The organism is Pelosinus sp. UFO1, assembly GCF_000725345.1.
GTDB lineage: Bacteria > Bacillota > Negativicutes > DSM-13327 > DSM-13327 > Pelosinus.
In genome coordinates, this window is record NZ_CP008852.1 from 897,901 (window position 1) to 955,571 (window position 57,671).

Here is a 57,671-nt window from a genome sequence, read left to right on the forward strand (position 1 = left end):
ATCAATATAACAACCTATCATAATGGTAAAGATGCTTGGGATGCATTAGCGGCATTAGCAGATGGAGGATTGCCCATCGAAGAAAATGTACATATACTGATTACCGATATAGAAATGCCGCAAATGGATGGGCATCATTTATTAAAGAAGGTTAGAGAAAACAAAAAACTGGAAAAATTGCCTGTATTAATTTTCTCTTCTTTAATTAATGAGGAAATGCGTCTCAAAGGCGAAACGATTGGAGCTAATGGTCAAGCTTCCAAACCAGAAATTAATAAATTAATTAATTTATTAGATACAATGAGCCTATAAATATATTGTAAAGAAGATAGTTAAAACGTTCTAAGAAAAAAGGATGTTAGGGAGTAAAGACTCCCTAACATCCTTTTCTTACTTATATGTCGTTACCATAAAGGATGGATTACCACTTGCCCTTTGTGATATGGTTTTCTATTTCTGCTTTTGAGCGCTGTTTAATAACGTAGGCTTCATGTTTTGCTTGTGTAAAACCAGATGTACAGGGAGGATCAAGATTAATCTCAATGCCCTCTTTTGCTAGTTTTACAATTTGGTCCGTTAAAGCAATAATTTCCATATGGATGTCATTCGTTCTTTCTGACTTGTAAATCTTAGCGGTATCTTCCGCGGTTAATTCAATAAACTTTTCTTGTGGCTGACCACATTTGGGACATTTGTCAATTGCATTATCCCCTTCATGAATAAAACTGCAAACGCTGCATTTAAAAAGGTTTTTCATTGTTTAACAATCTCCTTTTTACATATTATTCTAGTTAGTGACACTATTCGCTAAAAGAAATTAAAATCCTTCTTATACAAAGAAGGATTCAGATAGAAGGAAGCGGACTATTGTAGTCACCATATTTGTAAATAATGCTGTACTGCAAGTGATACAAGGGCTACTGCTAACCAACAGAATAGTCCGAGTAGTATTGGCCTAATACCATTATTAAATATATGTTTGAGATGTGTTTTTAGACCTATGGCGGCCATAGCTATAACGATAAAAAACTTTCCAGTATGGGAAAGGAACTCACAGACAACTGGAGGGATAAATCCAGTTGTGTTTATGATGGAGGCTGCTAAAAATCCTAAAATAAACCAAGGAAATATTTTTGCAATACCAAAATTGCCCGTACTAGTTTTTTTCCTTGCAATAATAAGAGCAAGAGTTAATGTGACTGGCACAATCATTAAGGCGCGGGTTAATTTAACAATGGTAGCAAAATTACCTGCTTCATGACTGTAGGAATAACCGGCGGCCACTACCGAAGAGGTATCATTGATCGCCGTTCCTGCCCACATTCCAAAACCCATATCATTCATACCAAGTACGTGCCCCATGAAGGGGAAGATAAACACGGCGGCTATATTAAATAAAAATATTGTTGATATAGAATAGGCGACGTCTTTATCATTGGCAGATATTACGGGTGCGGTAGCCGCTATTGCGGACCCACCGCAAATTGCTGTTCCTACGCCAATAAGAATACTCGTATTTCCTGGTAATTTTAAATACTTACCTACAAGCCAGGCCGATAGGAATGCAGCACTTAATGTGAAAATCATGATATATAAAGATTGGCTACCTACTTTAAAAACATTAAATAAGTTCATTTCAAAACCAAGTAGTATGATGGAAGCTTGCAATATTTTTTTTGATGCAAATGTAATACCATCCTCATAAATAGCAGGCCTTTTCCAGCAGGCTATTATCATGCCTAAGAGTATTCCGAACACGGGACCTCCTATTAATGGCACAAAGGACCCTAAAAACCAAGATGGGACGGCTATCGCAATAACAATAAAAATTCCAGGTAAAAGCTTCATTAATTCGGTATTTTGTGTCATATAAATTCCTCCTTTGCCTACTGTGATGATACCATTTGAAATCTGATACGTAAAATACTATAATATGATAAAAAAGATAGGCTATTACCTATAGATAAAATATAGGAAGAGAAGATTCAAGTAGTACTGACCTATAAAAGTCAATAAAAAATACTACTCCAGATACTGGAGTAGTATTTTTTATTGACTTGGAAGGCAATCTGGCTTAAACGGTATTCTACTAGTGTGTTGCAATGGGAGCACCTTTTTTCTTTATGGTGTTACCCGGCATTAGCAGAGCAACAATGGCTAAAACCACTAATATGATGGCGACGTAGTTGTAAGCATCTCGATAGGCAAGAATACTTGCTTGATGGATAAGCTCTTGATAAATTTTCCCCATAGCTGTTGATGACGCTTGGGAGTATGGTACACCAAGATTCATAATTGATTGGGTGTAGCTTGCTATTGAACTGTGAAAGCCTGGGTCAGCAGCCGTTAGATGCTGTACCAGATAAGATTGTTCCATCTGCTGACTATGCAAGAGTTTGTTAGTGACCAATGCGATACCAATACTGCCTCCTAAATTACGCATTAGGGAAACAATTGCTGATGCATTGCTGCTATTTTCGGGAGAAATTTTTGAGAAAGCAAGTGTACTGGCAGGTATGAACAGGAATGGGATACCAACTGTCTGAAGAGCACGTACTAAGACGAAGGTGCTGTAACCCGTTTGAGGCGTCACAAATCCAGTTGCCCACATACCAACAGCGGTGATCAGCATACCAAAAGAGATAAGGTATTTTGACTGAAATACATTGACGAGTCTGCCAACGACAGGCATCATAACGAGGGTAGCAATTCCTCCTGGCGAAAGTACAAGTCCGGATAAGGTAGAATCATAGCCAAAATTTGTTTGTACCAGCATCGGTAACAGCATGGCACTTGAGTAAAGGGCAAAACCGACAAAGAAAATCATAATGCAGGGTAAACTGAAACTAGGAATAGCAAAAAGCTTCAGCTGGACTACCGGATTTTTTTGCCGTAATAGCCAGAAAACTGCCAAAATGAGACCAGCGGCGGCAATAAAGGCAAAGATCATGATAAAGGGACTGTCAAACCAATCTTCTTGCTGCCCTTTATCAAGAACGATTTGCAGTGCTCCAAGGCCGAGGGCGATGAGGCTAAGGCCAATATAATCGATAGAGTCCACCTTTTGCTTTTGCGCACTAGGCGGATCCACGACCAAAATCTTGACCAGAAAAGCAGCTAATAGGCCGACAGGTACATTCATGAAAAAAATCCAGCGCCAGCTAAAGTTATCTGTGATAAGACCGCCTAGGGTTGGTCCTAAAATTGGCGCTAAGACTGTTGTTATACCTGTAATAGCAAATGCCATCCCAAGTTTTTCAGGGGGAAAGCTATCCTTGATGATAGCCTGTTGGCTAGGCTGTAGGCCGCCCCCTGTCAAACCCTGTAGCAATCGAAAAACGATTAGCATGGGAAGGGACGTTGCAATACCGCACAAAAACGAGGTTAAGGTAAATCCCAAAATACAAAAGATAAAAAAATTCTTACGCCCCATCAGTGCGGATAACCAGCCAGACAGGGGAAGGATAATACCATTAGCTACTAGATAGGAGGTTAGTACCCAGGTACTTTCCTCCGAACTAGCTCCTAGCGAGCCGGAAATATGAGCAAGCGCAACATTGGCAATCGTTGTATCCAGCACTTCCATAAAAGCAGCAAGACTGACAGCGGTTGATATCAATAGCGGGTTTACAGGCTTTAGAGCATCGTCACTCATGATTGTATCCTACGTTTTCTGTGTATACCGTCGGTACCACCGACATGCCAGGTCCCAGATGGACTGAGGCGTCTGGGAGACTATCAAACACGATTTTTACGGGAACCCGCTGTACAATTTTTACAAAGTTTCCAGTCGCATTTTCTGCAGGAAATAGGGAAAAACGAGAGCCTGTTCCAGCTTGTATGCTGTCTACTTTACCGTGCAACTTTAAAGAAGGGAAGGCATCAATCCGAATGTCGACAGGTTGTCCAGGTTGCATGTGTTCTAACTGTGTTTCCTTGAAATTGGCAACAATCCATAAATCCGTTCCGACTAGTGAAGCTAGTTGGCTTCCAGCTTGCACATAATTTCCGACTTCTACGCTGCGGTTTGTAATGCGCCCATCTATGGGGGCGATAATTTTGGTATTTGCCAAATCATTTTCAGCTTGGGCAAGATCAACTTGAGCTTGCTTAACTTGTGCCTGCAATTGGTCACTTGTGCCTTTAGCGGATGCGATTACACTAGGTGCTGTATTTGCTGAATGAAGGCTAGCACGCATCTGATCCAAGGTAGAACGGGCTGATTTTTCCGTTGCTACCGCCTGATCCAGTTGTTGCTGGGAGGAAGCGCCAGCGCTAAATAGGCTCTCCATCCGTTGCCGATCGGCTAGTGTTTTTTCCCAAGTTGCCCGTGCAGATGCTACCTGAGCTTCTGCGGCATCAATTGTAGAGGGAGCGGAAACGGTGGTTGTTTCCAAATTGCTATTAGAGGTATTAGCTGCTGCCTGAGCAGCAGCTAATGCGGCTTTGGCTTTGTCACGATGGACAATATAATCAGTAGGATCAATTTCGAGTAATACATCCCCGGCTTTAACCAATTGATTGTCTTGCACATTTAGGGTTTTGACATAACCTTGTACCTTCGGACTTAACACGACTGTGCGGCCATTAATGGTGGCGTTATCCGTTGATACCTCACCGCGTTGGGAATAATAATAAGTGCCAGCTCCGGCTAATAGGAGTAAAATCAAGATTGCGATTTTAATAAATTTTGTAGTAAGTTTCATAGTATCACCTTTTCCTAAATATTTAGATTCATATACTGTAGCAACGAAGAAGGGAAATTCAAAAGAGAAAAATTTTTAATTTGGTAAGTGAAATTGCTTAGTTGTTTAAGGGAGAGAGGAATGTTAGAGCAATATAGTTTATGAAATAAGTTTACTAGGTGAACAATCTGAGAAAAACTATTCTTCTTGTCTGAACTTATCAATGTACTGCTCGACTTCGCTCATGAGATCTTGAAACATAAGCAGATCTGCTTCTTTTAAGGAATTAAATTTTTTTATAATTCCATGGTCCAGTTTTTTATGAAATTCAGCATGGCTGCGAAAAGCCTTTTGACCCTTTTCGGTAAGTTTTAATAGAACCATCTTTTTATTGTCTTTTGCTTGGTAGCGGTAGATTAGCTCTTTTTGTAGGAGCTTACAAATAATTTTAGGGACGGCCCCCTTAGTGATACCAAGTTTATGGGCAACTTCTGTAACATGGATTCCTGGGTTTCGACCAATAACATCAATCATGTGAATTTCCGAGGCATACAATACCTCAGTCCCAAACATTCGCGGCTCTGCCATTAATTCAGAAGATTTATTAATAATTCGTAACATGGTATCAAGTACACACTGACTTTGGTTAGACATTCGTTTACTTCCTTTTCTATTACGAAAGATAATTTTACTTGGTATAGTAGTAGTATACCAAGTAAACAATTCATGTCAAGGACTAACTTAATCTTTACGCCAAACTCGAAAGATTCAAATTAGTATGAGATTTCTCGAATTGAATTTTTAAGGGATATAGATGAATCCTGCGATAGAAGATCCGCCCTCTTTAAGTAAATATGCTTTGAGATTCTGTAAAGCGTTAAATGCCTGGGTAAAGTTTAAACGTAACCAAAAATGAAGGAATGTATGTGTTCCGCCTCCAAAGATGGGAATTCTATTTAGGGTATATAATGTTGAATTTACCTTATCTCGTCCAAAGTTCACAGTAAAAGCCGCTCGATACCCAGATTCCTTTACCAACTGAATTACCCTCTGATCATATTCTCCACCTGGATAAGCTAAATATTCCACTTTTTTGCCCAGCCGCCATTCCAGTGCTTCCTTTGATTTAACGACTTGATTACGAATCTCTTCATCAGAAGCCTTGGGCAGTGAAATATGACTAGTTGTATGATCTTCAAAACTGATTCCGTTACCATTCATTTCTTTTATTTGATCCCAGGTTAAGTACTTATTATAATTACCCACAAAATCAGTGATCAGAAATATAGTTGCAGGGAAATGATATTTCTGCAAGATAGGATAGGCTACCTGGTAATTATCTTTATAGCCATCATCAAAAGTGATCAAAACTGGCTTAGGGGGAAGTGGTTTTCCGTATTGCAAATAATCGGCTAGCTGGTCTGGTGAGATCCCAGTGTAACCATTCTGCTGTAAATAATTAATTTGTGCTTCAAACTCGGAATCACTGAGGGTTAATGCATTATGGTCTTGATTATTGATTTGATGATAATTTAAGACAGGTACGCCTTGAAAATAATTAAGTGAGCTATACCCTAATCCAACTACTATACAAAGTAAAATCAGATTTCTATATGAGATAACTTTTTTCATAACCTTATGCAAAAAAAATACAACTCCTCTTTGGTTTGATCTAGGTTAGTAACTATTATATATGAATATTTTACTTGTAAAGCCATTTTACTTCAAGCTGTAACCTATACCAATCTTAGATCATCTTAAGAAATGCATGGATCATGGGGTGGCGTAAGTCACTTTTTCAATGAAATAAGACCTTATCACATTAAAAAAAAGTATATTAGGGCATAATAACGTCGCTAATATTTTCGAGTTAAGTAGTAGTACTATCATGTTAATAATTATGTTCAGGAGGTGGAGAAATGTCAGCAACCAACTTAATTACCCCTCACGAGATTTTGAAACTGCATGAAATTGTTCAGAATGAAGTTGCCTGCGCAAGAAAACTTCAGGCTAATATGAACCGGATTCAGGATCAAGAACTAAAAAACTTTATGCAAAATTCCTTGCAGGCCAAGCGGGAAACTCTTACTGAATTTAAAAGTTTATATTATGGGCAGCAATTGCAATAGGAGGTAAGACTATGGATATCTTTGAAATCGATGCCAATGAAGTATTAGCTGAAGAAGAAATAGCCTTTGATATGTTCAAGGACTCCAAATTCGCTGTAAACTCTTTGGCGCAAGCGATTGTAGAAGTGGCACACCCGGAGGTACGTAAAGTATTACGCCGTAAATTAAATAACGCGATAGACCAACATTATCAGTTATCAGACATTCTCACCCGGAAAGAATGGTATCAACCATACCTAGCACCTGGGCAACAGATTAGTCAGGATATACAAATGACTAATCTGTGAATAGCAACATTATAAAAGCCGTCATAGTTGACGGCTTTTATAATGTTGCTATTAGTGAAACGTAAGGAGTTGGTATCGTTAGCATTAAATAGATTTCTACTCCTCATTAGTATTTGCAGCTTCCTCGATAGAATTTTGTGCCATTTGTTCTTCGGCCATTTCAATCATCATTTTGACTTTTTGGCCGCCGATTTTACCACCAATTTTGCCAACCTGACTTGTTGTTAGCTCTTCGTTATGTCCTTGATCTAGTGGTATCCCAAGCTCCTTCGCTACCTCATGCTTATTGGGAAGGGCAGCATTAAGTTCTTGCATAGTGTCGATTTTACCTTTTGTCATAAGTCAACCTCCTATATAAGGATATTTAAATCTAGAGCTTTATCTATGGGATAGTATATTACTACAGCGCTATTGATCCCCTTTTACTGTGTTAGCAGCTTTATCTGTAGCTTGTTCCATTAGTTTGTGAGTGTTTTTTTGTTCAGACATTTATTGTATACCTCCTAATAAAAGTGTGTACAGCTTTTGGTAAAAATACACCCAACATTAAATGGGATATAGTAGAATGGAATTCATCATTAATAAAAATGTAGACAAGTGTCTCAAAATTAGATATGCTTATTCAAGACATCGGTCTAACTATAACTTTTGATAATATAATATTTATGAGCAGTGGCGCTCTAAGAAATGAAAGCACTTTCTTTTCTTAGAGCGCCTTTTTATATTAAAAAGGAAGGTGATTTTATTTGGTAGGTTACAAGAAAGTTGGCTGAAATTTATATGTAAAATATAGAAATGGGGGATACATCATGAGCGTAACAAAAAAAAATCATCCTGTGGATGAAAGATTACCTATAAATCAATTATTTTTATATGGCTTACAGCATGTATTGGCTATGTACGCAGGAGCTGTGGCCGTACCTTTAATCTTGGCAAATGCCCTAGGATTGGGGAAAGAACAGCTGATTTACTTAATTAACGCAGACTTATTTACCTGTGGGATTGCAACACTGATTCAAACTTTGGGTTTCTGGAAAATGGGTATTAAAATTCCTGTTATTCAAGGTGTGACTTTTGCAGCGGTAACCCCAATGATTCTGATAGGGAAGTCTCATGGATTAACTGGTATCTATGGTTCCGTTATGATTGCTGGTATTATAACATATTTGGCTAGTCCCTATTTTAGTCGACTCATTCGTTTTTTCCCACCAGTAGTCACTGGTTCCATCATTACTATTATTGGTGTTTCTTTATTGCCTGTTGCCGTACGTTGGGCTGGAGGCGGTGTTCCTAGCGCAAAAAACTTTGGTGATATCCAATTTATTGGTCTAGCTTTTTTAGTTTTAGCTTTGGTTGTCTTCTTTTATCGTTACTTCAAAGGATTTTTAAGTAATATTGCTGTTTTATTGGGCTTGGCTGCTGGTACGCTGATTGCCCTTCCTTTAGGATTGGTTAATTTTTCTGGGGTTTCAAATGCCGCTTTGATTGGGATAACAACTCCTTTTGCATTTGGTATGCCGATCTTTGATATTCCTTCTATCGTAGCCATGACTCTTGTAATGTTGGTTGTTATGACAGAAACAACGGGTGATTTTATTGCAATCGGTGAAATTGTTGATAAGCCAATCAGTCAGGAAGATTTGACTCGTGGACTAAGGGCTGATGGTTTCTCTACTTTGTTAGGAGGCATTTTAAATGCTTTCCCATATACTGCTTATGCACAGAATGTTGGACTCGTTGGTTTAACGCGGGTGAAAAGCCGTTACGTAGTAGCTGCTGCCGGTGCTATCCTTGTTATATTAGGTCTCTTTCCTAAAGCGGCAGCAGTTGTTGCATCCATTCCTACACCTGTTTTAGGTGGAGCAGGGATTGCTATGTTCGGCATGGTAATGGCTAGTGGTATTAAAACTCTTTCAAAAATCGATTTTGACAACAATCATAATCTGATGGTAGTGGCAGTTAGTGTTGCTGTTGGCTTAATTCCTTTAGCAGTGCCAAGTATTTATCAAAAATTCCCTGAGGCTCTGCAAGTTATTTTAAATAGTGGCATTACTGTAGGTAGTGTAGTCGCAATTGTACTAAATGCCATATTAAATAAAATCGATACTGTACCGTATGCTACAAATAACAAAAGAGCTAATTAACTGATAGGATGTTTGTCACCTAGTCATATTTATCTATGGCTAGGTGTAACTAAATAAAACTAAGATGCTTCTAAATCAGTAGTATGTTAGTGCAAGAATAACTCATGCGTAGGGTCAGGTCGATATAAAATGGATTTTTTATTAAGTAAAAGAGGTGTAATATTATGGAATCAACTAGCCAAACTCGTCTTTATTTTGCCTATGGTTTTAATCTTAACTTGGGAAAAATGAACCAAAAGTGCACTAAACCACGTGTTCTTGGTATTGCTCGCCTCGCTGGGCATAAGATTGGATTTTATGAACACTCTGTTATTTGGGATGGAGCTGTAGAGACCCTTATTCCAGATGCTCAATCCGAAGTTTGGGGCGTCTTGTATCAACTAGAACCGTACGCTTGGGACGAATTGGACAACTGTGAGGATGCTAGGTTAGATGGTACAGGGGAATATTTTCATTATCCAATAGAAGTACTAGATGCACAAAACCAGGTCAGAGAAGCAAGTATGTATAAAAAAGCTAGATTGGGAGAAGCAAAGCTCCCTAGTACGGAGTATTTAGATTTAATTATTCAAGGCGCAAAAGAACAGGGATTACCAGAAAATTATATTGTAACTTTGCAAAATATTGCTTCTAAGCCAGCTTCTTACGCTGTGCCACGACAGCGTACTCAGAATAAGATAACGGTAAGTGAGGGGTGTGAGGGTTGTTTAGAATGAGTAAAAAATATTTATAAGGATGTTTTGCAGACATATGGGACTGAAAATCGTGTAGTTCTGTGGAAAAATAATCACGATAAACCAAATGATGATATATTTCCTGGAAATATATCATCATTTGGTTTATTTTTGTTGAATTTCCTAGCATATTTTAAAATTAGGAACAAAGAAGATGGTGGAGTTAGTGTTGTTGTCTCAGTAGCAATAGAAGAAGCAAGTAAGATATCACAATATGATAAAAGAAGAGTATACTTTACAAAAATTAAAGGTTGTAAGCAAAGGAGTCTAGACTATATTTGCCAAGCATTGCTACCTAAGGTAAGATTGTTGATTCTATGTATTCTTTTTGAGATTGTATTAAAATTTCCTTAAAAAGTTAAATAGTTTTCTTAAAATATCTAATTAATAAATAATAGAAAGTCTTATAAAATGAGATGTAGAAGAGGTTCAGTATATGGATAGAAAAAATAGTTAAAGGAGAGCTATAACTTGAAAAGAACGAAAATTGTGATAATATCAAGCGTGTTTGCTGCACTTATATTTACTACACCGATGAAATTTGGTTCTGCGGCAGAGAAGAACGCAGTATTGCCACTGGAACCGCAAGTCAGAATCATCACCATGATTATGGAGGAACCCAATTTTTCTGATAATGGAGCTTATCATGAATTGGAGGAGGGGCTTTATACTAAGCCGCTGACGAAAAATAATGTGGTTATGGCCCCACTTAAGGATGTCATGGAAACCATTGGTGGAAATTTTGAGTGGTCTGAAAAAGAAAATAAGATTGTTTTAGAATTGAATAACAATAAAGTAATCTTATTTGTAGGCCAAAATAAAGCAATAGTAAATGGCAAGGAGAAAGTTAGTGAAGTTGCTCCTGAAATTATTGAGGGCAGACTTTTTTTACCAGTGAAATTCTCTATGGAAAACCTAGGCTGTTTATACAGATGGGATGCAAAACGCACCATGGTGTATGTGATTGCCAATGTGACGCCAAAAGGGGACAACCTCCCATTAGAACGCGGAGGCAAAATTACGATTGCCAATATGGCAGAGCAGCCTAAAGAGTGGTATGGAACGTTGGAGGCTCAAAAAGTTGCTGACGTTATTTTGGGATATCAAAATAGTGATGGCGGCTGGATCAAATTAGCTCCGAATGTAAACGTTACAAAACCAATCGTGGGCGTGGGTGAGCTTAATGCGGGAACACGTAAGTCTACGATTGATAATGATACTACGAGTACGCAGATACGATTGTTAGGCAAAGTTTATTCGGAAACAAAAATTGCAAAATATAAAACAGGCTTTTATAAGGGACTGGATTACCTTCTCAATGGGCAACTAGAAAATGGCGGATGGCAGCAATTTTTCCCTGTTGCAACTGGTTACCAGAAGCTGATTACTATCAATGATGATGCCATAACGAACGTTCTTGAATTGATGCGTGATATTGAGAATAAAGAAGAAGGGCTTGCTTTTGTGGATGAAAGACATATTGCCCAAGGCAAGACTGCTTATAATAAAGGGTTAAATATGCTTTTAAATACGCAAATTCGTGTCAATGGCAAGAAAATAGCCTGGTGTCAGCAGTATACTCCCGATACACTGGAGCCTGTTATGGGGAGATCATTTGAACTTGCTTCTTTTAGTAGTCAAGAAAGTACGAAAGTAGTAAGGTTCTTAATGAGTATTGATAACCCAAGCCCTGAAGTGATTGATGCGATACAGTCAGCTGTGTTATGGCTAGATTCTGTTAAAATTAATGGTATTAAAGTGCAGGAGAAAAAAGATCCTACTACGGATTCAGGACTTGACAGAACGATTGTTAATGATCCAAAGGCTACTCCTTTATGGACACGCTTTTATGAAATTGAGAGCAATAAACCTCTGTTTGCTAATCGTGATAGTTCAAAAAAATATAGCTATTGGGAAGTAAGCACGGAAAGAAGGACGAAATACAATTGGTTTAGCAAAGAGCCATTGAAATTATTAACTGAGGACTACCCTAAATGGCAGAAAAAATGGGCACCGGAAAATAATGTGTTATTGAAGTAAAAGTCATATTTTGTTTAACATTCAATCGGAAGTTCTATGTGGCTATAGGCTCAACAAGCAGAGGGATACTGCAGTTGAGCCTATTAGCTATCTATTATCATTGAACCGGTCCTTCACTTATAGCAGGTATTTATCGAAATAAGCAGAATATGGGTTAAGGCGTAAAATTATTGTAAACCGAATTTATCCCTTATGATTTTTCAATGAATTCATACTATTCTTAGTTCATTATTAGTAATTGACGTGATCATGATAATTCTAAATATGCAGTAGTAAAGGAGGGACGACTTGAAAAAGTTAAGGATGTTGGTTAGATGGCTGAATGATAAACTTGCGCGCAAGTTTCTTTATTCATTTAAATCTACTATTCTCAGTGTGTATATCCCAATCATTATTTTTTTCATCTTTATTACAGGCATGGCATCCTATCTTTTAGCTGCTGCGCAAATTGAGGATAATGCATATCGTAACATTAACACGATCGTTTTTCAGACAGGAAATTACCTGGATAATCGGTTTGCCGATGCACTGCAGCAATTGACGGCACTGTCGAATGAACCTGATATTCTAACGGTTATGAATAAAGACCCTGAGGATATTAGTCCTGAAGATTATCTTAAAGTACAATCTCATGTTAATGGAATTCGATCCGTTAATGGTACATTAATTGACTCAATCTATATTAACTTTCATAATGGTAAATTTATTTTTTTCAGAGGCGACGACTCTAGTACTATGATCAAGTTTATATATATGCAGTATCGTAGCCGCTATAAAGACAATCCTTATGATGTGTATTGGCAAAACTCGCATCTTGGATACGAGAAAGGTGAAAGGCATGTAAGTTTGTTTAAACTCTTTGGCAAAGAAAATGCAAAAATTAATGGAATTATTTTATTTAATTTACGCTATGATTTTTTTGAGAAGGTTTTTAGTAGTTCATTACTTAATAAAAGTGGGTATTTAATGTTAGTTAGCCCAGAAGAGATAATGACTTTTAAAAAAATCGATGAAAAATATCAGGTAAATAGCGAGGTAGTAAAGCAATTACAACAAGCCAAAACTAGAGAGGGGCAACTTGAGTTTGATAATCCGCAGGGGAAGAAGATGGTTGTAATTTATAATACCTTGCTTACGAATCAGTGGAAGCTTGCAGCTGTATTTACACAGGATGAGATTCTAGATCGAGTTAGGTATATTAAATATATTACATTATCCCTAATTGTTTTGTTAGTTATTGTTGCTGTTTTTTTGACAAATGTGCTTGCAATTTATATTACAAAACCGATTTCAGTTTTGACAGACAGTATGAAACGTATACAGGGAGAGAATATAAATTTTGTTTCTGATACTCACCCCTTAAATGAGATGGGGGTTTTAAATCAGGGGGTTGAAGATTTAGTAGAACGAGTCAAAAATTTGGTAGAGCAGATCAATATCGATCAAGAAACAAAAAGGCAATTGGAATTTTCGGTGATACAAACCCAAATTCATCCACATTTTTTGTATAACACATTGTATTCTATTAAAGGTTTATGTGATATGGGTTTGAATGAAGATGCCAGTGCAATGATTACAGCTTTATCCAACTTCTTTCGCGTAAGTATTAGTTGCGGTAAGGAAATCATTAGCGTTGAGGAAGAGATGTCACATATACGCAACTATTTATTTATTCAAGAGATGCGCTATGGCGATGCCTTTTCATATGAGATTAATGTAAAGCCAGATATTCTATCTTATAGTATTGTCAAATTAACGTTACAGCCTTTGGTGGAAAATGCAATTTACCATGGTGTAAAACAAAAGAGAGGAATTGGTTGGATTAAGGTAAATGGCTATGAGCAGGATGGGCTTTTATGCTTTGAAGTGCAGGATAATGGACTTGGAATGAGTCATGAGCGGTTACAAGAAGTCCGTGGCAGTTTGAATAATAGAGGATTTGGACTAGAGAAGGTTGGGCTCGGTGTTCGTAGTGTTCATGAGCGACTCCAACTTCATTATGGAAAAGAAGCTGGATTGCAGATAGAAAGTAAGTTAAATGAGGGAACGATAGTAAAGGTAATCATTCCGATGAAACAATTGGAGGATAAGTTAGATGCATAGGATTTTGATTATTGATGACGATCGGATTATTCGTAAGGGCTTAGCTAAGACAATTCCTTGGGAGGAACATGGGTTTCAGCTTGCAGGGGAAGCAGCTGATGGAGAGGAGGGGCTTAGACTCATTGAAGAGTTCCATCCTCACATAGTAATATCTGATATTAGGATGCCATTTATGGATGGCTTGGATATGGCACGCATTGTTAAGGAACGGTATCCGATGATTAAATTAATTCTTTTAACAGGATATAATGATTTTGCTTATGCACAGCAAGCCATAAAAATAAGGGCATTTGATTATTTACTCAAGCCAGTAGATAAGGAAATACTACTTGAAAAAGTAAAAAAAGCAGCGGAAGAATGGGATAATGAGAATCGAACACAGCAAAAAATAAGTGAAGCAAATCCCTTTTTTAGACAAGCATTCTTAAAAACGTTGTTAGAATGTCGAGAAGAAGAAGAGGAGCTATTGCGGGAAGCTCGGTCCTTAGGTATTGAATTAGTAGGTAAAACCTTTATTGTTTTTCTAATCAAAGTAGATGAATCTTATAAAGATGTTTCAGGGAAGGCAGAATCTCTTGAAAAAAGAGAAGCGCTAAAGTATTGTGTCTTTAATATTTGCGAAGAATTAACTGCAGGAGAAAAAAAAGGCGGAGTTGTTGGCTTAGAGAAAGATGAACTTGTTTTAATTTATTCCGCGAATGAAACACCTAAGGATGCAGAAGCAAACGCACGTAATTTTGCAGAAGAGATTAAAAATATCGTAAAAGAATATTTAAAAATAACTGTGACAATTGCTATAGGAGGAGCTTATCAGGGTATTTCCTGTATTAGGTCGTCCTATCAGGATGCTAGGTCCGTCATTAGTTTTCGCCATTTTATTGGTAAGGACAAGGTATTTTCAATGCTAGACATTGGCGATCTGCCTAGTAAAAGTCGTATGCAGATTCAGTGGGACGAGGATGAGCTTGTAAACAAAGTGAAGTTAGGTTTAGTGCAAGATGCTATGGGGATTATCCATGATCTAGAATGTGAAATCATGCAGCAAAATTACATATCCCTATATCACGTTCGCCTTCTTGCTGTGCAATTAATAATATCATTATTTAGAGGGGCGGCAGAGTGGGCACAAGAATGGGAGAAGGCACAGAGGGAAAACGTATCTCTCTACTATAACCAAATAAACGAAATGCAAACGATTAGGGAAATTATGAATTTAATTAGGCCAGTTGTTTCTGCTCTTGCCGAGTTTATGACAATCCAGCGTGAAAGTCATAGTTATGGTGTCATAGGGGAAGCCGCAAAATATATTGAAGAACACTATGCAAAACAAGGACTGTCACTACAAGAAGTAGCTAAGCATGTTCATATGAATTCGGTTTATTTAAGTACACTGTTTAAGCAGGAAAAAAATATTAATTTTTCCGATTTTTTATTACAGATAAGAATGAATAAAGCAATGGAACTTTTGAGAAGTAATAACATGAAAACCTATGAAGTAGCGGAGGTAGTGGGATATAGTAGTCCGGAATATTTTAGTGTATGTTTTAAAAAATATACGGGAGTTCCGCCTATTGAATTTAAAAATAAGGTATAAATTACATAATAAAAGAGGTTTATACAGTAAAATGTATGAGCCTCTTTTGTGTTATGAATTAAATCACCATCTGTTGGCAAAACATTTAAAAATGTTAACTAACGTATTTAGAGGTTATTCAAAGAATATTAAAATATTAGATAAGTGTCTTAAGATGTTTAATTCCCATAAATTTCATATGTATATAGAATGTAAATAGTTACTTTTATGGTGATTTGATAATGGCTAGTTAGTCGAGTTTGGAAAAAGGAGAAATGATTGGATGAAAAAAGCAAAGTATTTATCTCTTATGCTAGCTGTGGTCTTTACTTTTTCGGCAGTTTTTGGTTTTGCTCTGCCAGTAGAAAAAGCCTCTGCCGCAGCTATTGTGCAAGCGCCTCAAAATGTCCAAGTACCTGCATTAGCATATGATGAAAAAAGCATTACTTTAGTGTGGGAAAAACCAGCAGTATATGATAATGTTGTAAACTACAATATTTATATGGATGGAAAACTGGTTGGTACGGCGTATGACAATAAGACTTCACCAGCTAAACCGTATATGGACAAATTCTATGCAGACAGTAGCAATCAGGATGCGCAGAGAATTACCATGCATAACTATACGGCAACTGGCTTAAAACCGAATACTACTTATAAGTTCACCGTTCGGGCAATTGATAAAGCTGGTAATGAATCACCGCAAAGCAAGGTGGTAACTCAAGTTACTACTGCGGTGCCTAAAGCATTCAACATTGTGGACTATGGTGCAGTTGGTGATGGTACTACTAGTAATACCAAAGCCATTCAAGCAGCGATTGACGCTTGTACGACTGGTGGCAAAGTAGTGGTTCCAGCAGGTGTATTTAAAACAGGTGCTATTTGGTTAAAAAGTAATATGACCTTAGAAATTAGTAAAGATGCAACTTTGCTGGCAACTGAAAATGCAGATGAGTATGTATATGGTAATCTACCATACATGTACTCGACGGATACCCGCTTTTATTCTCTGATTAATGCCCACACTTTTGATTTTGGCAGTATGTCCAATATTCGAATTGTAGGTGAAGGCACAATCGACGGGAATGGATGGAAACAAATTGGGGTTGACAAGGAAGATCCATCATTGCCTGTATATGCAAGCCCGTTAAATGCTGCAGGACAGTCAGACCTTAAGGAAGTTCTCAATATTGGCATAACGGCCAAGACTACTGTGGAAAGAGCGGTAGGTATGGGGATGACGATGAAAGCCGTATACCCTAGACGACCAAGTTTAGTCAATTTTAGAGGTGTAAATAATGTGTACTATAATGGGATTACAGTAATAAACCCTGCAAACCATACGTTGATGAATGCCAACTGCAATAATGTGACAGTCAATGGTGTAATTTTTAAAACTTATGATTGTAACAATGGGGATGGGATTGAATTTTCACATGGCTCGGGGTTAATAGTATTTAACAACTTCTTTGACACTGGCGATGACGGCATGAATTTTGCGGCAGGTCAAGGGGCGGTTGGCAATAAAGAAGAACCAACACAGAATGCTTGGATTTTCAACAACTATTTCCGTCATGGTCATGGTGCTATTGTAACAGGCAGCCACACTGCTGCTTGGATGCAAAATATTTTGGCAGAAGATAATATCATGAACGGCGTCGACGTAGGATTACGTTGTAAAACTAATGGACCTACTGGTGGTGGTTCCAGAAATATTGTGTTTAGGGATAATGCATTAAAAAATATTCAATTGCAAGGGTTTATCTTTACTTCGGCTTATTCCGATCCGAATGCGGTCATGGAATTTGAACCTGCAGCTGAGCCAGGACGATTCAAGGACATAACAGTGCAGAATTGTACAGTCGATGGTACTGGTAAAGCTTCTATTGAAGTGGCGGGCAATGCAAACGGTTATCATGAAAATATCAACTTTGAAAATGTTAGATTCCTTCATGCTAAACCTGTGCTACTTGATTATATGAAGAATAGTTCTTTTAAGCATGTTGTGTTTGACAATACGGAAGAACCTTGGAAAATTACAAATTCTACTGGACTTTCCTTTGACAAAAAGACTACACAAAATTCTGCATCACTGGATGCAGAGTCCGCACCGATTTGGTCTGCTGCAAGTTCGGTGACAGCAGGTGAAATAGGTGAGACAAGTGTGGTAGTAAGCTGGTCTGGGGCAATTGATAATGCAGCTGTGGCTAAATATAACATACTAGCTGATGATATTGTTGTAGCTACAGTAGCAGGCAGTGAAGTGAGTAAAAAAGTTACTGGGTTTGCACCAGGTGAAACTTATAAGCTTAAGGTAGAAGCGATTGATGCAACCGGTAATGTTACCACAACAGGTCCTAGCTTGCTTGTTACAACAATGGGGATAAAAAGTACAGAACCTCCTATCGTGTCGACTGATAGCGATAGTGTGAAATTGGCGAACATCGGCACTACATGGGTAAACTTGACTTGGAAGCCTGCTACAAGTCAGTATGGTATAAAACAGTATGTCGTGTATGCAAATGATAAACAGGTTGCTGTTCTTGATTCCAAGGTTAAATCCTATAATATTGGCGGACTTACTGCTAATGAAAAATATACCTTTAAGGTAAAAGCTATAGATGTTTCCGGTAATGAAACTATTTATAGTGTACAGCCTGAAGGTACTACTAAACCGTTATATGATCTTGGTGCGCCAAAATGGGCAGCTAAGAGTAGCATCACGGCTAATGAAACTAGTACCAGTGTAACCCTTAGCTGGCCTGCAGCAACGGATGATAAAGCTGTTGTTGGCTACAGAGTATACAAAGATGGTAATGCGATTAGTCCAAATGGTGAATCTATGAATACGGCGAATACCGTATATACGGTTAATGACACCACATTTGCCATTACTGGTTTGTCGCCAAATACCAAATATACATTCAAAATAGAAGCTGGCGATGCAATGGGCAGATGGACAGGAACTGGGCCAAGCATAACAGTAACTACATCGAAGTAGAAAAAGGCATTCCATATTCTAGTTAAGTAAACGAACAAGTTGAATTTTTCAGCTTGTTCGTTTTTAATAAACAAATAGTTGGAGAAAAGATAGTCTCGTTGAACAGTTAGCTAGGCAAAAGACTCAACAAGCAGCGTAATACTGCAAGTTGAGTCTTTAATAATATCTGCATGCGAACTGTCAATAACCATCGCATAGCGATTTCGTCCTTTGGAGACTACTCCGTTTTTCAGAACATGATCCGATTGTCTTTGAGCACAGAGAACTGCTGCTAGACAGCGTACAATAAACTTCTTTTAAATCAGAAAATCATTCCTGCAATAAATTGAGTTGAGTGATTTTATGGAAGCCCTTTACAATGATGATGATGTTGTTGTTGTGCGGATGTACATTGATATATTCTGCACGTCTGTTAAAAGGGTTAACTGGTGATCCTGAGGTGATTAGAGCTGAATGATGCTGACTCTTTTAAGGCAACAGGCACCCTACGATTTGCGTAGGGTGCCTGTTTGACTACATCTTTTGTCAAGTTATTTAGATTAGAAGAATAATTCCATCTGAGCATATGCCATATGTTTATTGTCCGTACCGGCAATATCATTCCCATTTACAGATTTACCAGCAATGTAGAAAGCTTCAAATTTAGTATTTTTAATGGGGGTGTAATCAAGACCAACTTCCACGCCTTTAATATTGTTCATACGAGCTGCCTTAGCATTATCATGACGGAAACCAGTGGTCATGTCACCGCGGTCAAAACCGTCATCAGCATATCTGTAACCGACCCAAGAACCCCAGGAGCCAACTTTGCTTTTATCCACTTTACCATAATCTAGTTTAATTTCATAGCCTTTAGGTTTATCGTTTGTAAACAATTTACTATCAAGAACACCACCAGTTGTTGTTGTTCTAATTCTAGCAGCTCTGTTTTCAGCATATTCAGCACTTAATGCTAAATTGTCCCAGCCAGTATACTTAAAGCCGACACCTATTGTGTCATAGCTAGCACCGTACTCTTTTCTATCTTGGAGAGGATTCTTTAACCATTGAGTAGCCATAGTGAAGTCTGGGCTGAAAGAGTATTTTAACTGAGCCAGTTTGTACCAGGTGTTTTTCTGGCTGAAAGAAGCAACTGCTTTAGTAGCATAAGTTTGCTTACCATTTTTATCAAGAACAGGCGTGACACCATCTGCTTTATAAACAGGTGTAGTAGCATAAGTAGTAGTAGTATCAGCACCGCCATGTTTCATAGCATACAAGTCTAAAGTTACTTTATTGCCGATAGTAACGCCTGCGCCGTCCCAGTTATCTTTATCCCAGCCGGTATAGGCATTGAAGGTTTTGAAATTGCCGCGGCCAGCGAGTACATGAATACCGGAAACATCACCTTCAATATAAGCACGAGCCAGGGTATTTAGGTTGTCACTGCCGCTGCCACCAAATTTAGCAGCTTGCGATTCATAACGGGCATTTACTTTCCAGTTGTCATCCAAAGGACCAGTCATATTCAAGCGGTACCGAACTTGGCCATTTTTCTGTTTGTCAGAGGCATCATTGTCGAAACCAAGAACGCCATCACCAGCATAATCGTAGCGGAAGCGTAATTCACCGCCAATTGTCATTTTGCCAAGAGCGTTAACTTTCTTTTCTAAATTTTTCACACGAACTCCCAAATTGTTGAGTTCGTTAGCATATTCTGCAGAAAGTTTATCAATCGCAGCTTTATTAGCAGCATCTGCTTTGTCGACATGGGTCATTGCTTTGGCAACCAATGAAGCCATTTCATAACGGGTGATAGCGTTATCACCGCGGAAATCGCCATCTTTATAGCCATCAATAAGGCCTGCTTTTACTAGTTGTGTCACGGCAGGATATGCCCAATGGTTGGACGGAACTGTTGTAAACGGATTTTCCGTTCCGGTTGCCGCAAGTGCTGTACCTGTAACACTACAGCCAAGCATTACAGCAAGTGCCAGAGCTAAACTTTTTTTCGTTTTTTTCATTTTTTTGTCCCCCTATTTTTTTTAGAAGGGGAGTCAAATAGAGTCTATTGAGTTGCACATGTTTCCTCAACAGTTCTATTCTATCCCAATTATATCTATTACCATCATTAGAATTGTCTGGAAAAACCTAATAAGTACCCCATCCAGGCAGTCCCGATGGTCAAAGATCACGAATAAGTTATTGTATTAAAAACCATCTTCTTTCTAGTAGTGCATTTTTTTACTTATTTGAAAAAATGTCTACTTTTATGTTAAACAAATATTAACTTTTTGCGAATTCAATATATTAAGATTATTCTTCAATTTCTTAATATATTGAATAGCGTTCATTTTTGATATATATGACATAAGGGTGAGTTAGGTTAGCAGGCGCATCTTGTAAAGCTATTTGAATCGTTTTGTAGGTTTTATGTTTGTTTGCTATAAATCCATTGGTTTTTCCGGAAAGCTGAATCATTCCCATTGGTTTTAGGAATCCTCCGTCGAAGGTACGATCGTATTGCCTAAAATGTTAAATTATCATCTTAATATTTTTAATTCACAGGAAATTGTTTATTGCTTAAACTAGGGAGGTAATGCCTATGTAAAAGTGAAAAACTATTATCCGAATTATTGGCATCTATTTTGACATTCTGCCAAATTTACAGTTTGGAGGGGTGCAAAAGCAAGTTCGGCCTGTACAGCCATCAAATTCTGCAATGGACATGGATTCCATTACATGTCTTACGTTATTACAGGAAAAAAATTGAATGGCTATAGCATTAGATGATGCTATAGCCATTCAATTTGATTATATTAAGAAGAACATTCGTTCATTTAACGAATTACAGAGGTGGATAAGGTAAGATGAAGTGGTTATTAAAAACAACAGCAGCAATAATCCTTAGTACTCTAACTTTGTTGCTGCAACAACCTGCAGTTAAGGCAGAAAGTTTTTTACATTATGAGCCTATAGAAATAAAAAGCCTATCAGAGGAGCAGGTCTTTCTTGAACTTGCAGAAACTCTTCAATCCATTCTATATGCAGCGGATATGGCTTTAAAAGAAACACCTGATAGCGTGACACACAAAACCATACTTCCACCATCAGGTGATCCTCATGATTATGTAAGTATCGGTAAATATTGGTGGATTGATACTGAGCAACCTAGTGGATCACCCTATACCAATCAGGATGGGCGAATTAATCCAGAGGGGAATGAATCATCACGGTATGATCATAATCGCCTTATTAGAACAGCAAGTAATATTCATAAACTTAGCCTTGCTTATTATCTTACAGGTAAGGCGGAATATGCTGCGAAAGCAATTGAGTTTCTTGAAGTATTTTTTATAAATACTGAGTCTCGTATGAACCCGAATCTTGATTTTGCCCAAGGCATTCCTGGAAAAGTTTTAGGTAGAGGATCGGGGATTATAGATACTGTCTGTTTGATCCAAATAACAGATGATTTAAGAATGCTAGAAAAATCACCATTGTACTCTAAGGATGACGCCGAGGCTATGAAGCAGTGGTTCAGTAGTTATTTGGACTGGATGCTGACAAGTAAATATGGAATTCATGAATCGAAAGCGTCTAACAATCACGGTGTTTGGTATGATGCACAACTGAGTGCTTATGCTTTGTTTATCGGTAATCGGGATCTTGCTGCCCAGATTGTTAGGGAAGCTGCAGCCAGGAGAATTGACCAGCAGATACAGCCTGACGGAAGCTTACCCAAAGAACTTGCTAGAACAAAATCAATGAGCTATACAACTTTTAACTTGAGAGCATTTATTACTATGGCGAGAGTAGGTAACCAGGTTGGGGTTAATATCTGGGACTATAGTAGCCCTGATGGTCGAAATATAAAAAAAGCAATTGATTATCTCATTCCCTATCTTGAAGGTACTGCACAGTGGCAGTATGAACAGATCGTACCCTATCATGAGCCGGGTTTTGCTAGGTATTTATATTTGGCAAAAATTCAGTATGGGACACATGAGTATGACCAGGCTATCCAAAATCTTTTAAAAAATTAAGAATCTTAAGAAAGTAAATACTTGTCTTAAGATGTTAGATTCTCTGGAAAGTCATTGCAAACTATAATAGATTTGTATTTGGATTAGTAAGAGATTATAAGGTAGGGTGTAGAAGTGTTGAAATTGAACAACGTTAGTATTGTGTATAAACTCTTTATATTGTTGGTTATTTCTATTGTAGGAGTGGGTATAGTAGGATACACTGGTTATTCCCATTTACTAAAAACAAATCAGGATATGAACGCTATGTACCAAGATCGATTAATTGCTGTAAAGTTAATTAATGAAAATATTGGTCATTTTCGTTTCATACAAGCATTTGTGTTTGAAGCGATGGTTACTGTAGATGGGGCCCGGAAAGAGGCGGTGGTAAAAGCCATAGATCTTAGGGATGAGATGTTTAATAAAAATATTATAGAGTATGAAAAAAATAACTTGAATGCAAAAGAGATAGAACAATTGAAGGAAATGAAAATTGCCATGGAAAAATATCGTGATGGGCGAAAAAGAATCATGAATTTAGCTATGGAAAACAAAAGTGCAGAAGCATATAAAGAATATGTTACAAACGTGTTGCCTTATTCCAATATCTTTATAGACTTGTTAAAGAAAATAGCAGAGGATAATACAAAAGCGGCTGATGAACTCAACAAACAAAATGGTGAAGCGTTTATTCGTGCGAAAAACTTAATTGGTGGTAGTTTTATCGGGGTGTTAAGTATCATGGGATTAGTTAGCTTTTACATTGGTAGAAACATAACCAATCCTATGAAAATAGGTACTAGCCATTTGTGTGAAATGGCAAAAGGAAATTTTTCTATTGATGTACCTAAAAAATTGCTAGAAAATAAAGATGAATTCGGCATCATGGGACAAGCCTTTCATATGTTAAATCACAATATGAGGATGTTAGTACAAAAGATTGGACATTCTGCGGAGAAGTTGGCAGCAGCATCAGAGCAATTAACTGCTAGTGCCGAACAATCTGCGGATGCCTCAAATCAAGTAGCTGCTTCAGTGACTGATATTACCTTTGGAACCGAGAGACAGGCAAGTGCTCTGAAGGAAACGACTGGAGTTATGGAAGAGATGTCTCGTCAAATTCAAATTGTGGCAGATAATACAGAACAAACTGTAGTCTTATCTGAAAAGACAGCTGTAGCATCTAAGAATGGTACTTATTCGGTCAGTGTTGCATTAGAACAAATGAGAAATATTGAAAGAACGGTCAATACATCTGCAGAGGTTGTGACTAAGTTAGGAGAGCGCTCCAGTGAAATTGGACAAATTGTTGGCACTATCTCTACGATTGCTGGACAGACGAATCTTTTAGCGTTAAATGCCGCTATCGAAGCGGCAAGAGCTGGAGAGACGGGGCGAGGGTTTGCCGTCGTTGCGGAGGAAGTAAGGAAACTAGCGGAACAATCTCAGGAGGCAGCGGAGCAGATTTCTACTTTGATTCATGGGATTCGCAGGGAAACAGATAGTGCTGTTACCGCAATGATGGCAGGAACGCGAGAAGTCGTAAGCGGAATGGTAGCTGTCAATGGAGCAACGACTGCCTTTTCAGATATTGCTGATTTGGTGAATTCTGTATCTGGTCAGGTACATACCATTTCTAGTGCTATGAAGAATGTACTAGAAGGAAGCAGGCACGTGAATTTAGTAATGAAGAACGCCGCTGATATTACTACAACTACATCCATGGAAGTACAGAATGTATCAGCAGCCACACAAGAACAATCAACAGCTGCGGCTGAAATTGCATCCTCTAGTCGAGAACTAGCAAAATTGGCGGAAGAATTGCAGATTACAATGCATCAGTTTAAGGTATAAAGTATTTAGCCATTTTTAATATATTCGCTTATGGAAATAAAACTAAGGGTTACTTTGTGATGGAGGTAAATATTATGAAGTCTGAACACATTATGGATCATGGGGCAGAAGCAGAACAAGGGTGGGGGAAACTAGAGGATATTCTAAGTCAAATTACGCCTCCCATTTTTCCGAATCGGGATTTTGTGATAACAGATTATGGTGCGGTTGGGGATGGGATAACGGATTGTACAGATGCTTTTAAGAAAGTAATGAATGTGGTGAATGCAGCTGGTGGAGGGCGGGTGATAGTTCCCTCAGGAATCTATCTTACAGGCCCAATCCATTTTAAAAGCAACACCAATTTGTATATTTCGAAAGAGGCTACGATAAAATTCAGCCAAGACTTAGAGAAGTATTTACCGATGGTGTTAAATCGGTTTGAGGGAGTAGAACTGTACAACTATTCTCCGTTAATCTATTCCTACGGGGCAATAAATCTGGCGATTACTGGAGGGGGTATTTTAGATGGAAATGGTGATAATGAACATTGGTGGCCATGGAAAGGGCTAACGCAGTACGGCTGGCAAGTAGGGCAGCCCCATCAAGCTGAGGATCGCGATGTGCTTTTTGCAATGGCGGAACAGAATGTACCGGTAGAGGAAAGAAAATTTGGTAAGGGACATTATTTGCGTCCAAGCTTTATCCAGTTTTATAACAGTAAAAATATTTTAATTGAGGGTGTAACAGTAAAGGACTCTCCCATGTGGCAGATTTCTCCCATTCTGTGTGAAAATATTACGATTGATAAGGTGAGAATTATTGGACATGGACCTAATACGGATGGTTTTGATCCCGATTCTTGCAAAAATATGTTGATTAAAAATTGTTATTTTGACAACGGAGATGATTGTATCGCCATTAAATCAGGCAGAAATGGCGATGGTAGGCGGATCAACATTCCCTGTGAAAACATTGTGATTCAGAATAATTACATGAAGGATGGGCATGGGGGAATAACAATCGGAAGTGAAATATCAGGGAGTGTTCGCAACGTTTTTGCTGATAATAATGTGATGGACAGTCCCAATTTAGATCGCGCTTTACGGTTTAAAACCAATTCTGTACGTGGCGGTATCATTGAAAATATTTACTTTAGAAATACAGTAGTAAAAAGTATTGGAGAAGAAATCCTTATTGTAGATATGGATTATGAAGAAGGAGATGCTGGAGAACATACGCCCATTGTTCGTAATATCTTTGTTGAAAATTTAGAGAGCTATGGCGGGAAAACCGGAATTTTGATGAGCGCATATGACCGCACTCCCATTACAAATGTACAATTCAAGAACTGTACATTGCACGATGTAAAAACGCCCTTTGTGTTGAAGAATGTTGAAAAATTAATATTTAAAAATGTCAGTATTAATGGAAAATATTATGATGACATAAAATAAATTTTAAAAGAGTGCAAGCCATATTTGGTTTGCACTCTTTTGCATAGCGGCAATAACATATTAAAATATTTAATAGTTATCTTAATATATCAAATTCTTAGAAAATTGATTTTATTCTATAATGACAATAAGATAAAAGAATGAGGTGAACAGATATCTATGCAATTACAACGAAAAGATAAAGCACTAAAAAAACAGGCAAAAGGGCGGCAATCTTCTTATCAAGAGAGTACGTTTGATTTCGAGAAGTGGCTTCCCTATCTTTTTATCTCGCCTGCGCTTGTATTTATCGCAGGATTCTTATTTTATCCTCTAGGGAATGTATTTTACTACAGTCTGCAGAACTATAATGCAAATACGCCTTTCTATAATGGTTTTGCAGGCTTAGATAATTTTATACGCATATTAACCCAAGATCCTCAGTTTTACGCTAGTTTGTGGATTTCGGGTAAATGGGTAGGGTCACAAGTTTCACTTCAAGTAATATTTGGAATGAGTATTGCCCTAATTTTAAATCAAAAGTTTAAATTCCGTACCTTCTTTAGAGCTGCTGCCTTTACACCATGGGCTATTTCAGGTGTACTGACTTCCGTTATGTGGTCCTTAATGTATAATGAGCACATGGGCGTTATTAATGATTTATTCTTGAAATTAGGTGTCATTGACTATAAGGAGGCATGGATAGCAGATCTTGATACCGTCTTTCCAGCAGTTGTGGTTGCAGAGCTTTGGCGTGGAATTCCGTTTTTTGCCATTACTTTACTATCTGCTTTGCAAAGTATTCCTGATGAGCTTTATGAGGCAGCAAAAGTTGACGGGGCGGGTCGCATAAAAACTTTTATCCACATTACCTTACCCCAACTGAAGAATACTCTTGTTTTGACAACACTATTACGTTGTGTTTGGGAGTATAATAACGTTGATTTAATTTTCAACTTGACAGGCGGTGGACCGGCTCATCACACCACTACTCTGAGTATGTATGTTGCTGAACTAGCGATTCGTGAAAATAATTTTGGTTATGGCTCAGCGATAACAGTGATAAGCTTTAGCATTTTGCTTATATTTGTTGTTACATATCTGAAAATCAGTCGCATGGAAAGAGGTGCTGAGGTATGATAAAGACTCCAAAAGTGGAACGATTTTTTTCGTTATATTTTCCATTGCTAGTAACTATGACATTTATCATGTTCCCCTTTTACTGGACAGTAAATACAGCCCTCAAGAATGAGGGGGATATTGTCAAGACACCGTTAGAATATATTCCAAGTCAAATTACCTTCGATAATTTTATAAATGCCTGGAATAATATTGGATTTGCAATCTATTTTAAAAATAGTTTATTTCTAGCTGGATGTACTGTTGTATCTGTTGTTTTTTTTGCTACTCTAGTAGGATATGCCTTAAGTCGCTACCGTTTTAAAGGGAAAAAAGCATTTTTATTGTTGTTGTTGTGTACTCAGTTTGTACCTGGGGCAATGCTAATTATTCCTCTTTTTATCATCTTTAAAAACTTAGGGCTTATTAGCAATCCGCTTTCACTTATTATTGCCTATACAACCTTCCAAATACCTTTTAATTCGATTCTTATGAACGGGTTTATCTCTAATGTACCAGTACAACTTGAAGAAGCGGCAATGGTTGATGGATGCAGTCGTTTACAAGCCATACGCCATGTGATTTTTCCCTTATTGTTACCTGGAATTGTTGCTACGGGCGTGTTCACTTTTATCTATGCTTGGAATGAATTTTTATTTGCCTTTATGCTTACGAATAAGGCAGCAAACTTCACACTTTCGGTTGGTTTAAGTTACATGATGGGTGAATTTAACATTAATTATGGTGCCCTTGCAGCAGGTAGTGTAATTGCGTTAGTCCCTGCAATTATCATGTTTGCCTATGCGCAGCGATATCTAGTCAATGGCATGGGAGGTGCTGTTAAGGGATAGGTTAATTTTCTTGTCTAGAAGGTAAGCAATCTTAAAAATACGAAACAAGAAGGAGTGATGTTAACCATGTTCACAAAAGGTACTAAGGCTCTATTGTCTGCCTGTGTCTTGAGTTCGCTTGTACTCTTGTCTGGGTGCGGACAAAAAGATGTTGCCACCCAGCCCAAAACGGGGGAAAAGGTCAATATTGTATTTTGGGACGAAAATGCAGGTCCTGATCGTACTCCATACTATGAAGTATTGATTAAAAAATTTGAAGCCCAGAACCCCAACATTCACGTTGAGTATGTTGGCCTTCCTAAGAAATCAGCAAAACAAAAAATTGATACTGCCATTGCAGCCAATGACCTTCCTGATGTATCGGGTATTCAAACAAGCTGGATAGCAGATTTTACCGCGCGAAAAGTATTATTGGATCTAGATCCAATGTTTGATAAATGGAGTGAGAAGGAAAAAATCTCTCCGTCGATCATACAATCCAACCGTGATATGGTATTGGATAAAAAACTATACCAAATTCCAAATACGATGAATATGGAAATTCTATGGTATAGACCTGATTGGTTTAAAGAAGCAGGGGTAAAGGTTCCTGAAAATTGGGATGAGTTTTTTGATACTGTTGAAAAAATGACAGATAAAGAAAAAAATCGTTATGGATTTACCATCCGCGGTGGTGATGGTGCAGCAATACAATTACCAAGAATGATGTTTGCTTATTCCGGTTATACTGATTTTTTTGACGCAAATGGTAAGTGCCGGATTAATGATCCTAAACATGTTGAATTTGTTAAAAAGTATTTAGCCCTTTATAAAACCTTTACACCGAAGAGTGATGTAACGAATGGTTATAAAGAAATGGTTGCTGCTTTTGATACGGGTGCTGTTGCTATGGTACAGCATAATATTGGTTCCTACTCAGAACATAAAAAGTCTATGAAACCAGAACAATATGCTCCGTTAACCTTGCCTAAGACAGCAGATGGTAAGGTAATACAAGAAGGTGGAAATACAATTGGGTATGGTATTTATAACACTTCCAAACACCCAGAAGAAGCGTGGAAGTTTGTAAGTTTCTTATGTTCGCAAGAAAGTCAAAGTTATTGGAATCAAAGTATTGGTCAAATTCCTACACACTTAGATTCACTAAAAGAGCCATGGGCGAAAGAATTGCCTCATATGCAACTTGCATTCAAGGTGCTCTCCGATCCTAACCTTAGATTCTATCAGCCTCCTATGTATTTGCCTGAATATCGTTCCATTCTGGATCAAACAGGTGACCCAGGTATTCAAGCTGTAATGACTGGTAAGAAAACAGTAGAAGAGTTTCTCAATGAGTGGGCTGCCACTTTTGAAAAGTCAAAACAAAAATATGATGCGTACATAGCAGGCAAAAAGTAATCCCATTGTGGCAAGGAATATCGATATGAAGAATAGTAGGTGTAAGTAGCAATTGGATATAATAGGGGAAAGGTAGAGTGTAAACGATGGCGGGTGTGAAGTTACAGAATATATATAAAAGATATGGTGATACAACAGTCGTTCATGATGTGAATTTGGAAATCAAAGATAAAGAATTTGTCGTCTTAGTTGGACCTTCTGGATGCGGAAAATCAACAACTTTACGTATGATTGCTGGTTTAGAAGAAATTTCTGATGGAGATATGTACATCGGAGATAAAAGGCTGAATAATATACCGCCTAAAGATCGTGATATTGCAATGGTTTTTCAAAACTATGCACTATATCCTCATATGGATGTATATGAAAATATGGCATTTGGGTTGAAGATGCGTAAGTTTGCCAAAACTGAAATTGATAAACGGGTACAGGAGGCCGCAAGTATTTTAGATTTAGAGCCTTTGTTAAAACGCAAGCCAAAGGATTTATCGGGTGGCCAGCGTCAGCGTGTAGCGTTAGGTAGGGCGATCGTCCGTGAGCCACAGGTTTTTCTAATGGATGAGCCACTATCCAACCTTGATGCTAAACTTCGTGTGCAAATGCGCACGGAAATCAGTAAGTTACAGAAGAGATTGCAAACTACTACTGTTTATGTAACCCATGACCAAACAGAAGCTATGACAATGGGAGATCGTCTGGTAGTTATGAAAGACGGAGTGATTCAACAAATAGCGACACCTGATGAGATATACAATGCTCCTACTAATATGTTTGTAGCCGGATTTATTGGTTCCCCTGCAATGAACTTCATTGATGGAGTTTTATGCGGGCAGGGAAATGACGTAATGTTTACGGCTTGTAATGTTGCATGGAAACTTACTGAAGATCAGGCAAAAAAAATAAGCAGCTTAGGTTATCTTGAAAAAGAAGTGATAGTAGGCATACGCCCTGAAGATATTCGTAAGGATACTTCTTCTATTGAGCCAGATACAAGAAATATATATAAGACTTGTATTGAAGTTCAGGAAAATACCGGGGCAGAAGTATATTTGCATTGCACAGGTTTTGCTGATAAAATGCTCACTTTACGGAGTGATTGTAGTATGAAGATGAAATGTGGAGAAACAGTTACTTTAAGTATAGATATGGCGAAGGCGCATATTTTCGATAAGAGTACTGAGCAAAATATTATGCTGTGTAAATAATTTCTGATCTTCTTTGATCAAAAGATGTTCCTTAGCAAAACTTATCTTGATGAATTATAGGAAAGTACCCAATGATTGCAAAAGACCATTGCAATCATTGGGTACTTTTTTCATTTGCCAAATAATGAGATTTGGCAAAATCTTATTAAAATAGTAAATAATTATCTTAATATATCAAATTCTTAGGAAATTCTTTTCGTTCTATAATGGAGTCAAGTTCAAACAGTATTTAAGGAGGTGAGTTGTGAATGGATAAAATGAAAAAATGGAAGAATCTTTGTAAAGCAAAGGATATTGTAGAAGTATTAAATAAAAAACATTTTAAGGCTTCCTATGTGGAAACTTTAGAAGAAGCCAGGGATAAACTCCTTGAAATGATAGAAGAAGGAGCCAGTGTTGCCATTGGCGGATCGACAACCTTAAGTGAAATGGGATTGGTTGATATTTTAAGAAACGGCAAGTATAAGTTTTTTGATAGGTATCAAGATCTCCCTTTTGATCCGGATATAGTAGAGATACACAGAAAATCTCTTACTGCAGATTTTTTGGTGACAGGTACTAATGCTATTACTAAAAATGGAGAGTTAGTGAATACAGATTGTACTGGAAACCGGGTTGCACCAATGATTTTTGGCCCTAAGAATGTCATTATCGTAACAGGGGTTAATAAAATTGTAGGTAGCTTAGAGGATGCTTTTAAGCGAATAAGAGAAATTGCACCGATGAATGCTAAAAGAATAAAACATGAAACACCCTGTGTAGAAACTGGAACCTGTGTAGACTGTGATTGCAAAAAAAGAATCTGCAATTTTACTACGATTATTCACAATGGCATCAAGTTTGAAGGCAGAATCAAAATCATAATTATAGCCGATGAAATTGGATACTAGCGGAACATATTCAGTTAACGGCAGAACTGAAAATAAGAGGTGAAAATATGAAAAATTATGCACAATGGATGGCAGACTCTATCATAGCAAGGAAAACAAATTTAACAGATCACTGGGGATATGAATATGGCTTAACTTTAGATGGTTTTATAAAAGTGTGGCAACAAACGGGGGACAAGAAATATTTTGATTTTATTGTAACGACAATGGATCATTTTATACAAGAAGATGGCTCAATAAATGGGTATCGCTTAGACGAGTATAATATTGATCATTTAAATAACGGAAAAATATTAATAACCTTATATAAGGAAACTGGAAATGAAAAATATAAAAAAGCATTACAGCTCATCAGAAAACAAATCGATACTCATCCGCGTACCAAGGAAGACGTTTTTTGGCATAAAAATATCTACCCTCATCAAATTTGGTTAGATGGATTGTATATGGGAGCAACATTCTATGCTGTGTATATAAAAGAGTTTGGAAATATAGCAGAATTTGATGATGTGGCTACCCAGTTTATAATATCTGAGAAAAATTTGAAGGACGAAAAAACAGGTCTTTTATACCACGCTTGGGACGAGGCAAAAGAACAGCCTTGGGCAGATAAAAAAACAGGATTATCACCACATTTTTGGGTAAGAGCAATGGGCTGGTATGTGATGGCATTAGTTGATACATTAGAAGTTTTCCCAGAAGAAAATAAAAATCGGGAAAAACTAGTGACTATATTTAACGATTGTATGCAAGCCTTACTGAAGGTACAAGACAAAGCTAGTCATGTGTGGTATCAAGTTTTGGATGCGGGAGATCGAAAAGGTAACTATTTAGAATCATCAGGATCATCTATGATCGTATATGCTTTACTAAAAGGCGTAAGAAAAGGATATCTGCCAGCAAGCTTACAAGAAACTGCAAAACAAGCCTATCAAGGATTAGTTGACGAATTTATCCTAGAAACAAAAGAAGGATTAATCAATTTAAATAAGGTTTGTTATGTGGCAGGACTAGGGGGAAAAGACAAAAGAGATGGTACCTTTACTTATTATATAAGTGAACCAATCATCAGCAATGAGCCAAAAGGTTTAGGTCCGTTTATATTAGCTTCTGCCGAAAAAAAATCATTTTAAATTGATCATACTTGTATTGAAATAAATTTTAGAATAAGTAAGAAATTTAAATAGTTGGAGGTTTATTATGGCTAGAAAAGTAACGCTAAAGAATATTTTGGGCTATGCTTCTGTAAACTTTTTAGGAGGTGGAGCTCAGTTACTAATATCCTTGTGGCTCATGTATTTTTATACTACGATGTGTAATTTGAGTGCGGTACAAGCTGGTCTTATTTTTACTGTGGCAAGGTTATTAGATGCTGTTGGTAATCCCATCATGGGCTTTATAACTGATAACTTTCGCAATACAAGACTGGGGAGAAAGTTTGGTCGAAGAAGATTTTTTATTCTCATGGGCGTACCTACCGTAGCGATTGTATACCCTTTATTATGGATTACAGGCCAATCCTTCACTTATTATCTTATTATGAATTTACTATATGAAGCAATATTCACCATGGTTATTGTTCCCTGTTCCACTTTGCCTGCAGAGATGACGCAGGATGCTGGTGATAAAGCTAAGCTAACGGGAGCAAAACAATTTACTGGTACAATCGCCAATTTTATTGCATCCTTTATACCTGGCCAATTTTTTCTAATGTATGGAAAGAATTCTCCAGAAGCCTTTTGGATAACTGGTCTTGTTTATGGACTCTTGACAGCCTTTACATTACTATTAGTGTGGGCCTTTACCTTTGAACGTGATCCTAAAGAAGTAGAATATAATAGTAATATCGGCAGTATTTGGTCAATTTTACCTCAGATTTGTTCAGATGTAGCATCAAGTATGAGGATTAAAACCTTTAGACTACATTGTGTATTGATGGGGGTAGGCGGTATATTCAAAAATCTAACTACTGGCGTGTTTACCTATTTTGTTATATTTGTTTTAATGTTAGACACGGTTGCCACTGCGAAGATAACAAGTGTTATGGCTTTTGTTGCCCCGGTAGTGTTAATGTTCTATATCGGGACCTGTTATAAGTATGGCGGACCTGTCACTTACAAAATATCTACTATATTTGTTTTTGCGTCATTATTTGGATATTATGCATTGACTACAGGGATTTCTACAGGATTGGTAATGATGGTAACTATTTTTGCAATAATCAATACCATAGGGAGAACCGGTATTGATTATGTACCTGTATTTCAGTTAGCATTTATGGCTGATATAGATGAAGCCGTAACAGGGCAAAGAAGAGAAGGACTTTTTTCTGGAGTTAATTCCCTACTCTCGAAAGTAGCAACTGCAGTAGAAGCAGCACTCCTTGGCTTTGTGTTACAGGCGTATGGCTTTAAAGCAGGCGTTACTGTGCAACCAGAGAGTGCAATACTTGGAATCACTGTTTTAACCATAGGTGCTCCATTTATACTACTGGGAATAACATGGATTGCTTCTACTAGACTGAAGTTAAATAAAGAAAGACATAAAATTTTGGTGGATGAAGTTCATCGGTTAAGAGCCGGCGGTTCTATGAAGGACGCTACAATAGAAGCAAAAACTGCTTTCAAAGAATTAACCGGGTGGGAATATAAAGAATGTTGGGGAAACAATAATGTAGTACGTACAAAAATACATAATACTAGTCAAGTGGTGGGAAAATTAGGCTAACGTTACCTTTTTAATAAAAATAGCATTTGTAAACCTAGCAAAAGTGGGTTTTCAAATGCCATTTTTATATACAATAATAAAAAAAGAGGAGTTAATAAAATGAAAAAGAATAGAACTTCTGATTTTTTTACAATAGTAAGTGTTTTTGTTTTTTCCATCTGTATATTGATTCAGGCCGTTATCCCATCGTTTGCTGCAAGCTCACCAGCAACTAATGAAGAGATTTTTCTATGGCCTGGCGTAGCTCCTGGTTCAGAAGGATTAAATCTTTCTGAAATTGTGAAAGATGAAAGCGAAGATCCAAAGATACAAAGTCGTGGTATTACAAAAATAGTGAAACCATCTATTACTGTATTTATGCCTGAGCAAAAGAATGGTATTGCTGCATTAGTTGTTCCAGGTGGCGGTTACACTCAAAATGTTTTTGACAAAGAAGGGACTGATATTGCCAAGTGGCTTAATAATATAGGGATTACTGCTTTTGTTTTGAAATCACGTCTACCTGGAGAAGGACATGCTGATGCAAAGCATGTTCCATTACAAGATAGCCAAAGGGCACTCAGGATCATTCGCAGTAATGCTGCTCAGTGGGGGCTGAATACACAGAAGGTTGGAGTTGTAGGTTTGTCTTCAGGAGGACATCTCGCTTCTATGCTTGGTACTAACTATGATAAAAAAGTATATGTTCCTGTTGACCCTGTCGACGAGGAAAGTGCTAGACCAGATTTTATGGTGCTTGCTTATCCTCCCGTTTCTACCAATGCACGAATTCCACAAAATGGACCGGAAAAAACTCCATTAAGTCCAATAGCCAAGCAGGAGCTATATGACGAATATCCAACAGATTTGCAAATAACCAAAGATACACCAAAAACTTTTATTGTTACAGCTGATGATGATCCTAAAGTACCTAGTGAAAATGCAGTCCGCTTTTACATGGGGCTTAAGAAAGTTGGAATCCCAGCAGAACTTCATATTTTTATGAATGGTGGTCATGGCTTTGCTATTCGCAATGCCAAAGGTGCAGTAGCAGCATGGCCGGAACTTTGCCGGGAATGGATGATTGAAATAGGTTTGTTTAAATGAGGTAAGGAGGATCAACCCTTAGCTTTACAGTCAGATTGAGTTAGCTTTGTGATAAAAGTAGAACCTGCTTATTTGATTATAATAAGGAAAGTATGTGATCATTTCACAAAAAAACCGAATCGATTTATGAAATGATCACAACCATATTCCGTTGACTGTCTCTAGAAAGTCTGTTATTCTAAAAAAAACATAACAATTCCTGTAAGGGATATAGTCAAAGAAGACTGGAAAGCAATGTATATTATATATGCATGATTCCAGTCTCTTTTTAACGGAATCAGAAAGTATAACACTTTCTTGATTCCAAGTAAGAACGACTAAGGCTTCTGCCTGCGTCCGAGGACTTGGAACAAGCCAAGTCTTTTCTTATGGCTACGCCACCTTCAGGTGCAGTATTCTAAAGAAGATAAGGAGGTAGTAATGTGAAAGAATATGGTTTATTTATTAATGGAAAGTGGATTGTAACGGAAGAAAAAATTGGTGTAATGAATAAGGCAACAGGCAGTAATAATGCCTTTATTTCTGTAGCGGGCGAAAAAGAGGTAAAAGAGGCGGTAGATGCTGCCGAAACTGCATTTAAAACAGTAAAAATGGAGCCTTACCAACGTTACGAAATATTGATGAAGGTCAGTCAAATACTGATGGATAATCAAAGGAAAATGGCAGAGTTCCTGTCTGAAGAGGTAGGAAAGCCTATAAAGGAAGCAATGGCTGAAGTAGCAAGGGCAAAGCAGACACTAATTCTTTCTGCTGAAGAAGCAAAGCGGATGACTGGCGAAATGGTTCCTCTTGAGGGAGCACCAGGTTGTGGCAACCGTTTGGCTTTTACCATGCGGATGCCTGTGGGGATTGTTTGCGCCATTACTCCATTTAATTTTCCTCTTAACTTAGCATGTCATAAAATTGGTCCTGCTCTTGCTGCGGGAAATTCTGTCGTGTACAAGCCAGCGACCGTTACTCCCCTATCCGCAGTATTTCTATGTGAGATTTTTGCAGAAGCAGGATTGCCTGGAGGTTACCTAAATTTACTGACAGGATCAGGTTCTAAATTGGGGAAATTTTTGACAGAAGAGCAACGGATTGGATTTTACAGTTTTACAGGCAGTCCAGTTGTTGGTAAACACTTACTGGAAAATGCAGGGTTTCGCCGGGTGGCTCTTGAATTAGGATCAAACTCGGCAAATATTGTACATCATGATGCAGATAGTAAGGTGACGGCAGAATTGTGCGTCAAGCATGCTTTTGCGAATGCTGGCCAGGTTTGCATATCTTGCCAGAGGGTGTATGTACACCGTACTATTTACAATGAATTTTGTAGCCAAGCAGTGGCCTATACACAAAACTTCGTAATGGGTGATCCTCTTGATCCTAAAACTGACATTGGACCCATGATTAGTGAGGCAGAAGCTGCAAGAGCAGAAGAGTGGGTAAAAGAAGCTGTTGCCCAAGGGGCCAAAATCTTGGCAGGTGGTAAACGGCGTGGAGCTTGGTTTGATCCCACAATTCTCACAGATGTACATCATGATATGAAAATCGTATCGATGGAAGCCTTTGCTCCTGTTTTTTCTATAATACCTTATGATACGATTGAGGAAGCCATTGCCTTGGTCAATGATTCGATTTATGGGCTGCAAGCCGGTGTGTTTACTAATTCTTTAGAGATTGCTAGGTTATGTGCCATGAAAATTGAAACTGGCGGCGTAATTATCAATGATGGTGCAACCTTCAGAACAGATAACATGCCTTATGGCGGTATTAAGGAAAGTGGCATTGGCAAAGAGGGTCCACAGTATGCTGTTAAAGAGATGACAGAAGAAAAATTGATCGTATTTAAATTTTAGCATTTTAAACAACGAGGGGGATGCCTGTTATGATTAGTTGTCGAGAAATCATCAAATTGCCTTCTCTGACCAAGCTTACTACTGTGGCTGGGAAGTCTGGTCTAGATCGATTGGTGCGCTGGGTGCATTTTATTGATTTACCGGACGTAATCCCCTGGGTGCAGGGTGGAGAACTATTGATCATAACGGGTATCGGTTTAAACGGTGATGAAAATAAACTGAAAGAAATTGTTCAAGGAATTATAAAAAAAAAATTAGCTGGGCTAATTGTGAATATCGGTCCTTATATTAAAAAAGTTCCCACGGAAGTTATTAATTTGGCAGACCAAGCTGGTTTTCCCATTTTTGAACTTCCTTGGGAGGTAAAACTCATTGAGGTAACTAAAGAAATCTGTGGTCATATTGTTATGAAGCAGACAGAACAACGCTCCGTAAAGGATTTTCTGGAGCAACTATTGCTTTGTCCTTTGGAAAACCCTGAAGTCTTAATTCAACGAGCGGCTTACTATGGATATGATTTGGCGAAGGCTCATCAGGTAGCTATTGTAAGTCCTACCCGCTTAACTGAGTTTTTACAGGGGCGAAAAGCAAAGGATGAAAAAGCCCTGATAGCTCTTAAATTACGTTTTGAACAAATAATCCAAGAGGTTTTAATGATACACGGTAGGAAAATTCTACAGATGTTGTGGGCAGATAATGTTGTATTATTGATGCCTTACGAAAATGAGAGCGCGGGAGTCCAACAAAACATAGATATTTTATCGGAGGTTTTGGAGAGGATTACGAATAAAATGCCAGGTCTCGTAGTTACTGCTGGCTTAGGCGGCAGGTTTGAAAGTTTAGAGGCGGCTAGGCAAAGTTATCTTCAGGCCCTTAAAGTGCTACGTTTTGCTGAGCTAAAGACAACCTCTAAATCCATATATGCGTATGAACAGTTGGGAGTATATAAGCTGTTATTTGAGATTGAGCCTGAAAAGCTGGCAAGGTATTATCAAGAAGTAATGGAACCTATCCAGACGTATGATAATAAGCAGCAAATGGACATGGCATCTACCTTATTCGTATATTTTGAGGAAAATTGTAATGCAGTAAAAACTGCCAAGCGTTTGTTTGTACACCGTAATACCCTTGACTATCGCTTGAAAAAGATTGAAGAAATTACTGGCAGAAGTTTGGATGATCCTTATGATCGTCTTACATTGCAGTTAGGGGTTATTGTTGGCAGTGAAATGTTTCCTAATAAATTGCAAAAATAATAAAACGTAAACCGCTTTAAGATTCCCTGCTTTTTAGAAAGTAAGGATCTTGGAGCGGTTTATTTTTACTCAACTTTTGCGGCTCAAATCAGGTAATGCGCCTTGATATAATTGAGCCGAATTTTTCATGTCATAATATTTTTTTATATAGTCTATAAAAGCATGCACTGCTGATAGTTCTAATGATGAATTCCGGTACAACATCCATGTTCGTCGTAAAACCGGCGTACCATCGCGCCAGTGCAATTTTTGGGTGTAGAGGGAGTCATGTTCTTTTAATCCAATGAAGGGTAAGATTGCCCACCCAAGACCATGGAGAACCATTTGCCGGCAGGTATCCATACTATCAACCTCCATCGTTATATTGGGAGGACAGGGAAAGATTTCATGCCACCAATTTTCTAGCATTTCGTGTAAAGAGGAGTCTGTCCCGTAATTAATTCGCGGAAGTTGAGGTAAATCGTCAAAATTTATCTCACTCCGTGAGGTAAGGCAAATATGCTCTTCCTGTAGCATGTGTTTTTCTTCTGGCCAGAAATGATCTCCACGTAATATTGCTACAGTAAATTCATCTTTTTGCAACATTTTATTAATTTGAGAACTTAAACCAGTTTTTAGGGATATATCCACATCTGGATAGCATTCAAGGAATCCTTTTAATATCGAGGGAAGTTCATAGTGGGCAAAGATAGCAGAAGTTCCGATACGTAATGTTCCTTGTATTTTATTTTTCATATTCTGAATTCGTTCTTTGGTTATTGTCAATTGCGATAACATTTTCAGTGCATAGTCCAATAGATATTCGCCTTGATGAGTAAATACAACTCCTGTAGTGTTGCGCAATACGATTTTAGCTCCGAATTCCTTTTCAAGATTTTTGAGTCGGTAGCTAAGGGCAGGCTGTGAGATGTATAGACGTTCAGCGGCTTTGGTGATATTTTTTTCTTCTGAAATAGTTCTTAGCATTAGCCAATCTTTATTGTCCACCGTTATTACCTCGCTTTATCAATTTGTAAATAAAAAAAACTTATGGATTATAATAAAATATCAATATTAGATTTATTGGATACATTATAGTACAATTTTCTTGAAATTAAAAGATTCAGAAGATAATGAAAAAGAGTTAATTAATAAGTCTTTTTTAAAAATAAAGTTGGAGGTGTCTTATGCTGAAAATAATACAATCTAGTCAAGCTGGCACAGTTGAGTCAAATGATATCTTAATTATTCTTAATCCTGCTGAAGCAGGCAGTGGAATTAAGATTGATTTGACAAGCCCGGTATTGCAAAAATATGGTCGCCAAATAAAGAATGTCATTCAGGAAGTTTTAAATGGACAAGGAATTGTAGATGCCGAGGTGTCAGCAAATGATCGGGGGGCATTGGATTGTACTGTTCGAGCTCGTATGATGACAGCAATTGATAGGGCACTACTCAAAGAGGAGGCAAAAGGATGAAACTACGCAGAACAATGATGTTTGTACCTGGCAATAATCCAGGCATGTTAATAAATGCTGGTATTTATGGCGCGGATACTATTATCTTTGATTTAGAAGATTCGGTAGCAATCAGTGAAAAGGATGCTGCTCGTCATTTGGTATATAACGCGATGAAAGCCATTAAATATCCTTGTGAAGTAGCAGTACGAATTAACCATATTAGTACTCCTTTTGGCTATAAGGATTTAGAAGTTATTTTAGCAGTAAAACCTGACTTAATTCGCCTACCTAAGTCTGAGACAGCTGCAGATATACAAGAAATAGATGCTATCATTACTGCTGCAGAGATAAAACATGGATTTGTGCCTGGTAGTATAAAAATGATGGCCGCCATTGAGACGGCTAAAGGTATACGTAATGCTTTTGAAATTGCTACTGCAAGCCCACGTATGGTGGCGATTGCAATCGGTGGAGAAGACTTCTTAGCAGATTTACAAACTTCTCGGACAAAAGATGGTAAAGAGTTTTATTCGGCTAGAGGACAGTTGATTTTGGCGGCGCGAGAAGCTGGAATTCATGCCATTGATACGGTATTTGGTGATGTGAATAATGAGGAAGATTTTATTGCCGAAACTACTCGTATTAAGGAAATGGGATTTGACGGAAAATCTGTGGTTAATCCACGTCAAATTAATATTGCCCATCAAATCTTTATGCCTACTACGAAGGAAATCGATCATGCGGAAAGAGTGATTACAGCATATAAGGAGTCTTTGGCTCGCAAATCAGGTGTAGTGTCATTAAACGGTAAGATGATAGATGTTCCAGTTGTAAAGAGGGCAGAAAGAACTCTTGCTTATGCGAATGCTGCTGGCAAGAACAACGGGAGGGTGAAATTGTGATCAATGCAATCGGTAGAGAAATACCAGAAAACATAGCGGGAATAAAAAATATAAAACCCTATGGTGGTCCTTTTGAGTATGTACCGACAGGACGATTGACGGGTCCTAACATTATTTTGAATAGACCTCGTTCGGAGAAAGTTCTCAAGTCAATTGAACAGGCGATTGATGCAACCGGCTTAAAAGATGGTATGACGATTTCCTTTCACCATCATTTCCGTAATGGAGACTATGTTCTCAATATGGTGGTTGCTGCTATTGCCAAGAAAGGTATAAAAGGTTTAACGTTAGCTCCTAGTTCATTGAATAATATTAATGAAGAGATTATTCCCTATATTGAGCAAGGGGTTATTACTGCAGTTGAAACTAGTGGTGCTAGGGGAAAAATGGGCAAGCTTCTGACTAGTGGGAAAATGGCAAAGACAACTATTATTCGTTCCCATGGTGGAAGGGCTAGAGCCATTGAATCCGGTGAACTTCGAATTGATGTGGCTTTTATTGGAGCACCAGCTTGCGATACCTATGGCAATATCAATGGTGTAGAAGGAAAATCAGCATGTGGTTCTCTTGGCTATGCTATGGTAGATGCGGCTTATGCGGATAAAGTTGTTGCCATTACCGATCATTTAGTACCGTATCCTCTCTTTCCTGTTAGTATTCCTCAAACTCAGGTTGATTATATTGTGGAAGTGGAAGCGATTGGCGATCCCAAAGGCATTGCATCAGGTGCACTTAGGATTAGTAAAGACCCAAGGGAATTATTAATTGCTCAATATGCTACAACAGCTATCGAATATTCCGGATATTTTAAACAAGACTACTCCATTCAGTTGGGGAGTGGTGGAGCATCTTTGGCAGCAGCTCAATTTCTGAAAGCAAAGATGAAACAACAAGGTATTACGGCGAGTTTTGGCTTAGGCGGCGTAACAGCGCCTTTTATTGAAATGTTGGACGAAGGATTAATTAAGGCTATTTATGATGTACAGGATTTTGATATTCCATCCATACAATCGATGAAGAAAAATGCGAACCATCAGGAAATGTCAGCCTCTTTTTATGCTAATCCACATAATCGAGGACCGATTGTTAATCAGCTTGATGTGGTTATTTTGAGTGCCACAGAAGTAGATGTAGATTTTAATGTCAACGTAATCACTGATTCAAATGGTGTAATTATGGGGGCTGTAGGCGGGCATCAGGATACGGCGGCAGGTGCTGCTTTATCAATTGTGGTAGCACCACTCTTACGTGGCCGTTTGCCGATGGTTATTGATCAGGTGCATACCGTTTGTACACCGGGAGAGACAGTGGATATTATTGTTACTGAGCGGGGAGTGGCTGTAAATCCTCGGCGTAAAGACTTGCGAGATAATTTAAGAGAGGCGAATATTCCAGTAATGGATATTGAAGAGTTAAGAGACCTTGCCTATGAATTTGCTGGCAAGCCTGACCCTATTCTGGTAAGTGATGAAATTGCTGCTGTTGTCGAATATCGTGATGGCACATTGATTGACGTTATTCGTAGACCTTTGCAACTATAAATAGAGGATTGATTTGAAAAAAGGAGTGTAATATTCTATGGGACAAAATTTATTTAAAAAGATTATAGCTGCTCATTTAATGTCAGGTACTATGACCGTAGGTAGTGAGGTGGGAATACGCGTCGACCAAACTCTTACCCAAGATGCTTTAGGTACTATGGCCTATCTGCAGTTTGAGGCGATGGATGTACCTGTAGTGAAAACGAAATCCGTATCTTATATTGATCATAATACATTGCAAGATGGTTTTGAAAATGCCGATGATCATCGATATCTGCAAACAGTAGCAGATAAACACGGTATTAAATATTCTAAAGCTGGTAACGGCATTTGTCACCAAGTTCATTTAGAGCGTTTCAGTCGTCCAGGAGATACGCTAATCGGTTCTGATAGTCATACGCCTACCTGTGGTGCAGTCGGGATGAGTGCTATGGGTGTTGGCGGCATGGACGTTGCAGTCGCTATGGCGGGAGGCCCCTTTTATTTTGTGTATCCCCAAGTAGTTCGTGTGAATCTAGAAGGTAAATTACAACCATGGTGTGCGGCTAAGGATATTATATTAGAACTTTTAAAAATTCTTACAACCAAGGGTAATGTAGGAACCGTAATCGAGTATGGTGGTTCTGGTTTAGCTCATTTGACAGTGCCTGAACGGGCTACGATTACTAATATGGGTGCAGAATTAGGAGTCACTACTTCTTTATTCCCTAGTGATGAAATGACTCGGCAATTTTTCAAAGCTCAAGCGAGGGAGCAAGACTGGCAGGAGTTAAAGCCTGATGAAGATGCTGACTATGATAGGGTAATTAATTTAGATTTAGCTTCTATTGAACCTAATATTGCTTGTCCCCATTCTCCAGACAATGTGAAGATGGTTCGCGAAGTTGCAGGACTTGAGGTCCAGCAGGTTATGGTTGGTAGTTGTACTAATTCTTCCTACCGCGATCTTATGATGGTAGCTGCCATGCTTAAAGGCAAGCAGGTTCATCCTAAAGTCAGTCTAGGTATTGCTCCAGGCAGTAAACAAGTATTAGCTATGATAGCAGAAAATGGAGCACTGAAGGATCTGGTTGCTGCTGGGGCACGTATATTAGAGTCCACCTGTGGTTTTTGTGTCGGTTGTGGTCAGGCACCTCAGACGAAAGGAGTGTCATTGCGTACCAATAATCGGAATTTTGAAGGACGTAGCGGTACGAAGGATGGTCAAGTCTATCTGGTCAGTCCCGAAACGGCGGTGGCAGCGGCTCTAAGTGGAAAGGTTACTGATCCCCGAGAACTAGATATGGAATACCCTACTATTATTTTGCCAGAAGTATACGAAATTGATGATAGTATGATTCTTTTACCTTCAGAGGATCAATCTGTAGAGGTGTTTCGCGGTCCTAATATTGGCGAACCGCCGAAAAATACCCCAATGCCTGAAAAATTGACTGCTAAGGTTGCTATTAAAGTAGGGGATAAGATCACGACTGATCATATTATGCCAGCAGGTGCGTATTTAAAATATCGGTCTAATGTTCCTAAATATTCGAGCTATGTTTTTTATCACATAGATCCTGAGTTTGCGCCTAAATGTGCTACGAATAAGGCAGAAGGCTTAGCCTCTGTAATTGTTGCCGGTCTGAGTTATGGACAAGGGTCATCGCGGGAACATGCTGCTTTATGCCCAATGTATTTAGGTGTTCGCGTGTTATTGGCTAAGAGTGTAGAGCGAATTCACGGGGCCAACTTAACGAATTTTGGTATTTTGCAACTTACTTTTGCTGACGATACGGACTATGAACGCATTCAGGCTGGAGATGAATTGGCAGTTGATAACATGTACCAAGCGATAAAACAGGATATAGTGCTTGTGCGCAATGTAACGCAGGGATATACCTTCGAAACAAAATGTAACCTGACACCAAGGCAAAGAGATATTGTGTTATGTGGTGGCTTGTTAAATTATACAGCAAAATAAAAGATAGGTAATTTAAAAGATTGAGGAGATTTTTACATGGATATTTTTGCTGTTTTTAAGGGTATTATTCAAGCGGGACCGACGGTCTTACTTCCGGTTGTTATTTTTATATTTGCAATCGCCTTCAGATTAGAGTTAGGCAAAGCCATACAAAGTGCACTGACAGTTGGAGCTGCATTTGCAGGGTTGAAGTTAGTTGTTGAGTTCCTGGCAAAAAGCCTAGGACCGGCAACTAAAGAGATGGTTACACAATTAGGAGTTCACTTAAATGTCATTGATATGGGTTTTGGTACGGTAGCTGCAATTGGCTGGAGCTCTCCCATTGTTCCCTTTATGGTTTTTGCGATTATGGGAGTCAATATTGTGTTATTAGTGCTAAATAAAACGAACACATTAAGTGTCGACATTTGGAATTATCATCATGCTCTCACCATCGGCAGTCTGGTTTATCTTGAAACTAACAACGTTGCGGTTTCTGTCGCGGCAGCTGCCTGCACAGGATTGTTTGTGTACAAAATGGCTGACTGGGCTGCACCACTGGTAAGTAATTACTACAAAATACCAGGTGTCACAATACCCGCTATCCATGCGTTGATGAACTTGCCGATTGCTGCTCCTATCAACGTATTATTTGATAAGATACCGGGGTTTAACAAGATCGACTTTAACATGGAAACTCTCCGCAAATACTTCGGCGTTTTTGGGCAGCCACTTGTGATTGGTTTAATTCTTGGAACTAGTATTGGACTTTTAGCTGGCTATGCTCCTTATAAGGCTTTTGGACTTGGCATAAACATGGCAGCAGCCATGATGTTACTGCCCAAAATGACGCATATGTTCGTCGACGGTTTAAAGCCTATTTCGGAGCAAGCCAGAAAGATTACCGATAATAAATTTAAGGGAAGAAGGATACTGATTGGTTTAGATCCCTCTGTTCTATTGGGAGATGCCGCCGTAATTACTACAGCGTTATTGATGGTGCCTATACTCATCGGACTCGCTATAATTATTCCCGGAAACAAGTTGTTACCCTTTGCGGACTTGGCTGCATTACCGTATAAGGTGGCAATGGTTGTTGCCTTGACAAACGGGAACATATTCCGAAGTATCATTTTATGTACAATTGCTTTTATTCCGTATTTTTTCTTTGGAACGTGGACGGCTCCAATTATTACTGCAGCGGCAACATCTGTGGGTTTAAGTGAAAGCATTCCGGCTGGGATGATGATTAGTTCTTTCACAGGTACTACTATGCCAATAAGCTTTATGCTGTATAAAGTGTTCACAGGCAATGTAATGGTAACCGTGCCAATATTGTTAGCAGTCTTTTTAGCTATATGGATTTTTATGGAGAAAAAAATTATGCCGAAAATAGAAGTTAAAGATAATATCTCAGGTTAAAGTCATCATCAGCTGTTTGGCTTTATTATTAGGCGACATAAGCGGCGATTACTAAAAGCAAAAGGAGGAGAGGAATATGGGGGAGTATTTAAAGATTCCTGCAGTACTTATGCGGGGTGGAACAAGTAAAGGTGTATATTTGATGCAAAGTGATCTTCCGGCAGATAGCGGGCTCCGAGATCAAGTTATCCTTGCTATTTATGGTAGTCCAGATATACGTCAAATTAATGGAGTGGGTGGTGCCGATCCTCTTACCAGTAAAGTAGCTATTATAGCACCATCAACTAGGGAAAATGTTGATGTGGATTATACCTTTGGTTATGTGGGAATTAAAGATGCAGTTGTGGATTATGAAGGTAACTGTGGCAATATGTCCTCTGGCGTAGGTCCTTTTGCAATTCAGCAGGGACTGGTGGCGATAACAGAGCCTATTACTAAGGTACGGATTTATAATACAAACACCAAGAAAATAATTGAAGCTGAGATTCCGGTAAAAGATGGTGAAGTGGTTACTGAAGGCGATTATGCCATTGACGGTGTACCGGGCACCGGTGCGAAAATAGTTCTAAATTTTTTAAATTCCGGTGGCTCTAAAACTGGTAAGCTGTTGCCTACTGGTAATGTAGTCGATGAAATTGTCCTCAAGGACGGTAAAAAAGTGCGGGTGAGTTTGGTTGATGCAGCCAATCCATCAGTTTTTATCAAAGCTACAGATATTGGTCTTACAGGGATCGAATTACCCAAAGACACAGAAGCAAATCCTGAGATATTGGAAATTATGGAGGATATCCGGACAACTGCAGCTGTTATGATGGGCTTGGCAACTAGTAAAGATGCAGTAGGCCCTGCTGTTCCTAAAGTAGCTTTTGTTTCCGCACCTAAAGACTATTTCACCATCAATGGCGTCGGAGTAAAGGCCAAGGATATTGATTTGGTGGCTAGGACCAAGGCATTGGCAGTTATGCATAAGGCTTATGCTGTTACAGGTGGCATCTGTGTATCTACAGCCGCCTTGATTGAGGGGACAGTAGTCAACGAAATCGTTGGTGAACAGGCTAAAGTTAGGGGTACTGTTCGCCTAGGTCACCCTTCTGGCATCCTGGATTTTGAGATTAATCTGGAAAAAAACGGGGAAAAGTGGCAGCTTGATAAGGCTGGAGTAAGCCGTACGGCAAGACCAATTATGGATGGTCACGTATACGTTTCTCGCAGAGTTTTTGGCTAAAGATTAATATGGTATCCCATATTGATACCATGATATGAGTTATTACTTGGTCAAAAATATAGAAAGTTCGGGAGGGTGAAAAAATGTCAGAAGCTACAAATAAGGTGTCTTATAAGTCGATACACATTTTGATTGGGTTGTTGATTATGACTGCCATTGCTGTTATGCCGCAGATAGCAGGGCTTTCATCAGCTGGACAGAAGATGATTGGAGTACTGGCTTTTTCCGTATATATCTGGATTACAGAAGCTATGCCTTATCCTATAAGTGCTATTGCCATCTGTTTTTCGATGATTATGTTTCTTGGCTTATCGCCTGCAACTGGTACTACAGGTAAGCTTCTGGGTACAACGCAAGCTATTCCTTTGGCCATGTCAGGTTTTATAAATTCCGGATGGGTGCTGGTGGCTGCAGGAATGTTTCTAGCAGAAGCTGTCCGTTTTACCGGTTTAGATCGGCGTATTGCACTAAATATATTAAGAATTGTAGGAACTGAGCCTAAAAGAATCATCGGGGGAATTATGATTGCCGCATATATACTGGCTTTTATTATTCCTTCTATTGCAGCACGGGCAGCCGCTTTAATTCCTATATCCATGGGACTCATTACAGCTTTTGGTGTTGATCTGAGAAGTGTTTTTGCTAGACAGCTCATGTTGGTTACAGGAATAATAGCACCGATTACGGCACTAATGGTTCTAACCGCCGGAGCTCCCAATCCTTATACAGTTGGTCTTCTTAACAGTCAATTAAATCATACTGTTACTTGGAGCCAATGGCTACTTTATGCTGGACCTTTTTCCATTGCATTAGGGGTTATTGCGTACATTTTAGTTATTACGATGAACAAGTTTGAACCACTTCCTGGGGGACCTGCCCTAGTAGAAAAATATATGGCAGAGATCGGACCTATGAGCTCTAAAGAAAAACGCATTGGTAGTATATTTATCATCACTATCATTCTATGGGGATCAGAACACTGGCATCATATTGATGCTAATACGATTACTGTATTTGCAACTTTGCTTCTCTTCTTAACCAGGGTAGCTACCTGGAAACAAATGAGCGACAGAGTACAATGGGGTACTTTGGTATTATTCGGTATTGGGATATCCATTGGTGAAGTGTTGCTAAAGACTGGTGCAGCGACCTGGGGAGCGAAAGCAACTTTGGGTGCCTTGGGGCTTCAAACCATGAGTGCGCCAATGATGTTGGCAGTGATTGCAGTGCCTCTCATTGTGATTCGTTTAGCATTTTCAAGTATCGTAGCATTAGGAGCTCTTGTAGTACCAACGATATTGGGACTGCTAGTTAGCTTTAATGATCCGAACATTTCCGTATGGAGTATTACCTTAATATCCTCATTTCTTGTATACTTTTCCTTCATTCTTCCCGTAAATACTCCTGCTACATTATTGACATATGCTACAGACACTTATGAACTAAAAGATATGCTTAAGTTAGGCGTTCCTTTAACTATTCTAGGCTTATTAGTGTACGTTTTATTTACTCACACTTATTGGCACTGGATAGGCTTGCTTTAAAAATAATCAAAATAAAACCTCATTTGAAATTTTATATAAGAGGGGGGGATATTGGATGAATATTTTAGATCAAATATTAAGGGCAAATCAGTCGTTTATTGAAAAATTACCAAATGAGTATGTGGATTTTCACAGTTGTCCGGAAAAAGGCAAATATCCAAACCGACATTTGGCGATTTTTACTTGCATGGATACTCGACTGGTGAATTTTCTGGAACTGGCGATGGGAATTAAGCGGGGGGAAGCTAAAGTAATAAAGAATGCCGGGAACTCTATTACTGGCCCCTTTGAGGCTACTATTCGAAGCTTATTAGTAGGGATTTTTGAATTAGGCATTAAAGAAATTCTTGTAATTGGCCATCTGGATTGTGGCGTCTCTAAATCGACGGCCCAAAGCCTAATTCAGAAAATGCTAGCTAGAGGAATATCGGCAGATGCTATAAAAATGATAGAAAAAGATTTAGTGGACTGGATCGACAATTTCCATAATCCAGAACAGAACATAACAGACACGGTCTTGAAAATTAGCCAAAATCCATTAATCCCTAAAGATGTGCCTGTGCATGGTTTAATCTTAGACCCTCATACTGGTGAGTTAAAATTATTGGTTGATGGGTATCAATATTGTGATAAACCACTTTCTTCCGTCAGCTAATGTTTCTTGTGCAAAGTAATGTAGCCAATTGACATAAAAGAGAAAGGGCCACAAAATTCTTGTATAGATTTTAGTGGCTCTTTTTATAGAATTTGTAGACATATCCAACAAATAACCTCTTGTTGCACTAGTGGTTATTATAAAATGATAATGGGAGAGAAAAGATGAACGGAAAGCTTATAAAAGGATTGATTTGCTTAGGTGTTCCTGGGATTGTGTTACTATGTCCTACACCTGCTGGTTTGAAGCTTTGGGCTTGGCAACTTTTTGCAGTGTATCTTGGTGCAGTGCTTGGACTTATTTTAAGACCTGTAAAAGAACCCATTGTCTTAATTACAGCTATGGGTGTAGTGTCTTTATGTTTTAATCAGACAAAAGTTGCATTGGAAGCTTTTGGTGAAACAACTCCGTGGCTAGTATTTACAGCCTTTATTATCGGTCAATGTTTTGTGGAAACAGGACTAGGAAGTCGAATCGCTTACGTACTCATTGATAAATTTGGCAAGTCTACGTTGCGCTTAGGGTATATCGCGGCGCTTTCTGACTTAATATTATCGCCAGCAATTCCTTCGAATACCGCCAGATCAGGCGGACTGGTATATCCAATTTTCCAGAGTTTAGCATATACGCTCAATTCTCGCCCAGATGATGGGACAGAGCGAAAGATCGGTTCTTATCTAATGGTCTTAATGTATCAGAACAGCTTGATCACTGGAACAATGTTTATCACAGCTGGGGCTATTATGCCGCTGATGATTAAACTGACGAATGACATTATGCATGCTGATATTTCCTGGATACAATGGGCGGTGGCCATGTCCGTGCCTGGGTTATTGTGTTTGCTACTAGCGCCGTATATGGTTTACAAAATTTATCCACCTGATCTAAAAGAGGTAGATAACAAGGCTGTTGCTCAAGAGGGGTATAAAAAAATAGGCTCTATGAGCCGGCAAGAAAAGACATTGGCAGTGCTTTTTTTGTGTGCTATCATTGGCTGGGCAACAGGTACTATTACCAAAATTGATTCAACAGCAGTGGCTTTAGCTTTACTATCTTTAAGTTTATTAACAGGCGTGATTTCATGGGAAAAAGTATTAGCAAGTAAAAGTGCATGGAGTACGTTTATCTGGTATGGCGGTATCATTTCTTTGGCTAATGGTTTAAATAAAGCTGGTTTCTTTGTATGGTTGGGAAAACTATTTTCAGAGCATTTAGACTTTACTGGGGTCCATAGCGTAGCTATACTTGGCGGATTGATTTTTATAACAATTATCGTTCGTTATTTATTTGCATCAACGATTGCTTTTGTCGTCACGTTCATTCCAGTAATCTATACTTTGGGGGCCGTTACTCATGTGCCAGCCCTTCCGCTGCTATTGATGACAGCTGCTTCAGCTCAAATCGCTAGTTTAATGACTCATTATGGTAATGCAGTAGGTACAGTATTGTATGGCGCAGGATATGTCCCACAAGGGACATGGTGGAAGATTGGACATGTTGTAATGGTTGTCTCAATGACCGTTTATTTTATTATTGGTCTTTCCTGGTGGAAATTTTTAGGATTATGGTAATACTTTAGTAGGATTATATAGTTTTTTATTGATTGGAGAGAATCAGCAATTGATTTACGTAGATCGATTGCTGATTCTTTTATTATTGGATAACGTTCCCTTGGAACTCATATAAATGCCATATAAATAGGGATAGCGAGTATGGCAAAGAGTGTTGTAATAGTCACTAGAACCGCTGCATATTCAGCATCGGCTTCATAAACCTTGGCAAGGATTGTAGTTTGAGTCATAGACGGCAAGGCTGCTTGAATAACAAAAACTTTTTTCATTAAATCTGGAATGGGGATAACAGATGCAACTAACAAAACTGCAATTGGTGAGATAACAAACCTTCCTACTAATACTGCGATGACATCCTTGCTAAATTTGATTGTATTTAATTTGACCCCGAATATTGCAACTCCAATAAAGAGCATGGATAACGGAGTCGTCATATTACCTAAATATTTGCAAGTACTCATTATGAAATTGGGTAAGGGAATTTCTAAAAGGATGAGTACTACTGCCAACATAAATCCTATAAATGGCGGTGAAAATACTCTTTTGACAGTAGCGATACTAATTATTTTAGATGGGGCTGTCTTCCCGTCCAAACTGATGGAGTAGTTTCCGATTGTCCAAAAAAGAAAGGCATTTGCAAGGAAATATACGAGGACATAAGGTATGCTATTTTCACCCATTAAAGCTAGGTTAACTGGGACTCCTATAAAAAGAGAACTAGAGCAGAAAAAGGCTGAGCGAAAAATACCTTTTCGATTAGGGGGTAAATGAAGAAGGTTAGAGATTAGAAAGCTGATCATAAAGCTAATGATCATCGAGAGAATAGGAACGATGATTCCACTAAACAGGGTTATAAAATGTTCCTTGTTAAATGTATTGAGTAAGTTCCAAACCATATAAGTTGGTAAGGAAACGTAGGTAACTAATTTAGGAAGTAGCTTTGAGTTTTCGGGGTTAAACCACCCTTTGCTAGTAAGGATATATCCTAATGAAACCATAATAATAATGCTCATTAGTCCTTCAATTGCATGTAAAAAGACCATGTTTACCTCCTGCATTTGCTATAAGTTATGATAATGAAAAATTGTAAAATAGAATACTGTTACATTGATTATGAAGAGTATTTCTTTACTCAATAATTAGGAAGAAGGCTATTAGGGGGTTTTAGGCTTGAAGGGAGCATTTTTTTAATTTATATCCATCAAGGTCCCTTTGACTTAAAGCGCTCTTGCAGGTAAGTTGCTGCCGAAATTCACGGTAAGAAAGTAAAGAATCTTTAAGCCGCTCAAAATTAAAGGGTTTAAGTATATAATCAAATATCCCGTGACGTAAAGCCCAATTGATTGCGTTACCATTAGTTATTGCAGTAATTATAATAAAATCAATTGGTAGCTCTTCGATTCGAGTAAAAGATATCACTTCGATAGTGTTACTATCTGAGACACAATCATTAATAATTACTAAATCGGGTTTCTTCCTATCTAATAGTTCGAAAACTTCACTATGACTTCTGCCAATCCCTACTAGTGTAAAGCCACCTACCTCTTGAATATAAGATTTATGTATGTTAGTAATAACAGCTTCAGGATCTACAATCAGTACTTTAATATCGGTCATAGTCGACATCCTCCGGTGTATTCATATTTAATATCAACTACTCGTTTTGTGTTTAATGAAGGACAAGAGATATATTAATAGTAGGGTTATTTAACGAAAATAAATGAATCTGTTTTGACAATACTTAACCCTTCTTATATCATTATAGCAAAGCATTAGATATATATATAATATTAAAAAAGTTACTTTGCTATACGAAAAAAATATATCAGAAGGATGGGGTTTTGTGAATAGTAAGCAGCTTACCTATTTTTTGGCCATTGCTGAGGAGGGGCAAATTTCAAAGGCTGCCAAACGGTTACATATGGCTCAACCTCCATTGAGTCAACAACTTAAATTATTAGAAGAAGAATTAAATGTAAAATTAGTAGAACGTGACCGTCGAGGAATCATATTAACCGACGCGGGTCATTTGCTCTATAAAAGGGCGTCGCACATACTAGAGTTCATGAATATGACTACGAAAGAATTAAAAGAATTAGATGAAGGATATACAGGAACCTTATCGATTGGAGCTGTTGCATCCTCAGGAACGACCTTCTTACCCTTCAAAGTTGTCAACTTCCATAAACAATATCCCCATATAAGTTTTCAGTTATGGGAAGGTGACACAAACAAAATTTTAGATTTACTGAATTCTGGAATCATTGAAATAGGCATTGTAAGAGCAATTTTTGATTCAAAAATGTATCATTCCGTGAATTTACCGAATGAACCCATGGTAGTTGCCATGTGCAAAGATTGGGAAGATGAAGAACAGGCGACTCAACATATAAAGCTAGAAGAACTTGTAGATAAGCCCTTATTACTTCATCGGAGTAATGAAAGTATGATTGTGGAGTGTTGCCAGAAAAATGGTTTTGAGCCTCAAATTTTGTGCCGAGGGGACGATGTTAGATCCTTACTCGTATGGGCTGACGCAGGATTAGGCATGGCTATAGTACCTAAATCGGCAGTAGGTCTTGTGCCGAGCAACACATTAATATACAAAGAAATCATTGAATCTTCCTTAGAAATAAAAAAAGCAATTATTTGGCTGCGAAATCGCTACCTCTCAGCGAGTACTAGGAATTTTATAGATATGATACTGTCAGACTTATCTTAAGGATAAAAGTGAATAGGTCACAATGTAGTACAACACAATCTGTGATCTATTCACATAGACGCTAGTAGATACCTCTGGTATTATTTAAGTATCAACAAAATATGAGTGATGTATTTAGCAACGGCGCTGAATGTATATCCTGGAGATATATTCAGCGTTTTTATTTTTATAAAAATGTTAGGAGGGACTTTATAATGGATAATGGAAAAAGTAAGACTGAAACACTGATACAAAGAAAAAACAATGCAGTTGCTAGAGGGATAGCTAACTCAACAGGGGTTTTTGTAGAAAAGGCCAGTGGAGCGGTCATTACAGATGTAGAGGGTAGAGAGTTTCTTGACTTTTATGCGGGTGTAGGGGTTTTGAATGTTGGTCATTGTCCAGAATCGGTAGTTAAAGCCATACAAAAACAAGCGGAACAATTACTTCATTCATTCTTTGCCATTGCCATGTATGAACCCTATGTCCAGCTGGCAGAAAAGATGAATTCTCTAATGCCTGGGTTTTCTCCCAAAAAGACGATGTTCGCTAATAGTGGTGCAGAAGCCGTTGAGAATGCGGTGAAAATTGCCCGCCATGCAACGAAAAGAACCGGAATCATTTCTTTTGAGTGTGCATTCCATGGACGTACTTTTATGACCATGGGTCTTACCAGTAAAGTAAAACCTTATAAATATGGTTTTGGGCCTTTTGCTCCAGAGGTTTACAAGGTTCCTTCCGCATATTGCTACCGCTGCCATTATCGTTCTACCTATCCTGGTTGTGGGATGCATTGTCTAGAAAATTTTGAACGGTTTTTTGCAGCAGAAATTGATGCTGAGCATATTGCAGCTATGATTATTGAACCGGTACAGGGGGAAGGTGGTTTTCTCGTACCGCCACCAGAATTTTTGCCAGGTCTTAAGACTATCTGTGAGAGTAAGGGAATCTTATTAATTGCTGATGAAGTACAAAGTGGTTTTGGTCGTACAGGGAAAATGTTCGCCATTGAAAATTGGGGTGTGGAACCGGACTTAATGACTACGGCGAAGTCAATCGCTGCCGGTGTTCCTCTCAGTGCTGTAACAGGCAAGGCTCAGTATATGGATGCACCTGACGCTGGTAATATTGGCGGGACCTATGGCGGTAACCCTTTAGCCTGTGTGGCAGGTTTAGAAACGATAAAATTAATTGAGGAAAACAATCTCTGCAGCCGAGCAACAGAAATTGGCCATAAAACTATGAAGAGACTGGAAGCCTTACAGGAGAGATGCAGTGCTATCGGTGACGTGAGGGGTATTGGTGCGATGATTGGTATTGAACTAGTCAAAGATCGAAAAACGAAAGAACCAGCGAAAGAACTGACTAGCAAGGTAGTAAAATATTGTCTGGAACAAGGTGTAATTCTAATTAGTGCTGGTATTTTTAGTAATGTAATTCGTTTATTGATTCCTTTGGTGGTTACTGATGAACAATTAGATCGTGGACTTACGGTTTTAGAACAAAGTATCCTAAAAGCTACTGCTGAAGAATAATGTAGTGTAAATAAAATAGCTGCAAGCAAAGACGCTTGTCAACAACCGTGAGGTTGTTGATGAGCGTCTTTTTATATAAAAAAAGGAGGCGAACAGATATGAAAGAACAATCCTTATATTTAGAAAAAGAGAACTTGAAGAAAGATCTAAAAGACAGACATATCCAGTTGATTGCTATTGGTGGAGTTATTGGCGTTGCTCTATTTATGGGATCTGCTCAGGCGAGTAAGATGGCAGGACCAGCTCTCACATTAGCCTATGCCCTTGGTGGTATTGTTATGTACTTTGTGCTGCGTGCACTAGGTGAAGTCGCTGTAGAACATCCTGTAGCTTCATCCTTTGCTGGCTATGCCAGAGCCTTTTGCGGGCCACTAGTTTCCTTTGTTACTGGATGGACTTATTGGTACCAATGGGTTGTCTTAGCTATGTGTGAAATTTCAGCAGTCGGCATGTATATGAAATACTGGTCACCGGATATAGAGCAGTGGATTCCTGCGCTGATTTGTCTTGGTGTAATTCTGGCCATTAATTTAGTTGCAGTGAAATATTACGGTGAGTTTGAATTTTGGTTTGCGCTAATTAAAGTTGTAACCATCATAGCCATGCTGCTAGTTGGCTTTGCAATGATTCTCTTTGGCCTTGGTAACGATGGAGTGGCAATTGGTTTTTCTAATCTGTGGACTCACGGGGGTTTTATGCCTTTTGGTTGGAGTGGTGTAGCCATGGCATTGGTTATGGTGGTGTTTGCTTATTCAGGAGTTGAACTAATCGGAATTACTGCTGGTGAAGCCATTAATCCTGAGTCCTCTCTTAAATCCGCGATTGATAAGGTATTTTGGCGTGTATTGGTTTTCTATGTTGGCTCTATGGTAGCCATTCTATCTATTTTTCCTTATGATACGTTGCCGAAAGGCATTAGTCCTTTTGTAATGATCTTTGAAAAAGCCGGCATACCTTATGCAGCTTCCATTATAAATGTTGTAATTTTATCCTCGGCAGCTTCTTGCTTAAATAGTGGTATGTATGTTTGTGGACGAATGCTTTATGGATTAGCACTTAGAAATGAGGCTCCCGCATTCTTAGGGAAACTATCAGCCAGTCAAGTTCCCGCCAATGGCATTCTATTTTCTAGTGCTGTTTGCTTGATAGGCGTTTATCTAAATTATGCATCTCCAGACAGCGTATTTTATTATATGTCGGCTATTACAACCACGGGTTGTATGTGGACTTGGTCATTGATCATGTATATTCAGTACAAATGGCGAAAAAGCCTTAGTAGTGAGCAAATTACTCAGTTAAAATATCCTATGCCTTGTTATCCATATGCCAATTATGCAGTAGGGATATTTATGCTGGCTGTAACCTTAGGTATGGGATATGACCATGATAATCTGGTAGGATTATATGTTGCACCTGTTTGGTATGGTGGTCTTTATATTGTATATAAACTATTAAAAATTGGTGAAGCGCAACAGAAAGCTGATTTGAGTATTCGTACAGAATGGTAGGTTAGTTACTTTGAGGATTATTAGTAAAAAATTAAGCCAGGCAGAGGAATGCTTGGCTTTCCTTTTATGAATTCATAGAGTAAAAAAAGGGAGCACAACTGTGCTCCCTAAGGATGTTTAAAAATTTTACAAATTAACTGGTGAGGTCGCGCTTATTGCGCAAAATATTTTTTAATTCCATTGTAAATTCCAAGTGCTGCCTTTTTGTCAAAAGTAGGATTAAGGAGTAGTTTTTCTTCTTTTGGATTGGAGATAAAAGCAACTTCTGTTAATATGGCTGGCATCGTTGTGTTTTTAAGAACGTAAAAATCATTAGGTTGATAGCCTCTATCAGACAACTTTAGTTGGCTAACCATACTATCTTGTACTAAACTGGCAAGAGTATCGCTATTGCCTGGGTAAAAATAAGTTGCTGTACCACTGACAGGTTCGTCAGAAGCGTCAGCATGAATGCTAATAAACAAGTCTGCACTAGCCTGGTTTGCAATAGCAACGCGAGCCTGTAGTTCGTCAATGTCTGATGTTCCCTCATAGGCAACATCCTTGTCAGAGGTACGGGTCATGATAACCTTCGCTCCTCCATCAGATAATAACTTACCTAGATCACGAGCAATGGCCAGTGTAACATTTTTTTCCGCAACATGATTAGGGCCTATGGCACCAGTATCACTACCACCATGACCGGGATCAACAACGATTACCTTGCCTTTCATTGAAGAATTTTTTGTTTGGTTGCTTTGAAGACCTATAAAGTTGATGATATCTTGACTCAGTGAATCAAAGGAAGCGGCACTCGCAGTAGCTGCTGGTAAGCTAGTTAGTAACAATAATAGAGCTATTAAAAGAGGTATTTGTTTTTTCATGTAATGTATCCTTGCTAATTTTATAGTTTTATGTGGTATTCAAATTATACTTTAATTACATTCTTCGCAGCAAACGTAATATTTGCCATTCTTTTTTGTATTAAAACAAGACCTAGGTCCTGGGGAAACATACCAGAGTCCCGAAATGCGTTGACGAATATATGGAATAATAATATAATATAAGAAAATACTACATAGATAGACAAAAATTAACAATATTGGCAAACCTATCGAAAGATAGGGACGCAAAGCTATGGGTCTACAGTCGCTGGGCGACCAAGACTGCCAGGCCGCCATGTTAGCTTAAACTACCATGTTTTAGGTCAGGTATCCCTGACCTTTTTTTGCGTTTTTTTTGATGGCTTCAATTATTTCTGATTGGGATAAAGTAGGTGACATTATAGTCGAAATATTTCGAACAGAAATGATGCTTACATTGAAAAGGGTAAGAGAAGCAGGGAAGCTAAAATATGTAGGTAAC

General features: G+C 38.3%; 48 protein-coding genes and 1 riboswitch (1 of these 49 running past the window's edge). Of the genes, 35 read left to right on the top strand and 13 right to left on the bottom strand.

What is annotated here, in order from left to right; all coding sequences use genetic code 11:
- Positions 1-312, top strand: the 3' portion of a protein-coding gene (locus tag UFO1_RS03980; protein ID WP_038668176.1) for a chemotaxis protein. The gene continues 609 nt to the left of window position 1, outside the view; 312 of the gene's 921 nt are visible here — the last part of the coding sequence; the start codon falls outside the window, past its left edge; its stop codon occupies positions 310-312.
- A gap of 109 nt (positions 313-421) precedes the next feature.
- Here the strand turns inward: UFO1_RS03980 and UFO1_RS03985 are convergent, their stop codons facing one another.
- From UFO1_RS03985 to UFO1_RS04010, 6 genes are all read right to left on the bottom strand, one after another.
- Positions 422-757, bottom strand: coding sequence for a rubredoxin-like domain-containing protein (locus UFO1_RS03985; protein ID WP_038668179.1), 336 nt, complete (start codon positions 755-757; stop codon positions 422-424).
- Positions 758-873: 116 nt separating this feature from the next.
- Complete coding sequence (locus UFO1_RS03990) at positions 874-1,869, bottom strand: YeiH family protein (RefSeq protein WP_371256657.1); 996 nt, start codon at positions 1,867-1,869, stop codon at positions 874-876.
- A gap of 220 nt (positions 1,870-2,089) precedes the next feature.
- Positions 2,090-3,655 carry a DHA2 family efflux MFS transporter permease subunit gene (locus UFO1_RS03995; RefSeq protein ID WP_038668183.1) on the bottom strand — a complete coding sequence of 522 codons (1,566 nt, stop codon included), beginning with the start codon at positions 3,653-3,655 and terminating at the stop codon, positions 2,090-2,092.
- The gene (locus UFO1_RS04000) at positions 3,648-4,706 is read right to left on the bottom strand and encodes an HlyD family secretion protein (protein WP_038668185.1); all 1,059 of its coding nucleotides are present in this window, start codon (positions 4,704-4,706) and stop codon (positions 3,648-3,650) included. Before UFO1_RS04000 ends, UFO1_RS03995 begins: the two co-directional genes overlap by 8 nt.
- 177 nt (positions 4,707-4,883) lie before the next feature.
- Positions 4,884-5,339: a MarR family transcriptional regulator gene (locus UFO1_RS04005; RefSeq protein ID WP_038668187.1), complete on the bottom strand. Its 456-nt coding sequence runs from the start codon at positions 5,337-5,339 to the stop codon at positions 4,884-4,886.
- A gap of 147 nt (positions 5,340-5,486) precedes the next feature.
- A complete protein-coding gene (locus UFO1_RS04010) occupies positions 5,487-6,329 on the bottom strand; it encodes a polysaccharide deacetylase family protein (RefSeq protein WP_038668190.1) in 843 nt (280 codons plus the stop codon).
- A gap of 275 nt (positions 6,330-6,604) precedes the next feature.
- On the opposite strand from UFO1_RS04010, the gene UFO1_RS04015 reads away from it, so the two are divergent.
- The gene (locus UFO1_RS04015) at positions 6,605-6,814 is read left to right on the top strand and encodes a hypothetical protein (RefSeq protein WP_038668192.1); all 210 of its coding nucleotides are present in this window, start codon (positions 6,605-6,607) and stop codon (positions 6,812-6,814) included.
- An 11-nt stretch (positions 6,815-6,825) separates the two neighbouring features.
- Complete coding sequence (locus UFO1_RS04020) at positions 6,826-7,101, top strand: spore coat protein (protein ID WP_038668195.1); 276 nt, start codon at positions 6,826-6,828, stop codon at positions 7,099-7,101.
- A 96-nt stretch (positions 7,102-7,197) separates the two neighbouring features.
- Here the strand turns inward: UFO1_RS04020 and UFO1_RS04025 are convergent, their stop codons facing one another.
- Positions 7,198-7,440, bottom strand: a complete 243-nt coding sequence (locus UFO1_RS04025) for a small, acid-soluble spore protein, alpha/beta type (protein WP_038668197.1) — start codon at positions 7,438-7,440, stop codon at positions 7,198-7,200.
- A 470-nt stretch (positions 7,441-7,910) separates the two neighbouring features.
- On the opposite strand from UFO1_RS04025, the gene UFO1_RS04030 reads away from it, so the two are divergent.
- From UFO1_RS04030 to UFO1_RS25125, 7 genes are all read left to right on the top strand, one after another.
- Positions 7,911-9,245, top strand: coding sequence for a nucleobase:cation symporter-2 family protein (locus UFO1_RS04030; protein ID WP_051788813.1), 1,335 nt, complete (start codon positions 7,911-7,913; stop codon positions 9,243-9,245).
- Between the two features lie 164 nt (positions 9,246-9,409).
- Positions 9,410-9,961: a gamma-glutamylcyclotransferase family protein gene (locus UFO1_RS04035; RefSeq protein ID WP_038668200.1), complete on the top strand. Its 552-nt coding sequence runs from the start codon at positions 9,410-9,412 to the stop codon at positions 9,959-9,961.
- Positions 9,962-9,985: 24 nt separating this feature from the next.
- Complete coding sequence (locus UFO1_RS04040) at positions 9,986-10,333, top strand: hypothetical protein (protein ID WP_038668202.1); 348 nt, start codon at positions 9,986-9,988, stop codon at positions 10,331-10,333.
- A 117-nt stretch (positions 10,334-10,450) separates the two neighbouring features.
- Complete coding sequence (gene pelA, locus UFO1_RS23970; RefSeq protein ID WP_051788814.1) at positions 10,451-12,019, top strand: pectate lyase; 1,569 nt, start codon at positions 10,451-10,453, stop codon at positions 12,017-12,019.
- Positions 12,020-12,307: 288 nt separating this feature from the next.
- Positions 12,308-14,122 (top strand): sensor histidine kinase, encoded by a 1,815-nt coding sequence (locus tag UFO1_RS04050; protein WP_051788815.1) that lies wholly within the window; start codon positions 12,308-12,310, stop codon positions 14,120-14,122.
- Positions 14,115-15,716 (top strand): response regulator, encoded by a 1,602-nt coding sequence (locus UFO1_RS04055; RefSeq protein WP_038668204.1) that lies wholly within the window; start codon positions 14,115-14,117, stop codon positions 15,714-15,716. Before UFO1_RS04050 ends, UFO1_RS04055 begins: the two co-directional genes overlap by 8 nt.
- 262 nt (positions 15,717-15,978) lie before the next feature.
- Positions 15,979-18,696 carry a fibronectin type III domain-containing protein gene (locus tag UFO1_RS25125; protein WP_051788816.1) on the top strand — a complete coding sequence of 906 codons (2,718 nt, stop codon included), beginning with the start codon at positions 15,979-15,981 and terminating at the stop codon, positions 18,694-18,696.
- 539 nt (positions 18,697-19,235) lie between these two features.
- Here UFO1_RS25125 and UFO1_RS23975 read toward each other — a convergent pair.
- Together UFO1_RS23975 and UFO1_RS25130 are read right to left on the bottom strand one after the other, a co-directional pair.
- Positions 19,236-20,699, bottom strand: a complete 1,464-nt coding sequence (locus UFO1_RS23975) for an S-layer homology domain-containing protein (protein ID WP_051788817.1) — start codon at positions 20,697-20,699, stop codon at positions 19,236-19,238.
- Between the two features lie 307 nt (positions 20,700-21,006).
- Complete coding sequence (locus tag UFO1_RS25130; RefSeq protein WP_158442773.1) at positions 21,007-21,162, bottom strand: hypothetical protein; 156 nt, start codon at positions 21,160-21,162, stop codon at positions 21,007-21,009.
- Between the two features lie 383 nt (positions 21,163-21,545).
- Between UFO1_RS25130 and UFO1_RS04075 the strand changes: the two genes are divergently transcribed.
- The 13 genes from UFO1_RS04075 (at position 21,546) to UFO1_RS04135 (ending at position 38,345) form a co-directional block, all read left to right on the top strand.
- On the top strand, positions 21,546-22,721 hold the full coding sequence (locus UFO1_RS04075; protein ID WP_051788818.1) for an alginate lyase family protein: 1,176 nt from the start codon (positions 21,546-21,548) through the stop codon (positions 22,719-22,721).
- Between the two features lie 114 nt (positions 22,722-22,835).
- On the top strand, positions 22,836-24,557 hold the full coding sequence (locus UFO1_RS04080; protein WP_038668207.1) for a methyl-accepting chemotaxis protein: 1,722 nt from the start codon (positions 22,836-22,838) through the stop codon (positions 24,555-24,557).
- A gap of 74 nt (positions 24,558-24,631) precedes the next feature.
- The gene (locus tag UFO1_RS04085; RefSeq protein ID WP_084159779.1) at positions 24,632-25,993 is read left to right on the top strand and encodes a glycoside hydrolase family 28 protein; all 1,362 of its coding nucleotides are present in this window, start codon (positions 24,632-24,634) and stop codon (positions 25,991-25,993) included.
- A 159-nt stretch (positions 25,994-26,152) separates the two neighbouring features.
- A complete protein-coding gene (locus UFO1_RS04090) occupies positions 26,153-27,112 on the top strand; it encodes a carbohydrate ABC transporter permease (protein WP_038668209.1) in 960 nt (319 codons plus the stop codon).
- Complete coding sequence (locus UFO1_RS04095; protein ID WP_038668211.1) at positions 27,109-27,942, top strand: carbohydrate ABC transporter permease; 834 nt, start codon at positions 27,109-27,111, stop codon at positions 27,940-27,942. The genes UFO1_RS04090 and UFO1_RS04095 overlap by 4 nt, the downstream gene beginning before the upstream one ends.
- Positions 27,943-28,008: 66 nt before the next feature.
- On the top strand, positions 28,009-29,340 hold the full coding sequence (locus UFO1_RS04100; RefSeq protein WP_038668213.1) for an extracellular solute-binding protein: 1,332 nt from the start codon (positions 28,009-28,011) through the stop codon (positions 29,338-29,340).
- Between the two features lie 86 nt (positions 29,341-29,426).
- A complete protein-coding gene (locus UFO1_RS04105) occupies positions 29,427-30,545 on the top strand; it encodes an ABC transporter ATP-binding protein (protein ID WP_038668216.1) in 1,119 nt (372 codons plus the stop codon).
- 248 nt (positions 30,546-30,793) lie between these two features.
- Complete coding sequence (locus UFO1_RS04110) at positions 30,794-31,435, top strand: lactate utilization protein (protein ID WP_038668220.1); 642 nt, start codon at positions 30,794-30,796, stop codon at positions 31,433-31,435.
- A 47-nt stretch (positions 31,436-31,482) separates the two neighbouring features.
- A complete protein-coding gene (locus UFO1_RS04115; RefSeq protein WP_038668221.1) occupies positions 31,483-32,568 on the top strand; it encodes a glycoside hydrolase family 105 protein in 1,086 nt (361 codons plus the stop codon).
- Between the two features lie 67 nt (positions 32,569-32,635).
- A complete protein-coding gene (locus tag UFO1_RS04120; RefSeq protein ID WP_038668224.1) occupies positions 32,636-34,162 on the top strand; it encodes an MFS transporter in 1,527 nt (508 codons plus the stop codon).
- A gap of 99 nt (positions 34,163-34,261) precedes the next feature.
- On the top strand, positions 34,262-35,248 hold the full coding sequence (locus tag UFO1_RS04125; protein ID WP_051788820.1) for an alpha/beta hydrolase: 987 nt from the start codon (positions 34,262-34,264) through the stop codon (positions 35,246-35,248).
- Positions 35,249-35,670: 422 nt separating this feature from the next.
- Positions 35,671-37,089: an aldehyde dehydrogenase family protein gene (locus UFO1_RS04130; protein WP_038668227.1), complete on the top strand. Its 1,419-nt coding sequence runs from the start codon at positions 35,671-35,673 to the stop codon at positions 37,087-37,089.
- A gap of 29 nt (positions 37,090-37,118) precedes the next feature.
- A complete protein-coding gene (locus UFO1_RS04135) occupies positions 37,119-38,345 on the top strand; it encodes a PucR family transcriptional regulator (RefSeq protein ID WP_038668229.1) in 1,227 nt (408 codons plus the stop codon).
- Positions 38,346-38,414: 69 nt separating this feature from the next.
- Here UFO1_RS04135 and UFO1_RS04140 read toward each other — a convergent pair whose 3' ends face one another.
- Positions 38,415-39,332: a LysR family transcriptional regulator gene (locus UFO1_RS04140; protein WP_051788821.1), complete on the bottom strand. Its 918-nt coding sequence runs from the start codon at positions 39,330-39,332 to the stop codon at positions 38,415-38,417.
- A gap of 179 nt (positions 39,333-39,511) precedes the next feature.
- On the opposite strand from UFO1_RS04140, the gene citD reads away from it, so the two are divergent.
- From citD to UFO1_RS04185, 9 genes are all read left to right on the top strand, one after another.
- The gene (gene citD / locus UFO1_RS04145; RefSeq protein WP_038668237.1) at positions 39,512-39,802 is read left to right on the top strand and encodes a citrate lyase acyl carrier protein; all 291 of its coding nucleotides are present in this window, start codon (positions 39,512-39,514) and stop codon (positions 39,800-39,802) included.
- Positions 39,799-40,686 (top strand): aldolase/citrate lyase family protein, encoded by an 888-nt coding sequence (locus UFO1_RS04150; RefSeq protein WP_038668238.1) that lies wholly within the window; start codon positions 39,799-39,801, stop codon positions 40,684-40,686. Before citD ends, UFO1_RS04150 begins: the two co-directional genes overlap by 4 nt.
- Entirely contained in the window at positions 40,683-42,227 is a 1,545-nt protein-coding gene (gene citF / locus UFO1_RS04155; protein WP_038668240.1) for a citrate lyase subunit alpha, read from the top strand. Before UFO1_RS04150 ends, citF begins: the two co-directional genes overlap by 4 nt.
- A gap of 37 nt (positions 42,228-42,264) precedes the next feature.
- A complete protein-coding gene (locus UFO1_RS04160; protein WP_038668243.1) occupies positions 42,265-44,187 on the top strand; it encodes an aconitate hydratase in 1,923 nt (640 codons plus the stop codon).
- 36 nt (positions 44,188-44,223) lie between these two features.
- Positions 44,224-45,588, top strand: coding sequence for a PTS galactitol transporter subunit IIC (locus UFO1_RS04165; RefSeq protein WP_038668246.1), 1,365 nt, complete (start codon positions 44,224-44,226; stop codon positions 45,586-45,588).
- 76 nt (positions 45,589-45,664) lie between these two features.
- Positions 45,665-46,813, top strand: a complete 1,149-nt coding sequence (locus tag UFO1_RS04170; protein WP_038668255.1) for a 2-methylaconitate cis-trans isomerase PrpF family protein — start codon at positions 45,665-45,667, stop codon at positions 46,811-46,813.
- 83 nt (positions 46,814-46,896) lie between these two features.
- A complete protein-coding gene (locus UFO1_RS04175; RefSeq protein WP_038668257.1) occupies positions 46,897-48,357 on the top strand; it encodes a DASS family sodium-coupled anion symporter in 1,461 nt (486 codons plus the stop codon).
- A 55-nt stretch (positions 48,358-48,412) separates the two neighbouring features.
- The gene (locus tag UFO1_RS04180; RefSeq protein ID WP_038668259.1) at positions 48,413-49,012 is read left to right on the top strand and encodes a carbonic anhydrase; all 600 of its coding nucleotides are present in this window, start codon (positions 48,413-48,415) and stop codon (positions 49,010-49,012) included.
- Between the two features lie 164 nt (positions 49,013-49,176).
- The gene (locus UFO1_RS04185) at positions 49,177-50,583 is read left to right on the top strand and encodes a DASS family sodium-coupled anion symporter (protein WP_038668261.1); all 1,407 of its coding nucleotides are present in this window, start codon (positions 49,177-49,179) and stop codon (positions 50,581-50,583) included.
- A 107-nt stretch (positions 50,584-50,690) separates the two neighbouring features.
- Here UFO1_RS04185 and UFO1_RS04190 read toward each other — a convergent pair whose 3' ends face one another.
- Together UFO1_RS04190 and UFO1_RS04195 are read right to left on the bottom strand one after the other, a co-directional pair.
- Positions 50,691-51,641 (bottom strand): AEC family transporter, encoded by a 951-nt coding sequence (locus tag UFO1_RS04190; protein ID WP_371256659.1) that lies wholly within the window; start codon positions 51,639-51,641, stop codon positions 50,691-50,693.
- A gap of 106 nt (positions 51,642-51,747) precedes the next feature.
- Positions 51,748-52,200, bottom strand: coding sequence for a response regulator (locus tag UFO1_RS04195; RefSeq protein ID WP_038668265.1), 453 nt, complete (start codon positions 52,198-52,200; stop codon positions 51,748-51,750).
- A gap of 226 nt (positions 52,201-52,426) precedes the next feature.
- On the opposite strand from UFO1_RS04195, the gene UFO1_RS04200 reads away from it, so the two are divergent.
- From UFO1_RS04200 to UFO1_RS04210, 3 genes are all read left to right on the top strand, one after another.
- On the top strand, positions 52,427-53,305 hold the full coding sequence (locus UFO1_RS04200; RefSeq protein ID WP_038668267.1) for a LysR family transcriptional regulator: 879 nt from the start codon (positions 52,427-52,429) through the stop codon (positions 53,303-53,305).
- Between the two features lie 194 nt (positions 53,306-53,499).
- Positions 53,500-54,819: a 4-aminobutyrate--2-oxoglutarate transaminase gene (gene gabT / locus UFO1_RS04205; RefSeq protein ID WP_038668269.1), complete on the top strand. Its 1,320-nt coding sequence runs from the start codon at positions 53,500-53,502 to the stop codon at positions 54,817-54,819.
- Positions 54,820-54,917: 98 nt separating this feature from the next.
- The gene (locus tag UFO1_RS04210; RefSeq protein WP_038668271.1) at positions 54,918-56,327 is read left to right on the top strand and encodes an amino acid permease; all 1,410 of its coding nucleotides are present in this window, start codon (positions 54,918-54,920) and stop codon (positions 56,325-56,327) included.
- 152 nt (positions 56,328-56,479) lie between these two features.
- Here UFO1_RS04210 and UFO1_RS04215 read toward each other — a convergent pair whose 3' ends face one another.
- Complete coding sequence (locus UFO1_RS04215; RefSeq protein ID WP_038668272.1) at positions 56,480-57,190, bottom strand: N-acetylmuramoyl-L-alanine amidase; 711 nt, start codon at positions 57,188-57,190, stop codon at positions 56,480-56,482.
- Between the two features lie 210 nt (positions 57,191-57,400).
- Positions 57,401-57,488, top strand: a riboswitch (cyclic di-GMP riboswitch).
- Positions 57,489-57,671 lie beyond the last annotated feature (183 nt).

Bases quoted from the DNA above. Each gene is read 5' to 3' on its own strand.
- UFO1_RS03985 (WP_038668179.1), bottom strand. From the start codon at position 757: ATGAAAAACCTTTTTAAATGCAGCGTTTGCAGTTTTATTCATGAAGGG.
- UFO1_RS03990 (WP_371256657.1), bottom strand. From the start codon at position 1,869: ATGACACAAAATACCGAATTAATGAAGCTTTTACCTGGAATTTTTATT.
- UFO1_RS03995 (WP_038668183.1), bottom strand. From the start codon at position 3,655: ATGAGTGACGATGCTCTAAAGCCTGTAAACCCGCTATTGATATCAACC.
- UFO1_RS04000 (WP_038668185.1), bottom strand. From the start codon at position 4,706: ATGAAACTTACTACAAAATTTATTAAAATCGCAATCTTGATTTTACTC.
- UFO1_RS04005 (WP_038668187.1), bottom strand. From the start codon at position 5,339: ATGTCTAACCAAAGTCAGTGTGTACTTGATACCATGTTACGAATTATT.
- UFO1_RS04015 (WP_038668192.1), top strand. From the start codon at position 6,605: ATGTCAGCAACCAACTTAATTACCCCTCACGAGATTTTGAAACTGCAT.
- UFO1_RS04020 (WP_038668195.1), top strand. From the start codon at position 6,826: ATGGATATCTTTGAAATCGATGCCAATGAAGTATTAGCTGAAGAAGAA.
- UFO1_RS04025 (WP_038668197.1), bottom strand. From the start codon at position 7,440: ATGACAAAAGGTAAAATCGACACTATGCAAGAACTTAATGCTGCCCTT.
- UFO1_RS04030 (WP_051788813.1), top strand. From the start codon at position 7,911: ATGAGCGTAACAAAAAAAAATCATCCTGTGGATGAAAGATTACCTATA.
- UFO1_RS04035 (WP_038668200.1), top strand. From the start codon at position 9,410: ATGGAATCAACTAGCCAAACTCGTCTTTATTTTGCCTATGGTTTTAAT.
- UFO1_RS04055 (WP_038668204.1), top strand. From the start codon at position 14,115: ATGCATAGGATTTTGATTATTGATGACGATCGGATTATTCGTAAGGGC.
- UFO1_RS25125 (WP_051788816.1), top strand. From the start codon at position 15,979: ATGAAAAAAGCAAAGTATTTATCTCTTATGCTAGCTGTGGTCTTTACT.
- UFO1_RS23975 (WP_051788817.1), bottom strand. From the start codon at position 20,699: ATGAAAAAAACGAAAAAAAGTTTAGCTCTGGCACTTGCTGTAATGCTT.
- UFO1_RS25130 (WP_158442773.1), bottom strand. From the start codon at position 21,162: ATGGGAATGATTCAGCTTTCCGGAAAAACCAATGGATTTATAGCAAAC.
- UFO1_RS04075 (WP_051788818.1), top strand. From the start codon at position 21,546: ATGAAGTGGTTATTAAAAACAACAGCAGCAATAATCCTTAGTACTCTA.
- UFO1_RS04085 (WP_084159779.1), top strand. From the start codon at position 24,632: ATGAAGTCTGAACACATTATGGATCATGGGGCAGAAGCAGAACAAGGG.
- UFO1_RS04090 (WP_038668209.1), top strand. From the start codon at position 26,153: ATGCAATTACAACGAAAAGATAAAGCACTAAAAAAACAGGCAAAAGGG.
- UFO1_RS04095 (WP_038668211.1), top strand. From the start codon at position 27,109: ATGATAAAGACTCCAAAAGTGGAACGATTTTTTTCGTTATATTTTCCA.
- UFO1_RS04100 (WP_038668213.1), top strand. From the start codon at position 28,009: ATGTTCACAAAAGGTACTAAGGCTCTATTGTCTGCCTGTGTCTTGAGT.
- UFO1_RS04105 (WP_038668216.1), top strand. From the start codon at position 29,427: ATGGCGGGTGTGAAGTTACAGAATATATATAAAAGATATGGTGATACA.
- UFO1_RS04110 (WP_038668220.1), top strand. From the start codon at position 30,794: ATGGATAAAATGAAAAAATGGAAGAATCTTTGTAAAGCAAAGGATATT.
- UFO1_RS04115 (WP_038668221.1), top strand. From the start codon at position 31,483: ATGAAAAATTATGCACAATGGATGGCAGACTCTATCATAGCAAGGAAA.
- UFO1_RS04120 (WP_038668224.1), top strand. From the start codon at position 32,636: ATGGCTAGAAAAGTAACGCTAAAGAATATTTTGGGCTATGCTTCTGTA.
- UFO1_RS04125 (WP_051788820.1), top strand. From the start codon at position 34,262: ATGAAAAAGAATAGAACTTCTGATTTTTTTACAATAGTAAGTGTTTTT.
- UFO1_RS04135 (WP_038668229.1), top strand. From the start codon at position 37,119: ATGATTAGTTGTCGAGAAATCATCAAATTGCCTTCTCTGACCAAGCTT.
- citD (WP_038668237.1), top strand. From the start codon at position 39,512: ATGCTGAAAATAATACAATCTAGTCAAGCTGGCACAGTTGAGTCAAAT.
- UFO1_RS04150 (WP_038668238.1), top strand. From the start codon at position 39,799: ATGAAACTACGCAGAACAATGATGTTTGTACCTGGCAATAATCCAGGC.
- UFO1_RS04160 (WP_038668243.1), top strand. From the start codon at position 42,265: ATGGGACAAAATTTATTTAAAAAGATTATAGCTGCTCATTTAATGTCA.
- UFO1_RS04165 (WP_038668246.1), top strand. From the start codon at position 44,224: ATGGATATTTTTGCTGTTTTTAAGGGTATTATTCAAGCGGGACCGACG.
- UFO1_RS04170 (WP_038668255.1), top strand. From the start codon at position 45,665: ATGGGGGAGTATTTAAAGATTCCTGCAGTACTTATGCGGGGTGGAACA.
- UFO1_RS04175 (WP_038668257.1), top strand. From the start codon at position 46,897: ATGTCAGAAGCTACAAATAAGGTGTCTTATAAGTCGATACACATTTTG.
- UFO1_RS04180 (WP_038668259.1), top strand. From the start codon at position 48,413: ATGAATATTTTAGATCAAATATTAAGGGCAAATCAGTCGTTTATTGAA.
- UFO1_RS04185 (WP_038668261.1), top strand. From the start codon at position 49,177: ATGAACGGAAAGCTTATAAAAGGATTGATTTGCTTAGGTGTTCCTGGG.
- UFO1_RS04190 (WP_371256659.1), bottom strand. From the start codon at position 51,641: ATGCAGGAGGTAAACATGGTCTTTTTACATGCAATTGAAGGACTAATG.
- UFO1_RS04195 (WP_038668265.1), bottom strand. From the start codon at position 52,200: ATGACCGATATTAAAGTACTGATTGTAGATCCTGAAGCTGTTATTACT.
- gabT (WP_038668269.1), top strand. From the start codon at position 53,500: ATGGATAATGGAAAAAGTAAGACTGAAACACTGATACAAAGAAAAAAC.
- UFO1_RS04210 (WP_038668271.1), top strand. From the start codon at position 54,918: ATGAAAGAACAATCCTTATATTTAGAAAAAGAGAACTTGAAGAAAGAT.
- UFO1_RS04215 (WP_038668272.1), bottom strand. From the start codon at position 57,190: ATGAAAAAACAAATACCTCTTTTAATAGCTCTATTATTGTTACTAACT.